We start from the raw sequence: 57,671 nt of genomic DNA, 5'->3' as shown, positions 1-57,671 counted from the left end.
TATTGAGCTAACTAAATCGACAATGTTTAGCTCTTGTCCTGTTGAGACATTGAATGTGCCGTCGGTATTGCACCTGACTAGCTGTGTTATCACCTCAGCTAACAGTGTAACAGGCACAAAGTCGCGTTTGCTTAAGCCATTATTCGATAAAGAGATGGTTGTATTGTTGATGACAGAACTGTGCAAGCGATAAATAAGGCTACTGGTATCTTGATCTCCCCCAAACACACCTGAAAACCTCAGCACTGAAAGCTTGCACTGCGCGGCAAAGTTGATCCTCAGCATATTTTCTGCAAAGACTTTAAATGCACCATATTCATTTTGCGGTGTGAGTACCGAGCTTTCTGTGGCGCGACTTCCATAATGACCATATACATCTGCGGCACTAAGATATATCACTCGCTTGGGTAGATATGTCTGTAAAGCGGAAATGATTGTCTGTAGTTGCTTAATATTTTTGTTACAGCTATGGGTATCATTGGCTGACGTGCGGGTAATGGCTGAGCAGATGATTAGGTTCTCAGCATCTAACAAATGCCCCGCCAGCTTTGAGGCAGCCGCTGCACTATCTTCAAGGTCTACGTCTTTTCGACTGAGTGCTACGACTTCAATTCCTTGTTGACTAAGGGCTTTAGTTACATTGTGACCAATGTAACCACTGCCGCCAAGTATGACTGTCTTATCCATAATTACCTACTTTAAAGTAATAGAATCAATGATATTTAATTTAGGGTTAGGTCTTATCCAGCCACAGCGATTACAGCCCTCCACAAGATGTTTTGATAAAGCATCTTTAAATTCAGTGAATAGCTCCCCGGTAATAATGTCTTCTAATGCTGTATTTTTTACATTGCCCATACTGACGGCGATGCAAGGAAATAAATTGCCATCAACGTTGATGTGGACACTAGACCAAGGAAACTTACACGCTTGAAAGTCTTTGGGACGGAATCGTTCACTGTTGATATAAGACACTTTAGGTATGGGGTCGGCTGAGCTCAAATCACAAATTTTTGGGTGAACAAAGGCATTACACGGGCTGTGTTGATTGTACTGTCTAACTAACTCTAATTGCTCTAAGATCACATCGAAGTGCTCGTAGGTAGGCGCATGTGAGGTTGCATACATCTCCACCATGTCATGCATTTTATCAGAATGCTGTAAGTGACTTCCCTTAAGGAACTGGAAAGCGTGGGTATTCGCACCTAATGTTTCAACACTGTACTTATGTATTGTGAGTAAGTCTTTTGCATTTTTGTCTAACACAACGGTTTTAATGTCTAACACACAATCGCTATTCAACTCGGCTTTACGCTTGTGAAAGTAGTTTATTTGGCTTACTAATTTCTCCCATTGGCGTGGTTTTACATCACGATTTAAGTTGCCGATATCATCAATTGAGATAGACAATACTTTGAAGTTTTTCTTACTTAATATAAAGTCTATTTTCTTTTCAGAGAGTAACAGCCCATTGGTGATCATATTACAGTCATGCTTTTTTGCGACTGCATTAACTATGACTTCAAAATCTTTAAATGCTAAGGGCTCACCACCAGTAAAAGTGACACGTGCATACTCGGGCAGTTGGTCAACGACTTTAAGCCAATCATCAGTGGTCATTGCATCGTCGCGTCGATCTCTGTCCTGAAAGCAAAAACTGCAGTCAAGATTGCAGAGGTTGGTGAGCACAAAGACATACCTGTGAGGCATAATCAATTCGCCGCTGAAAATTTTATTGGTGATGAGCTCGTGTTTGTTGTGGAAAGAAGACATAGTGTTGCACCCCTATATCGTTCCGCTTAATAAAGAAAACGGGTAATAAATTTGCTTTGGCTGAATTTCATTACTTAGTCTTGCCAGCATTCTTTTTGCGTTTAAGCGAGAAGAAAATGCTGTGAGCATAACGGCAGCATCATGAAGACCCTCAGCGCACTCGGTAGATACAATTGGTGTTGTTGAATTTAAATAATATTGACCATTTCGGTTTGGGTTATCATCAAAGATTTGGCTAATAACACTAAGTTGATTGGGAAAGTGATATTTGATCACAGGCAACATCAGTGCGGCACCGTAACCATAAACAGGGAATTGGCGTGCGGCGGTTTCTAATGCCAACTCACAAGCTTGCATTTGGTGTTGAAACACTTTGATACTGGCACTGACAGACTCGATGTCGACGGTCTGGACTTGGCCTGTGGTTGACGTTGTTTGGTTTGTAAATGCGAAAATCGCGCTATTCCAGTGTTGCTCATTGACGGTCCAGTCAATGAGTGAGCACCCAAGTGATTCTAAAAGGGTGGTAAACGAAGCCAAACTGAAATAGTTCAAGTGCTGGTGGAAAACATGATCGAAGTTATAATTCTCGACAAGTTTATCCCAGATAGGCACTTGGATTAAAAACAGAGCATTGCTTTTTGCAACGCTGACAAGCTCTTGAATAAGTGCTTTGGGATCAGTGACGTGTTCAATGACATCTTTACAAATGACTAAATCGGGCGATTGGCTGACGTTACAACTTTCAAAAAATTCTCCGTACACCGTGACTTGCTCATCGTTAATATCAGCTTCATGTCCTTTTAATATCGGGTCGATACCAATTAACTCTTTTGCTATTGGCTTCAATTCTTTGAGTAAATAGGCATCATTACAACCGACTTCTAAAGCACAGTTATAGTGCTCTTTAAAGTTCAGCGAAGTTAAAAACTGCTTGAAGAATTCTGCGGTTTTTCTTCCTGTATAGCTTTGAGAACTTCTAAATTCATAGCCTGTTTTACTAGAGTAAAGTAACGACTGGTCGAGCACATTTTGCAATTGGGCATGGCCACATTTGGGGCAACAATGCAGTGATTGATCCGTTTCTCCAAGAGATGGAATACCAGGTTGATTAATAAATACTTCGGTCAGTGGCAGTGCTGGCAATTCCAGCACTGGCACGGTGTTTTTAAAGCCACATACAGAGCACGATTGCCGTGTGTCATAATTAATATTGCGGTATTTTTTTAAGTCGTGCTCATATGACATAACTACGCCTTTTTATTCTCAAGCATGGTAATTGCGTGATCACTGATGTGCTTATCGGTTAAACCAGCAACTTGGCACAATTGTTCATAAGTTCCGTAATCATGGATCATTTCTTTAATGGCTAACTGCTTAAATTGCGCTTTGTCACGGCTTGCCCAGTGGCGCATGACAACATCATAGACACCACCATGTTCCGACAGCTCTTCACATACAATGATGGCTTTTGTTTTGGCGATGCTGTTGATAACAGTTGGTGCATCAAAAGGTTTAATTGTGTGAATGTAGATTAATTCGATACTGTGCCCCTGAGCTGTGAGGTTTTCATATGCCGACAGGGCCTGTTTTAACTGAGGGCCGACAGCAAGTAAGGTGAGATCGTGACCTTGCTCAACAACAATGGCTTTGCCAAGCTCTACCTGCCCTGTAAAGTCTACATTGTGTGGGTTTTCAGTGAGCTTAAAATAGTTAATCGTACCTTGGTCGTAACATTGCGAAAACAGTTCAGAAAATTCATAGTCACTGGCAGGGCTTGTGACCACCGTATTGTCTAATTGACACATTAACGCGATATCGTTGTAGCAGTGATGGCTACACCCTAGTTGAGCATAGTCAAAAGCACCACCCACGGTAATAAAGTTGCCCGCTAATTGTTGATACGCAAAGTCGAGTTTTATTTGTTCGAAAGAACGTTCAATGAGAAACGGTGCGATAGTATGGGCGACAGGAACAAGGCCTGTACTTGCAATGCCTGCTGCCATACCGACAATGGTTGGTTCACAAATACCCACGTTATAATACCGCTGTGGATATTCGGCAGCGAAAGGTTTTAAAATACCATGACTAATATCTCCCACCATCACCACTAAACGAGGGTCATCGGCACCGACAGAAAGCATCTTATCGGCGAATGCTTGTCTTAGATTGCTCATGACAATGCCTCCAAAATATGTTCTAGCTCTTCTTTTGATGGAATTTTATGGTGCCAAGGGCCGTGACCTTCAGTCATGCTTACACCTTTACCTTTGACATTTTTTGCAATTAAAACAGTGGGGGCTTGAGCATCGTTTTCGTTAAACGCCGCTTCAATTTGAGTTTGGTCGTGACCATCAAAAACCACAGTATGCCAACCAAAGCTTCGCCATTTTGCAGGGAGATCATCGGTTGGGCATAACTGCGCGGCTGATTGGTTCCAATCAACAATGACAGTGAGGTTGTTGAGGTTGCGGTTGGCCGCAACATGGGCGCTTTCCCAGATAGTCCCTTCGTGGCACTCACCATCACCCACCAAACAAAACACCTTGTTGTCATTACCTGTTATTTTATGCGCAAGCGCACAGCCTACCGCCATGGGCATACCATGTCCCAATGAACCCGTTGATGCTTCAACAAAGGGGACTTTAGTTCTGTCTGGGTGACCGCCTAAGATGCCGCCAAATTGGGAGTATTGTTCAAGCGCTCGCTCAGGCAGCAAGTTGAGTTTTTCAAGTACTACCCACAAGGCCGCGCACCCATGGCCTTTTGAGAGAATGAAATAATCTCTTTTTTCCCAAGTTGGATTGTTGCTGTCATAAGACAGCACCGATGTGTATAGGTGATTGATGATATCAACAATTGAATAGGAGCTTGGTATATGCCCTTCTTTTGCTTGATAAATGATCTCTGCTATACGTTTTCTCAGATCTTGATTCATACATTAGCCCTCATAAAAGACGCGGCCTTGACCACCATCAACTAGCAATGAAGTACCGACACAAAACGATGCTTTATCTGACACTAAAAATGCGACTAACTCGCTGATTTCTTCTCTGGTGCCAAAACGCTTAATGGCCATTCTTTCATTGAGATATTTCTCTACGTGTTCTGGACGTGTCTTGCTGGTTTCGTCCCAGTACCCACCTTCAGTAAACACAGCCCCAGGTAAAATCCCCGTCATAATGACATTGTGTTCAGAGACATATCTTCCTACGCTACGAACATATGCATTGAGTGCGGCTTTGGCTGCACAGTATTGGGGGGCGCCTTGATTCTCAAGAGAAGCAATAGAGGAGACATGACAAATTCGGCCCCACTTTTTATTAACCATGCTGTCAATGAAGTGATTGTTTAATTCGATTGCATTGAATAAATTAAAATCGAACACGTCTTTCCACGCTGCCACTTCTGAGAGTGGATCCGTGACCCCTAAGTTACCGCCGACATTGTTAACGATAATGTCCGGTATGAGGTTTTGGGCTTTTAATTCTTCGGCTAATTGTGCAGCACCGGTGCTATCTTTGAGATTTGCTTCAATGACAATATTTTTGTTGTTGTATTGTTGTTCACAGCGCGCCGCATTCACCTTGAGTTGTTCAAGGTCTCGAGCAGCCCAAATGACGTTAACGCCTTCTTTTGCCAGGGACTCCGCAATGGACTCACCTAACCCTCTGCTGCTGCCTGTCACTAACGCGAGTTTATTTGTAATTTTTAAATCCATAACTAAAAGGGCCCTTTAAACCATTCTCCAGGAACATCGTGGTGTTGACGTGATTTTAATTGTGCAATTTCTATACCGCAGTTGTTTGAGACTGTTTTAATGATTGTATTAACATCTGGGTAATATTCTTTGGTTAAACCATAGCTTGTTGGTTCTGGGTAATTTGGCAGTCCAATGATGGATACAGGTGATAGCAATGCATTAAAGCAGTGACTGTACACTTTATTGGCAATCTCACTGGCTAAAGAGCAGAAGGTGTGACCCATATCCGTGACGATACATCGCTTTGTTTTACTGACTGATTGATAAATGATGTGCCAGTCAATGCTCGTTGGTGAGGCAATTTCAATGACTTCACAGTGCACATTGTGTTGTTGTAAATACTTTTGTGCTTGAAGCGCTTCAGACAGCATATAGCTGTTGCTGATAATTGTGTAATCACTTCCCGTACGCAGCACTCTTGTGTGTTGTGGTGCCTCGGTGAGGGGCTGGCAAGCGGCTGCATTTGGGGCAATTTGATTGTGCAGCCATCTGTGTTCAAGGAAAATCGTAGGGTTGTTGTCCATGATGGCGTTGTAAAGCAACTGACCGACATTCTCTGTTAGGCTGGGCACGACCACTTTAAGCCCAGGTATATGTGAGAACCATGACTGTAAGCTCTGCTGATGCGTCGGGCCTTGGCCCCAACCTCGGCCGACAATTAATCTAATGGTTAAAGGCACAGTCATTTGACCATTAAACATGTAATGCCACTTTGCCGCATTATTGACAAGTTGATCCATAGCGAGTAAAAAAAAGTCTACACGTTGATGGGTCATCAATACACGGGTGCCAGCCACCGCAGCGCCGATGCCAATGCCAGTCATGGCATTTTCCGCAGTTGGCATGTCAAAAACCCGTTGCTCGCCAAATGTTTCTTGCAGTCCTTGAGTGGTACCAAAAATGGCTTTTGGATCATCAATGCCAAGGCCCATGCAGATCATGGTTGGATCTTCCTGCATAGCTAAATTCTGAGCGTCAAGAATTTGTTGCGCAAAACTGGTCGTTTTATCAGTCATAGATAAACCTCTCGTTATCCTCTATTGACCCAAAAGAGGCCGATTCTGCTGCGGTAAAAGCCTGCTCAATCTCTTGATTGATGTCGCTTATTGCAAGCTTTTGAAACGCCTTAAACTCGGGGTCCTTATCCAGCGCTTTTTCAAGATTATTGAGTGGGTCATTGTCGAGCCATGTTTGCACTTCTTCTTGTTCACGATAATTCAGGTCATCATCAAAGTGTGGGCCGCAATGCTCTCGATGACGATAAGTAAAGTATTCTATAAGCACCGGTTTACCATGATGCCTTACATAGTTAATCGCTGCTTGCGAAGTTTGTAGTGCTTGAGTGGGGTTATTACCATCTACAGAGAAGCTTTTTAGTCCAATTTCATTGGATAATTTGGAGATGCTGCGACCAGTTGGCTGCCTGACGGATAGTGGGCTGTACACCGAGTATTGATTGTTCTCGCACACATAAACAATAGGTAAAGATTTTAACGCAGCAAAATTTAATGACTCATAAAAGGCACCTTCCTCTGTTGCGCCATCACCGAAGTAGCTGACAGTTAACCCCTCTGCGCGCGTTAACTGTTGATGCAACGCGTTGCCAGTGGCAAGCGGAATGCTATTGCCAACAATGGCTGTACTGGCGATAAATCCGCACTCTAAATCACTTAAGTGCATGGAACCGCCTCGACCTGCTGTGCATCCACTGACCTTGCCATATAGCTCGGCTATTAATTTAACCAGATCGCCACCTTTGGCAAGATAATGCGCATGGGCACGGTGAGAGCTATAAGCCTTATCGGCATGGGTTAGAAAGTGTGAAACCGCAACAGGCACCAGCTCCTGCCCAATAGATAAGTGTGTTGGGCAGCGCATTTTTTGCTCTGAATACTTGGCAGCGATGGCTTCTTCTATTTTCCTAATTCTCAGCGTTTGAAAATAGATATGCTTCAAATCAGCCATGTGCTTTTTTACCTATACCGACTGCAAATAAATAATGTGCCATAGGGTAGTAGCCTGTGTGTACCACTTCGTCATTCATTGAGAACAGTAAAACGTTATCAAAATGCTGTTTCATCAAAGCACGTAATTCATGATGATGTTTTAGATTTATATGGCCGATTTTACTGGCTTCAGAAGCGTATTCATTGGCTGTAATATTTGGGCAGCCAACGATAAATATTGCGTCTCGAGATAAATTTTTACAGATATTTTCCATGTAAAGGTGTTCTCGCTCCGTTGGGATATGTTCTATGACGTCCAGTGAAAATGCGCAGTCAAACTCTCCTTCGGGGGCTTTTTTTGTTATATCTAGACACTGGAAGTCGCAATTGTAGTCGGCAAGTCGTACTGCGTTATCTTCCATCAGTAGCGGTTCCCAATCGACTCCTGTTACTTTATCGACTGTTTGCAGTACAACAGGTGTGCCAAATGCATCGCCACAGCCCATCTCAAGGGCCCATTTTTTGCCTTCCAGCATTTTTGCGACAAATTTATAGCGCGCCAGCAAAAAACCGAGGTGTCTTGGATCTGTTCGCCAAATGTGAGAAGTGTAGGGGCCCATGGTGACGCCGCCTTGTGAATTATAGTTGTCGAACTGAGACTGATTTTGTACTTCTTTCGCTTTAGTTTCGAACATATCTGAATTCCTCTCTTTTTATGGTATGAACCAGTAGTAATCACCACTGTAGCCAACTTTATTAAAGAAGCTTTTCCATTCATCAACATGCTTCATGGTTTTGGCGGTTAGATTCCAAGCTTCCATTCTCTTTTTTTCATCATCATTGCGATAAGCATCTACAGTAATAAAGCTATTTCCTGCACTAACGCGTTCGATCTCTTGCAAGGCTTGTGCACAGGCGTCTTCTTCCAAGTTGTGGATCGTATTGATTGAAATTACCGCGTCGAAACTGTTGTTTTCAAATGGCAGGTTAGAAGCACATGCTTTGGTAACGAACGGTTTCACTTCAGTGATTGCGTGTTCTAGCGCGTAATCGGAGATATCGACGCCGTGTATGTTGAGATTCGGCATTGCATTGAGCAAGTCATATAACATGAAGCCTTTGGCGCACCCTACATCTAAGACGCTACTGTTTTCTTGAAGGGCAAAATGACTCATTAAGTCGGGGACAACCGGTTGCCAAAATCGAGGGTGATAATTGAATCCCCCGTATCCATGCTCTCGATCCCCGTCAAAAAATGCTTTGCCAAATTGGCGAGCAATTGCTCGGACTGCATCGGTTTTTGATTCCAGTCTGCCTGATAAATCACGTTTAGATTTTGGATAATTGCGTAATAAGTCTATTTCTCGTCCCATCACTTTACTCGCTATGGTTTGTGAACGTATTCTTTGGGTAAGGTTTTTAGGATATCTAATTTATTTTTAGCCCAGCCAATGGTTCTATCTAGCCCGTTATCAAGAGACACTTGTCTTTGCCAGCCCAGCTCAGATTTGAGTTTCGTGTTGTCTAGCAGATATGCCGCATCTTTGCCCAGGCGGTCTTCACTGACTTCGCATACTTGCTCAAAAGGTGTGTTGAGCATCTCGCAAATTCGCATAACAAGGGCTCTGACTGTGATGTTTTCAGATGTGGAAATGTGGTAAATATCGCCGGTGTTACCTTGTTCGCCAATTAACTGAGTTGCGTGTGATACATCATCTATATGGATAAATGAACGCGTTGAGTGTCCCCCTCCGTGAAGCGGGAAGGTGTCGTTATTCAACGCGCTATAAATTGTCTTGGGAATAATCCGATAAAGCTGCTGTCCTTCGCCAAAAACATTAGCTGCGCGCGTAAATACAACTGGGAAATCATATACATCATTAAAGGTGTGCAAACTCATATCAGCAGCTGCTCTAGAGACCGCATATGGAGTACTCGGGTGGTAGTTGGTAGACTCTGTCACCAACCCAGAACATGAGCCATAAACTTCAGGCGTTGATATATGAATATACTTTTCAAGACCGTCATATTGTCGTAACGCATTGTGAAACTGAACGGTTGAGACGGTATTTGTCATAAACCAGTGCTCTGGGTACTGCCAGCTTTGACCAACCATACTTTGGGCAGCAAAATTGTATATGTAGCGCACTTTGTGCTGCTTGATTAATGTCATGATTTCATCAAGGTGATGGTTTAAATCAAGCTGATGAAAGGTGATTAAATTTTGGTTTTCATGCCACTTGTAGGGCAACAGTGCTTCATTGGGCTCGATGGAGCGGCTGACAGCGAGCACCTCTAATCCCTGCTTTATCAAATGAGAACAAAATGAGGCGCCAGAGAAGGAATTGCTACCAAGTACTAGGATAGGTGAATTACTCATAGTTTATTTCTCACTGCATTGTATGCTTTCATCAAGTTGCTGGAATTGAGTCAAAAGGTTCTCGAGAGAATCATCCATCCAAGCATTGATTTGAAACTGGTTGTCATTGAAAAAGTGATTCTCTCCGACTTTGAAAAAGAAGTTTTGATTGGTGCGATCTGACAGGTTGGGGATGTCATTACTTTGTCTACGGAAAATAATAGAACGGGCACCTTTTAGATAACTAATTGCATACAGCGGACCGTTTTCTATTCCCATATTGATATAGGCGCTTTGATACAGTGCTAATCGCAAATGCACATCGATGGCTGCCGCAGGGTAAGTTGGCAGGTGGTTAAACTCCGCTGGCAGCGGTTGACCCATTGCATAAGTGTCACGAATAATCAGTGGAAAGAACCCTTTATCTTGCAGAGTTTGCGCGAATTTAAGCCAGTCTGGGAGGTTGCTATTACGGTACTCTGGATTAGCGTCGTACTCTCTTAAAGTGAGTGTCACGAGCTTTTTACCTTGCGCATAATGACGGATATAGTCTGCAACGATTTGTTGTGCTTGTTTGGGAGGAGTCAGTACACTTAAACTGGCTTTTTCCTCGACTAAACGCTTCAGTACTTTAAAGTCTCCAGCGGGCTGTCGGTTATTTTTAAAGTAGTTGTCGGGGTGGGTTGCCACATTTAAAGTTTTGTAAACTTCTATCTGATTTCGATTCAAAGGTTGTTCGACGGAAATACAGCTAGGTAGACATGAGAACATGGGCTTAACGACTTTCTCTAAACGCCACTGTGTATCATCATTGGTGTGAAAAACATTCACACCTGCATCACTGTCGTTCCAACTGGGAAGTACAATAAATTGAATATATTGCTTGTTTTGTTTTATACGTTCTTGTTCAGCCAAGATGATAAAGGTGATTACGTCAAAGCACGGCAAGTTATAGGCGAGATCGTAAATAGCGTACAACGTCGAGTGTGTACAGATTGCGTGTGTAAGTAAGCTATCACAAGGGACAAGTTGTTCACGCATGTGGTTGAAGAAGAAGCATTTGCTGATATCAATATCAATGCTGTTGAGCGATTTTAAAATGTCTTGTACAAACTCAGAACAAATGACAACGCGCGAGATTGTCGTTGGATCTAATTTGGCTAAGTCTTCCAGTGAATGTGCTAATTGACCTTGATATTCCTCTTTGCCATAAGTACATGCAAATACGTTGTTGCCTTGGTTAAACTCAGACTTCATGAACATGTCAGTAGAAGATGTAATACCATATACTACGGTTAGCATTAAGACTCCTGTAATATCAGCTGATGAAGTGATTGCATTAAAATGTGGCCAAGAATGACCTGCATATCTTCCGATACTTGCATGTCATCGATATTGAAATGGAAGGGCAAATCTAGTCGTGGCTTTGCCTTGCCTCCGCTGTAACCTAATATGCCCACGGTCATCATGTTGAGATGTTGGGCTTGCTCAATCGCATTGATGATATTTGGTGAGTTACCACTGCCAGATAAAACAAGTAACATATCTTTTTCACTCGCCTTTACCTTAAGCTGGTGGCTAAAAATATTCTCATAGCCAATATCATTGCCTAAGCAAGTTAACACGGAGCTATTTGCACTCAGTGCTTCAACTTTTAATGCATCACCTGAGGGACAAATGCCAAACGTAAAGTCATTGGCTAAATGAATGGCATTGGCCGCTGAACCACCATTGCCGCAGATGTACAACGTGCCAGAACGTTTGCGCATTGACATCAAAGCGCCAGTAAAACTCTTGACGTCTTGGTGATTGAGTTGCTGCAATACCAAACTCAAATTATTGACATACTCTTGCGTAATTGTGTCGACGATTGAAATATCAGGTAATTTTGGTAATGCATTGTGTGAACTCATTTTAATACTTCCTGTTGCATCCACTTCAAGTTGTAGTAGCGGTCTTGGTTGGATAACTTGCCTGCGTGAAACGCTGATGTAATTTCATCAATGGCAATAGAGACACTTTTTTTAGGTTTGAAGCCCGTGGCGAGCAATTTGTCAGAGTTAATCCGATAGCAACGGGGATCATTTGATGGCGTAACTTCGATTTTACAATCGACTTTTTGTTGGACCATTTTGGCAATATCCATAATGGATATATTTTCAAAACCGGCGTTGAATATGCCGCTGGTCTTTGTCGGGTTTTCCAGCATGAACACATATAGATCTGTGATGTCATCGATATGTATATTCGGTCTCACTTGCGCGCCACCAAACACGGTAATTAAGCCATTGCATAATGCCTGCATGGTGAGCATATTGACCGAAACGTCTAGACGCATGCGATCAGACAAACCACACACAGTGGCTGGGCGCACGATCTGTACCGCCATATCATTGGCGTAACTCATTAAGACCCGCTCTGCGACCATTTTTGTTTTGTTATATTCAGAAATTGGGTCTAGTGGCAAATCTTCCGTCACGTGAAGTTCATCTTTGACGCCGTAGACACTGCCAGATGAGGCATAAATAAATTGCTTAATGCCAGCGCGTTTAGCCTTGTCTGCGAGCTGCATGGTGGCGAGGGCACTGACTTCCCATGTCAGCTTTGGGTCGAGGTCCCCACACGGGTCATTTGCTATAGACGCTAGGTGGATGATGCTGTCTATGCCTTGAAGGTTGATGTCAGATGTATGTCTAACATCCCCCTTTATTACGGTGAGATTTTCATGTTGTGGTAAAAAGTTACCGAACCACTGTGTATCGAGTGCAACGACTTTATAGCCTTTATCAAGAAGTTTAGGGACAAGTCTTGTACCTTTATAACCCGTTGCACCTGTGACTAAAATATTTTTTTGTATCATCAATATGTTCCCGAGCTAAACTGCGTGTAAACTATAAGTCAAATTTACGTTAATTCATAGTGGGTTACGTCCTTTTTTGCTCCACATGCTTATTTATATCGGCAAGTTCGGGGTGTTTCTTGAGCGTTTTTATTAGTAATTCATAAGAAAAGTTAAATTTATGTTCCATTTTTAGGTATATTTGCTTTATTGCTTTGTAATCATCAGGCTCATCTAGGGTAAGTCGATAATGGCTGTAGTCATTTTCTGCACTGAAGGTGTATTGGCTGCAAGCGTTGAATTTACAGATGCCGAGAGTAACGTGCTCACGATCGCTTGGATCAGTCGCTCGATTGTGTGTATCTTCGAGCAGCTTGAATGTAAAGGCGCTGCAGTCTAGTCCTCTAGGATAACCACTATGAGGTCCTAAGTTGACGAGGTCGAAATGTCCTTCTTGGTGTTTATCTATGACCTTTTGGCAAAGCGCCTCATCGATAAGTGGACAGTCACTGGTCAGCCTTACAATGGTGGTATTTTTTGTGGCACCAAATTTTTTCGCTGCATGATAATACCTTGCAAGCACATCCTCGGTACTGCCTCGGTAATAAGGTATTTGCAGTTGTTCGCATAAATCGGTAATGGGTTTTTCTGTACCATCATCGGTGGTGGCGATAATGACATGCTGTTTTAGATGCGGTAATCGTTCCATCATGACTTGTAGTACAGGCAAGTTACACAGCTCCATCATTACTTTACCTGGTAGTCTCGTTGATGTCATACGTGCTTGAATAATGATCTGAATATTGTTCATAATGTCTTGTTATTGAAGATAAAACGTTGGTTTCATAGTATAGTGGTGGGTGTTTATAAGTAAAGTCGGTGTCTCCTCCTTTCAAATTAATACAAACGTATTGACCATATCGGTCTAAAATTTGCTTAAACTATTGAATAAAATATTAAATACACTAGGAGCTACAATTGAAATTAGAAAGTGGTGGTTTTTACGTTTATGGTGCAAGCCATTATGGGCAAGCACTGATGCGCTATCTTGAAAAAATCGATCTTTTACCCTTGGCGATACTGGATCGCGCCCCTAGATTTGACAGTTATTGTGGCGTACCTGTTGAAGTATTTGGAGATCAAACGTTCGCTACGGACTTACCCGTTTTGGTTACTATTTTAGGCTTTGCGGGTGTCACTGAGTCCATTGAAGCCAAAGGCTTCACTCATATTGTAGAGACATTAGATGTATTTGCTGCATATCCTGAATCTTTGGCATTCTTAAACGAGTGCGGAGTTTTATGGATGCAAGCGCCAGCTTCAAGTCAAGTTGACGACAGTAAATGTGAGCGATTAGCGCCATTATGGGCTGATGCAGCTTCAAAGCAGCTTTTTGATAAAATGGTACGTTATCGCTTAAATCCGAGTGCAGAAGATTATGCATTGCCCGAGCAATACGAAATGTATTTCCCACCGAAAGTGAAAGGCCTATATGATTACCCGCAATTGAATGTGTTAGACGTGGGTATTTATGATGGAGATACGTTTGCGGGTTTTTATCACCGTTACGGTGAGAAAATTGAGAAATATACCGGTGTAGAAATATGTGTAAGCAACGTAGAAAAGCTGAAGACTAGACTGAAAAATATGTCATTGCCAGAAGACTTTATCGACGTTGAAAGAGTCGCTGTTGGATTGCCAGCAAATGCCGCGTTAGTTGTAAAAGAAAATGCTTCTGCGTCGACAGTAGAAGTGGTATTTGACGGGCAAATTGAGAGCGAACATACCGTAGAAGCCGCTGATCTGGGCGAGCTGATGAATAGGGTGCAGTGCAATATTTTGAAAATGGATATTGAAGGTGCGGATTATGATGCCTTGGTTCAAGCGCAGCAGTATATCAGTGCAAATGTACCGACATTGGCATTGTCTCTGTACCATAGGCCACAGGACCTATGGGAAATTCCATTATTAATAGAAGACTTAGCGCCTGGAAAATATGATTTTTACTTACGTCAAGAAGGGCACTGGTATTTAGAGACGCAATTTTATGCCGTACCAAAGAGCCTGTAACTGAGTGAAATATAACAATGACGCTCGAAGAGCGAGAATAATATGAAGTTTAAAAAGTCATTTGAAATTAACGGTCAGCAAGTTGGTCATGATTTTCCATGCTACATCATCGCTGAAATGTCAGCGAATCATGGGCAATCATTGAGTAAAGCAAAAGAGTTGGTACATGCAGCAAAAGAGGCAGGTGCCGATGCGATAAAATTGCAAACTTATACCGCTGATACCCTGACGATGGATTGCAAGTTACCACATTTTGAAGCAACAGGCCCTTGGAAGGGGCAATACTTGCATGACTTGTATAAAGACGCCTACATGCCTTGGGACTTTCATGCAGAGCTATTTGAATTGTCTGCAAAACTTGGGCTAACTTGTTTTTCATCTCCATTTGATAAAACGGCAGTCGACTTATTACAGCAGTTTGACGCACCGGCATACAAGATTGCTTCTCCAGAACTGATTGATCACCAATTGATACGGGATGTTGCTGCGACGAAAAAGCCAGTGATCATGTCTACAGGCGGTGCTACGCTAACAGAAATTGCCGAAGCCGTTAAAGTTGCTGAAGATGCGGGTATTGAAGCATTAGCATTAATGAAGTGCACAAGTACGTACCCAGCCCCTGCGGAGTCGATAAATTTGCGAACAATTCCGCATATGCGTGATGCGTTTGGTTGCCCAGTTGGGCTGTCGGATCACACGCTAGGAAATGATGTACCTCTAGCGTCGGTTGCAGTTGGTGCATGTATGATTGAAAAGCACTTCGTATTAGATAAAACAGACAATACCGCAGATAGTTTTTTCTCAATGACACCCGATGAGCTCAAGGCGTTGGTACATGGTGTGCGTCAAATTGAAAAAGCTATGGGCACGGTACACTACCCTAGTGAGGCGTCAAAAGCTCGTCGCTGTGTATACATTGTGAAAGATATCAAAGCAAATGATGTACTGACTGCTGAGCATTTAAGACAAATGAGGCCTGGTGGAGGTGAGATTATGCCAAAAGAATTGCCTAATCTGATTGGTCGTCGTGTTAATAAAGCGCTAACTTGTGGGGCACAATTGAGCTGGGAGGATTTACAATAATGGCTTCTAGAGAGTCTTTACTTGACTATATCCAGCAATTTTTGGAGGAGCGAGGAGTTCTATTGTCTTCTTCTTCGCTCGAAAGCTATAACTTTGTGACAGAAGGGGCGTTGGATTCGTTCGAGATCCTAACCCTTACCATGGGAATTGAGGCGCATTTTTCTATTGAGGTGTCTCCAGAACTGCTGTTGGATGAAAAAAATGCCATTGTTGGTAATCTCGTATCTGCGGTTTTGGATAAAGCATGATAGCGTTTCGTGTTGATACACAATGTGGGCTTGGCCACTTAATGAGAATGAAGTGGCTAGCGTTAGAGCTAGAAAAAAGACAAGAGCACACCCTATTTTTTGTTGATCACAGCGAGGTAGTTGAACCGTTTTTAGTTGAACTCAACGCAATTTGTGTGACTGTTCCGCCGTTCAACAACTGCGATGATGACGCAAGGTTTTGTCTAAATTATTTAAAGACCCTTGAACAGCCAATTAAATGGCTTGTATTAGATGGTTATAATTTTGGTTTAAAGTGGGAAAGAGCAGCAAAACAAGCGGGAATGAAACTGTTAGCTATTGATGACTTAGTCCGTGAACACTGTGCTGATGCGGTTGTTGATATGAAGTGGGCAGGTAATACAACGCAAAATCGATATGATGCCCTAACACCACCCGATACAGACTTAATGCTTGGTCCGCAGTTTGCGATTTTGTCACCTGAATATGACCAGAGCGAATATGCCGTTTCACGCGATGAATGCATTACCTTTTCTTTAGGTGGTGGCGGTGATTGGCGTGCACTTGAAAAAATCATTGAGCAGTTATGTTTGACACTGCCAGAAGTCAAGCTGATAGCCGTTGTAGGTCCTAAAGCCACGAATACACATGAATTGGAAGTATTGAGTCAGCAATTTAAACAATTAGAATTGATACACTCGCCAAAGAGCTTGGCGCAATATTACAGGAGCACAGGCTTATTTGTGGGGGCGTTAGGTACTTCTTTATACGAATTGGCTGCAACTCAAACACCCGCGTTGACTTTTTCTCTTGCTGCGAATCAAGAAAATAATATAGAAGACTTAGAGCAGCTTGGGCATTTTCATCATGTGGAAGCATTACTGACATATCCAGCGGAAAAAGTGGCTCGGCTAATTACCACCTTGTATGAACACCGCGATAGGCAAACACAACTGAGAAGCAGCCCGCCCATTGACGTCGATGGTAAAGGTGCTTGTCGCATTGCTGATTATATTACCCAAGGAATGTGCGCGGATCCTCTATTATTATCTGGGTCTGTAAAAGTGTTGCCTGAAGTGGTGTCAAAGATAAGTAGCTCACTTCAAGTTCGACCTATTACTGATGGTGATATAAATGGTTATTTAACGGCGCGTAATCGTCAGGAAAATATGTGGCGAATGACGATAACTGACACGATTAAACGCATCGACCATTATACATGGTGGTACAACAATCAACGCCATTCTTATGTACTGGAAGAAGATAACGACCCCTTGGTATATGTATGGCATCAAGTGTATCGTCATAACAACAAAAAGTACTTATTTGGTGGGTGGTTTGCAGCGAGTGATAAAGTGAGCTTTGTCCATGCACAATTGATCCTGAAATGGCAATTAGCCTACTGTCATGATTTACACCCAGACGCAGTGTGGGTGGCTGTGATAAATAAAGACAACAAATTCGTCAACTTACTGAATCAAAAAGAAGGGTTCGTTGCGCTAGAAACGGATTCAGAAGAGTATCATGTTACCCAGCAACTATTCTCTCAAGCATCAGAGGAAGAGTTTAATTATGTTGCCAAGTTTCCAGCCGGTGGAGGCTAAAATGGATGGGATTTATTCAATCTTCAAACGTAACGTCTTATCGATGCCAGATAAAACAGCGGTCATATTCAAACATTCATGCTTAAGTTACCGGGAGCTAGACGATAAAGTTTGTCAATTGGCATCTTATTTTGTTCAGATGGGACTAACACCAGGTCATCGAGTTGCGCTGTTTGCTCCCAATGGTGTTGAATATCCCATTGTACTGATGGCTGCTGCCAAACTAGGACTGGCGATTGTGCCATTACCAATGAGTTTAAAGGGAGCGGCGTTAGAAGTTGCATTAAAGAAAACGCCAGTCGCTGCTGTGTTAGCTTGGCCAACTATTAGTAAAGTGTTACTTGAGAAAGATTTAGTAGAACAAGGTAAGTTGATCAGTTTTGAAAAAAGCATTGCTGGAGAAGTCACTTGGCAGCAGGTATTTGAACAGTCCTATCGTGATGTATCGACTGACTTGCAAAGTGATGTTGACGTGCATGCGCCGTTTATACTGACCATGACATCTGGTTCGACTGGCGCACCGAAGCCGATTGTTCTGAGTCAGCACTGTAAGGTGCAACGGGCCATTGAAGCAACACAAAATTATTATGGTTTAGATGAAAGTGATAAAGTATTGGTTGCAACACCACTTTATCATTCCTTAGCTCAGCGGGGCGTGCTCATGCCTTTAATGTTGGGTGCAACCACCGTGATCATGGTGAAGTTTGTCCTACAAAGCTGGTTAGATGCGATTGAAACACACCGCATTAGCTTCCTGTTTGCTGTGTCTGCGCAGCTGGAGAGTTTGCTGTCTTATCAAGGTCCAGATTTCAACTTGAATTCACTGCGTTGTCTGGTGTCATCGTCAGCGGTGTTAAATGCAGATTCTAAGAAGGCATTGCTAGAGAAACTGAACTGCGCCTTTCATGAATGTTATGGCGCATCTGAGGTGGGTGTGGTCACGGATTTTTGTGTATCAGATCAGCCACACAAAAATGGCAGTGTTGGAAAACCACTTCCATTTGTAGATATAAAAATCTGCTCTCCTGAGCGCACCGTTCTCGACGCAGGCCAGATTGGCGAAATTGCTTGTAAAACAATCACCGCTTTCAGTGGCTATCATAAAATGCCAGATGCGACTGATGCAGCGTATGATCCGCAAGGTTATTTTTATACCGGAGATTTGGGGTATATTGATGAACAGGGATATTTATTCTACGTTGGCAGAAAGAAAGAAGTGATCTCAAGCGGAGGGATCAATATTTTCCCACAAGATATTGAATCTGTCATAAAACGTCACCCTGACATCATTGAATGTGTCGCATTTGGTGTTGCAGAGCCTCAGCTCGGTGAGATTATCAAAGTGGTTTATGAGCAGCGTGGTGATGAGCAATTAGATAAAGCGCTGCGATTAATGTGTTTGCAGGAACTGACCGATTATCAGCAGCCCAGACAATTGGTGAGATTAGCCGACATGCCACGAAATCAAATGGGTAAAGTATTGAGAAATGACGTGAAGTTACAAAATCAATAAAAGAGTGAAGGTATAGCCTTCACTCTCACATGTTTATGTTATGTTTTCCCAGCTACCAGACTCATTTGACCGTGTAGCGGCTTCAAATAATGCAAGACCATCACGAGCTTGCTCAAATCCAAATACATATTCGTTTGTAGTTGGTACCTTATCTAAGTAGCTAACAAGCGCGTGGTGAATATCGGTATATAAATTGGCAAATGCTTCGACAAACCCCGTTGGGTGACCCGGCTTCATTCGATTGTATCTAAATTGACTCGCGTACTGACATTGACCAGCTCTATCGAGGGTTTCTCGTCGGCCGTCGTTGTAGTTTAACTCAAGCTCATCTGGATTTAATTGATACCAAGTTGCGCTGCCCTCAGTCCCATAAACGCGCACTTTTAAGCCATTTCTATGGCCAATGGCTGTTTTAGACATCCACATGCTACCGGTGACGTTATTGGGGTACTTAAGTAGCATTTGCACGTCATCGACTAAATTGGTGTACTCTGAATGCGTTGCAAATAGAGCACTGGTTTTTTCAGGCTCCAAGTCGAGCAAGTAGCTAGAAAGGTGATGTAGATGTACACCTAAATCAAGACAAATAGTAGGAACCGCATAGTCTTTTAACCGCCAAGCCTGGGGAGGAGACGCCTTACCAGCTATGGCTGGTGGTCGTTTGAAGCCTTCTTGAGGCATTTCTAAATGGATTTTCTGAATGACACCGAGTTTATTGTGCTGTATTAAGCTTTTAAGCTCTCTGACCATGGCATAGCCTGAGTAGTTAAATGTCACAGCAAGAAAATGCTTTTTGGTGTCGTATAGCTTTGCAAGCTGCTGTACTTCATCACTGCCGCATACCAAAGATTTTTCGCATATCGTTGGGATATTTAGTTTAAAAAGGGTTTCAAGTACTTCCAAATGATGGGGGGTAGGCGTGAGCACCACAACTGCGTCAATGTGACTTTGCTCTTGCTGAAGCATTTCTTGCCAGTCATCATAGGTATGTTCATCAGCAATTCCCCACTGCTGTGCAGTCAGTTGATTGTGCTTTTTGTCGCGGCTAAATGCACCAGCAACGACTTTAAACCTATTATCTAATTGGGCAGCTGAAAAGTGTACATAACCGACAGCTGAATTTGCGCCGCCCCCGATAAATGCGAGTTTTAAACAGCGATTTGACATGAATTTTTCCTATAGTTGATCATCGCTCAATACGTCGAGCACATCGACTAGCGTAGTAACGATATACTTCTGTTCCTGCTGAGATAATTCAGGGAATAAGGGTAAAGTGATGGCACTATGGTAGTAGGCTTCTGCATTCGGGCAGTAACCTTGGGAGAACCCTTGTTGAGAGTAATATGGTTGCAAATAAATTGGGATGTAATGGACGTGGCAAAATATATCTTTTGCTCTTAATTCTTTGACTAAGTGCTTGTGCAACTCGCCAGTGCAGTCAGCAATTTGAACCACATACAGGTGATACGCATTATAAACGCCATCACATTGCTTAAGGGGATTAACATGTGTATGTGCCTCCAACAGAGCGTCATAGTGATTGGCAAGTGTATTGCGTTTACTTACGAATTGATCTAATTGCTTAAGTTGAGAAGCGCCGAGCGCTGCATGCAGGTCTGTCATACGATAGTTAAAACCGAGTGCTTGCTGCTCATAGTACCAAGGGCCGTGTGGGTCATGCTCCAGTAAGTTGGGATCTGCTGTCACACCATGGCTACGATATAGTTTTAATTGAGCATCCAATGCTTGATCTTTGGTCAATGCCATACCACCTTCTGCTGAAGTGACAATTTTGACAGGATGAAAACTAAAAATGCAGATATCAGAATATTGGCAGCTACCTACGGGACTGTTTTCATATCGCCCACCGACAGCATGAGAGGCATCCTCAATGATTTTAAAATTGTATCGCTTTGCCAGTTTATGGATGGCTGCCATGTCGCACGATTGCCCTGCAAAGTGAACAGGAATGACGACTTTAGGAAGCGTGTTATTTTGCTGTGCGATTTCTAGTTTTGCAGCGAGTGTTTGTGCGCATAGGTTACCAGTATGAGGGTCAATATCGACAAAGTCGACTTTTGCACCACAATATAGGGCGCAGTTAGCAGAGGCGACAAACGAGTTTGGGGACGTCCACACAATGTCGTTATGACCGACACCAAGCGCGAGACAAGCAATGTGAAGCGCTGACGTTGCACTGTTTACCGCTGTGGCGAAGTTTACTTGGCAGTATTGACTGACAGCAGCTTCGAATTCCGGCACCTTTGGTCCTTGCGTTAACCAAGGTGAATTTAATACCTCAATGACTGCATCAATGTCTTGCTGGGAGATAGCTTGTTTTCCATATGGGATCATAACAAAGCCTGTTTATTAAATTCAGCTATCTCTTCTATCGTCAGATATTCAGGATTTGTTAGTGAATTATACTCAAACCCTGGTGCAACCGGTTTGCCTTTTTCATTGAGTGCATTGACGTCAAACGCATTGACTCGACTGCTGAATTTAATTCCAGGTGCAATCACAAAGTGGTCATCAAATTCATACGTATCAAAAGATAAGTCTTCAGGACACATCACTTCATGTAACTTTTCGCCAGGTCGTATGCCAATGATTTTCTGTTTGATATTGGGTGCCATGGCGGTAGCTAAGTCGGTAATCTTGATGGAAGGGATCTTAGGCACAAAAATCTCACCACCCAGCATGCGCTCGAAATTTTTTAATACAAAATCAACACCTTGCTGCAAGCTTATCCAAAATCTAGTCATGTCTGGGTGAGTAATAGGAATATGATCTCGCTGCTCATCAACAAAGTTTTGAAAGACGGGAACAACCGAACCTCGAGAGCAAACTACGTTACCATATCTGACAACTGAGAACATGGTTTTATGACCGCCAGACATATTATTGGCTGCAACAAATAACTTGTCAGAAGCCAGTTTCGTTGCGCCATATAGGTTAATGGGGTTCGCGGCTTTGTCAGTTGATAGTGCGATGACCTTGTCTACATTACAATCCAGCGCAGCTTCAATGACATTTTCAGCACCATTGATGTTGGTTTTGATGCACTCCATTGGGTTGTACTCAGCGGCTGGGACTTGTTTGAGTGCGGCTGCATGAATCACGTAATCAACACCTTGCATGGCTCTACGAAGTCGATCTCTATCGCGAACATCACCGATAAAGTAACGCATGCACGGTGCGTTAAAAGTTTGCTGCATTTCGAACTGTTTCAGTTCGTCGCGAGAAAAAACTATAATCTTTTTAGGGTTATACCTTTCCAATAGAGTCTTAACGTATTTTTTCCCGAAAGATCCTGTGCCGCCAGTAATCAAGATTGTTTTATTATCAAACATATTTTACCCGTCTAAAGGTGCAATGATTTCTTTACGCAATGGAAAAAAGTATTAGGTAAAGAATTCGCCCCTAAATCCTAAAAAAATTGATTACTCAATACTTTATATCACTTTTTTAAATTTTGCAGTATTTAACGAAAGGGCGCAGGCGAATTTTAGACTTTAGGTGACTTTTTGCACTAATCGTCGTAGACTAAGGATACTAGCATTGCGGAGGAAGGTGTTATGTTACAGATCAATTCACCGAGTAACTCTCTCTTTAACAAGACAGAGCAAACGAATAATAAATTAAACCAGCAGCTTGCTACCGGTAAAAAGGTAAACTCGGCAGCTGACGATGCAGCGGCATTGCAAATTATTAATCGTTTAACGTCTCAGCAAGAAGGCTACAATCAATCTATCCGTAATGCATATGATGGCATCTCTTATTCTCAAACAGCCGACTCGGCACTATCTGGTGTTAATGATGCGGTAAGCCGTATTAGAGAATTATCAATTCAAGCGGGCAGTGGTGCTTTGACTGATAGCGACAGACAGGCTTTACAGGACGAAGTATCTCAGCTGCAAACTCAAATTACAGAGACATTTGAGAATACGACGTTTGGAGGCGACCCGTTATTTGATGGTGAGCAGGCAAGTTTTCAGGTAGGCCCTGATGCAAATACAACGCAAAGCTTTACGCCAACAGATGGCACCGTAGCGGCTGGTATTTTGAGTGTTGATATTTCGACACAGGCGGGCGCACAAGCTGCTATTACGGCGGCTGATCAGGTTGCAAAAGATGTAAATACGCAACGCTCTCAGTTAGGTGCATTTGAAAATACATTGGATAGTACTATCCGAGGGTTGGGAAATCAGAGTGACAGAATTGCAGAAAGTCAAAGTCGCATCGCGGATACGGACTTCGCACAAGCAGCTGCACAAAGAACAGCGAATGATATTTTGTCACAAACCAGTGTGGCTCTAAGAGGGCAAGCAAATCAGTCTGCGTCTTCTGTACTGAACCTTCTTCAATAAAAATTAATACTATTGTATTGATTCAAAACATACTCCGTGGCATTTATTTGGCGTTTACGTCAATAAATTGCCACTTAGGTATTGCATCCCTAAGATACTCCCTTACAATCATACTCATAGACTTATAAATACTCTCGGATCCAGTCCAAATGATACTGATCATCGATAACAACAATAATCGCGCTTCTGGACTAGCTGCCGCGTTGTCATTTTGTGGGCAACCTGCGTGTGTGGTTGCTGAATCTGACTTTTCCCCTGAGTTGGTCAAAAAATATCAAGAATGTAAAGTCGTATTAGGTGCACTCGACGGATTGGATCATGAGCGCCATATAAAAAGTTTGCCTGCGCAGCCATTTATACTTGTCGGAGAAACGCTAAGGCCTCTGCTGTCTCTGGCAAATGTGATCGGGTTGATCACTGAACCATTTAGTCACGATGTGACAATGCAATTGTTACATGACTGTCAGCAGTATCTAAGCTTATTACCGGGTCAAACAGAGCAAGGTCGAGATGCAAAGTCATTTGATGGCCTTGTCGGGGATACGGATGCAGTCAAAGAGGTTCGTTTTCTTATTTCACAAGTTGCACAAACTGATGCCAATGTTCTGATTTTAGGTGAGTCTGGAACGGGTAAAGAAGTTGTGGCTCGCAATGTTCACTTGCTTTCAAATCGTTCGGATGGTCCGTTTGTACCGGTAAACTGTGGTGCGATACCTGGAGAACTACTTGAGAGTGAGCTGTTTGGTCATGAAAAAGGCGCATTCACAGGCGCTATTTCTGCTCGAAAAGGGCGCTTTGAACTGGCTCAAAACGGCACCCTGTTTTTAGATGAAATCGGTGATATGCCATTGCAGATGCAAGTTAAGTTATTGCGTGTTTTGCAAGAACGTAGCTACGAGCGAGTGGGCGGCACTAAACCAATTCAAGCAAATGTACGGGTTATTGCGGCGACACACCGCAATCTTGAAGAGATGATTGAAGAGGGTAAGTTTCGAGAAGACTTATTTTATCGTCTTAATGTTTTTCCAATAGAAAATCCATCTTTGAGTCAGCGCGTTGATGATATTCCTTTATTATTGAAGGAGCTACTTCGTCGGGTAACGGAGCAAGGTAATAAAGGCGTTAAGTTCACTGATAGAGCGGTTGAAAGCCTGAAGTCACATGCTTGGCCAGGCAATATTCGTGAGTTAGCTAACCTTGTAGAGCGAATGGCGATTATGTTTCCAGACAAATTGGTTGATGTGACAGATTTACCAATTAAGTATCGCTATATTGAAGTGGAAGCTTTTGAACCTGAATATCCAGAAGAGCTCATGGAAAGAGACGCTTTCAATGATTTATTTAGTGAAGGTTTTAGTGATTTTGAAGAGGAAGAGGACATCATGGCGCCAGAACAGCCTATGCTTGGTTTACTACCTGATGAAGGGATCGAATTAAAAGATTATTTGGCAGAGCTAGAGGTAAGCCTTATCACACAAGCATTGGAGCGATATGATTATGTCGTAGCACGGGCCGCGGAAATACTGGGCGTCAGGCGTACGACACTTGTTGAAAAAATGAAGAAGTATAATCTCAATAGAGACTAGATCAGATTAACTACGAACGTTGTTTAGTTCATCGGCTATGTTTAACGTAGCCAGTAGGTCGATTAACGGCTGCTTTGCGTGGCAGTCGTTATCATGATCATTCACCATCCCACATGCCTGCATATGCGCGTAAACTGTGGTGGGCCCTAAAAATTTAAATCCTTTCTTTTTTAAGTCTTTGGCAAATTTTTCGCTTATTTCACTGGTGACGGGGTAGTCCTCTTTGCTTTTAATATCATTGACGATGGGATTGAAATTGACAAATGCCCACTGATATTTAGCAAAGCTACCATAGGCCGCTTGTACTTCGATAAAGCGTTGTGCATTATTTATGGTGGCCAATATTTTGGCTCTATTACGCACAATGCCTTTATTTTCCATCAGTGCTTCGACATCTTGATCTGACATATGTGCGACTTTCTGTACGTCAAACTCTTTAAAAGCGGCTCTATAATTTTCGCGCTTCTTTAAGATGGTATACCAGCTCAGTCCAGCTTGTGCTGATTCGAGGGTAATAAATTCAAATAGTTTGTTATCATCCCAGATGGGTACGCCCCATTCTTGATCATGGTAAGCAACATAATCCGGTTTGCTCTCATCTAGCCATAAACATCTTTTACACATAACTACGCTCTGAAATAGAGTGCCATATTGGTATAAGCATTTATCTTACATTCAGTATTTAAAATCAAGATTTAGTTAAAACCGTAGGTGCGTGCATATTGAGCGCTTTTTCACTATATAAGCGGGTGTTTAATGAGAGTCTATAGGGCGTGCGTCAAAGTTTTGTCTATCGGATTTTGCTTCTATTTCATTGTTATTTAAAGAAAATAAATTTGGCACGGCATTTGCTTTTATCCTGTTAGGAAGATACATGAGAGTAGTGTCATGGCGTTAGCGAAAGTGATAAATCCACAATTTGTGCCAGAAAACCAATATAACCCTTGTTTATTGCAAGAAGCATATATTGGCGAACTGAGTGACTTGCGACAACAGGCTAGCTGGTTAAGCCATTTGGTGGATACCATGCCAGCAGGTATCGTTGTACTTGACGGGCAAGGTATGATTGCTAAAGCGAACCAGATTGCGAAAGATATGCTGGGTGAGCCGCTTGAAGGTGAAAAGTGGTTTAACATTATTCAGCGCTCTTTTAGCCCGCAACAAGATGACGGTCATGAAGTGTCGTTGCGAGACGGGCGTTTAATCAAGTTAGAAATTACTGCGCTTACACCAGAACCCGGTCAGTTAATTTTGATGACTGACTTGACTGAAACGCGTCGATTGCAAGCGCGTGTTGCACACATGCAGCGCTTAAGTGCGCTTGGTAAAATGGTTGCATCGCTCGCGCACCAAGTCAGAACACCTCTCTCTGCTGCCATGCTATATGGTGCTAACTTAGGTAGTGAAAACTTACCAAACAAGTCTCGCGAAAAGTTTCACAATAAACTGATGTCGAGACTTAAAGACCTCGAAAATCAAGTTAATGACATGCTGTTATTTGCGAAAAGCGGAGAACAGCAAGTCATTGAACAAGTATCTATGCAGCAACTTCTTAATGAAGTTAAGGCTGGGGCTGATGCCATGGTATCACTTCACAATGCACAGTTAGATGTTATCTTGCCAGATCCAGATATTGAAATTATTGGCAATAAGACAGCACTTGCCAGTGCAGTTCAAAACTTGATCCACAATAGTGTGCAGGTGATTGGCTCTGGTGCACAAATTACCCTAAGTGCCGTACGTGACAAAGACGATCATGTTCGTATTTCGGTCTGTGATAATGGACCTGGGGTTGATATGAGCTTGGCGGACAAGTTATTTGAACCTTTTTTTACTACTAAATCACAAGGCACTGGACTGGGGTTAGCGGTTGTTAGTTCAGTGGCAAATTCGCATAAAGGACGTGTTGAAGTAAACAATACGTCTAACGGAGGAGCATGCTTTAGTATGCTGTTACCCATATCTCAACATACTCAACTTCAGGAGGTTGTATGAGCAATAAAATTCTAGTCGTTGAAGATGACGCAGGTTTACGTGAAGCACTATTGGACACTCTAGAGCTTGCTGGTATTGATTGTGTTGAGGCCGACAGTGCAGAGCAAGCGATGGTGTTGCTAAAGCAGCAAAGCTTTTCGTTGGTGGTCAGTGATGTTCAAATGGGGCAAATGAGTGGGATTGACTTACTCAAAAGTATTAAGTTGAATTTTCCAAACTTACCTGTTTTGATGATGACTGCCTACGCGACGATTGATGATGCCGTTGAAGCAATGCGTTTGGGCGCGATTGATTATATGGCCAAACCATTTGCACCAGAAGTGCTTCTCAATATGGTGAGTCGCTACATGCCGGAAAAAGAGAAGGAAACAGATGGCCCTATCGTGGCTGATGCAAAAAGCCTTCAGTTACTGAGCCTCGCCAAAAAAGTGGCGCAATCAGACGCCAGTGTTATGGTTTTAGGCCCTAGTGGTTCAGGTAAAGAGGTATTAGCGCGCTATATTCACGATAGTTCTGAACGTAAAAGTGAACCTTTCGTCGCGATTAATTGTGCTGCTATTCCAGAGAATATGTTAGAAGCCACTTTATTTGGTTATGAAAAAGGTGCTTTCACTGGCGCGATCCAAGCTTGTCCGGGTAAATTCGAGCAAGCACAAAAAGGGACTATCTTATTGGATGAGATCACGGAAATGGATCTTGGTTTGCAAGCCAAGTTACTCCGCGTATTGCAAGAGCGAGAAGTAGAACGACTTGGCGGCAGAAAAACCATTGAGCTGGATGTCAGAGTTTTGGCGACCAGTAACCGAGATTTAAAAGATGCTGTTGCCGAGGGTAAGTTCCGTGAAGATTTGTATTATCGATTGAATGTCTTTCCATTGACCTGGCTACCACTCAAAGACAGAGCAGCAGACATTGTACCTTTGGCTAAACATTTAATTGAAAGACATTGTCAGAAATCCAGCCAACCTGTGCCGTCGCTTACGACTGCAGCTCAGCAAAAGCTGTTACAACATGCATGGCCGGGTAATGTGCGAGAATTAGATAACGTTGTCCAACGTGCCTTGATTTTGCAGCAAGGTGGTCAAGTGTCTGACTCTGATATCTTTATTGAAAATCTGACACCAATTGAACTGGTTACTGAGGCAGCCTTTACTGCTATGCCAGTAGAGCTTGATGTTTCTCCATATCACTCTGAACCGGTCGCTGAGTCTGTCTCTACACAACACAGTGATAGCATGAGCTATAAAGAAGAGTTACAAGATAAAGAGCATCAAATTATTTTGGATACACTTACACGCTGCAATGGTAAGCGTAAAGATGTTGCTGAAATACTTGGGATCAGTCCGAGAACGCTCAGATATAAACTTGCAAAAATGCGAGACTTAGGATTACCAGTGCCTGCCTAACGTTTTAATATAGCAACCAGAATCTTTCTGGTTGCTATATAACCTGTCAAAAAAACGTCCTCTAAAACTATCTTCTAAGTAATTGATTTAAATGAACTTAAAGTTGGCATGAATGGTGCATTATACCTTGTAACAGAATTGACAGGGTGAGCAACATGAAAATTCAAAACACCAGTTTATATCAAGAAATGCAGTCAATGGCATCTCAAGCCGGTAGAGTTCAACCACAGGCTAAGTTGCCAATTCAAGAAAGTGCTGCAACATCCAGCGCGCAGTTCGGCGACATTTTACAAAATGCACTCAATACGGTTGCAGATTTACAAAGAGATGCAAAATCTAAAGTGACGGCAGTAGAGATGGGCGATCGTAGTGTCTCCCTTGCAGAGGCTATGATTGCGAAAAACAAATCATCTGTAGCCTTTGAAGCAACTGTACAAGTTCGTAATAAACTTGTCGAAGCTTATAAAGATATTATGAGCATGCCGGTGTAATTGAAGAGAAGATTGGAGAGTAACTGTGGCTACAAATCAAACGACAGATCTAGCACTTTCAGACGGCCAAGCAGGTGCAGTAGCTGAAGGCGCAGATACCCAGCAAGAGCAAAAGTCTGGTTATTTTAGCGCATTAAGTGGCGTTGATATGCTGCGTCAAGTTACGCTCGTGATCGCACTGGCAATTTGCTTGGCAATTGCGATTTTCATCATTATCTGGGCACGTCAGCCCGATATGCGACCGCTTGGTCAATACCCGACAGATGAACTCGTTCAGACTCTGGATTTTCTGGATGCGCAAAAAATAGAGTATGAGTTAGACGGCAATACCGTCATGGTTGCAGAAACCGACTATCAAGATATCAAATTAAAAATGGCACGAGATGGGTTTACTCAATCACCGACCTCTGGCACAGATATTTTGATGCAGGATATGGGTTTTGGTGTAAGTCAGCGTCTTGAAAGAGAAAGACTAAAGCACAGCCGAGAGCAGCAACTTGCGCGTACGATTGAAGAACTGCAAGATATTAATAGAGCCAAAGTGCTGCTCGCTATTCCGAAAGAAAATGTATTTGCTCGCCGTGAGAAAAAACCTTCAGCTACCGTGGTGCTAACCATGAAACGTGGTCGTACACTCGATGGTGAGGAAGTTGACTCTATTGTTGATATTGTGGCGTCAGCGGTACAAGGGCTTGAACCATCGCGTGTTACTGTCACAGATCAAAATGGTCGTCTGTTGAACTCGGGTTCTCAAGATTCTCTAGCTGCACGTTCACGTAAAGAATATGAAATTGAACGCAAACGTGAGTCAGAGTACTTATCGAAAATTGACAGCATCATGATCCCTGTCGTGGGACTGGGTAACTTCACTGCTCAAGTTGATTTGACAATGGACTTTAGTGCGGTTGAAGAGACGCACAAGCGCTTTAACCCAGACTTACCTGCTGTACGCAGCGAAACAACCTTTGAAGAAAACAATATTGGCGGGATCACCGCAGGAATTCCAGGTGCATTAACTAATCAGCCGCCAATGGATTCTAATATTCCTGAAATAGCAGGTGCTGGTGGCAGTGGTAAAGGTACTACACCAAGTCGCTCACAAAGAGAGGCGACGCGTAACTATGAACTTGATACGACGATTTCACATAAGCGCCAGCAGACTGGTGTAATACGCCGCATAAGTGTGTCCGTTGCTGTTGATTACGTCGCAAAGGCTGATGCTGAAGGGAACGTATCAATGGTGCCAAGAGCACAAGAAGAGTTGAATAATATTCGCCGTCTTCTTCAAGGTGGTGTTGGGTTCGACATGCAACGAGGTGATGCCCTTGAAGTTGTAACGGTACCTTTTGTTCGTGAAGACATTTTAGAGGCTTCAGAGTTGCCGCTTTGGGAGCAAGAGTGGTTTATGAAGGTCGCACGTCTTGCAGCAGGTGCTTTGGTTATCATTGTGTTGATTATGGCGGTAGTTCGCCCTATGCTGAAAAGACTTATTTACCCAGATGATACTCTTGAGGACTATGATGAGGATGCACTGACTGCTGGTGTAGACCTTGGTGATAGTACATTAGATATGCTAAGTAATGACTTTGATGAATCAGCTGTTGGCTTCTCCTCTGATGGTACATTACAATTGCCAGACTTACATGGGGATGAAGATCTACTGAAAGCGGTTCGTGCATTGGTAGCTAATGAGCCTGAGCTTTCTTCACAAGTGGTCAAAGCGTGGTTAACTGAAGATGAGTGATGAAGAACAAAAACAACTGCCTCCAACGTTTGATGTTGAGAAGCTTGATGGCGTCGATAAAGCCGCCATCTTACTGTTAAGTTTAACGGAAGAAGATGCGGCACAAATTTTAAAACATTTAGAGCCGAAGCAAGTTCAAAAAGTGGGTATGGCGATGGCGGCGATTGATGATTTGTCGCAATCGAAAATTAGTGCTGTACACAATTTGTTTATTGAGCAAATTCAAAGCTTCAGTACCATTGGCTTCCAATCTGAAGACTTTATTAAAAAGGCATTGACGGCAGCGCTAGGCGAAGATAAAGCAGCAAGTCTGATTGACCAGATTGTGATGGGATCAGGTGCAAAAGGATTAGATTCATTGAAGTGGATGGACTCCAAACAGGTTGCCAATATTATTCGTAACGAACACCCGCAGATCCAAACTATTGTTTTATCGTATTTGGAGCCTGAGCAATCAGCAGAAATATTGTCTCAGTTTACTGAGAAAGTCAGATTAGATTTGACGATGCGTATTGCGAACTTAGAAGAAGTCCAGCCTGCTGCATTGCAAGAGCTAAACGAAATCATGGAAAAACAGTTTGCAGGTCAAGCTGGTGCACAAGCCGCGAAAATGGGGGGCTTGAAAGCAGCCGCAGATATCATGAACTACCTAGACACTAATGTTGAAGGTCAGTTGATGGATTCTATTCGTGAGCATGATGAAGAGATGTCTCAGCAAATTCAAGACTTGATGTTTGTGTTTGAAAACTTGATGGACGTAGAAGACCGAGGTATTCAAGCGATTTTGCGCGAAGTACAACAAGATGTACTGATGAAAGCCATCAAGGGCGCCGATGATTCATTGAAAGATAAGATTTTGAGCAACATGTCGAAGCGTGCTGCAGAAATGATGGCAGATGATCTGGAAGCAATGCCACCGGTTCGAATTAGTGAAGTCGAAGCGGCACAAAAAGAAATACTGGCAACAGCCAGACGTTTAGCTGACTCAGGAGAGATCATGCTCGGTGGTGGCGGCGGTGAGGAGTTCCTATAAACCATGTCTGAACCTAAATTTCAGCGCGGCCGCCCTGTACATGGGGAAGCTGTAGATGCGCTACTAGAACATTTAGAAGATTGGCCTATTCCTGATGTAAAAGAAGATCTTAGTGGGTTGTCAGGACGCTCTACGGCGATGGGCACTCCGCTTGAAGAGCTTTATACTAAGACAGAGCGTAATTCTGAGCCTGAAACAGTCGAGCCCGAAATACCTACTTTGACTTTAGAAGAACTCGAGCAGATCAGGCAAGATGCCTACGATGAAGGTCTCAAGCAAGGCCATGAGCAAGGGTATATTGAAGGGTTTGAGAAGGGCGCAAAGGAAGGGAATGAAGCTGGTCAAAAAGAAGGGTTAGAGATAGGTAAGCAACAAGGCCTTGAAGATGCAAAACCTTTGGTTGAAGAGAGACTACAGACACTCACCCAATTAATTGAAAAAATTCATGATCCACTTAAGCAAGTTGATGAAGCTTGCGAAAAGCAACTGATTGAGCTTGTCAGTTTATTGACGCAACAAATTACATTCCACGAAATTAAAGCCAATCCAGACTTAATTCTCCAAGCGTTAAAGAAAGGGTTAGATGCACTTCCCATCGCTGAAGTGCAGCTTAAAGTGCATTTGCACCCTGACGACCTTACCTTAGTTGAGGAGGCTTACGGGGCGGAAATGATACAAAAGCAGCAATGGCAGCTTATCCCTGAACCGACATTTGAACGTGGTGGTTGTGAGATTAAATCCCCCATTTCTTCTATTGATTTGACGATAAAAACAAGGCTTTCTGAAATTCTGGAGAAGTTTTTGCATGATAGCGGTATCTAAGAATTATCGCGCCATGTTAAATGTCAGAGCTAGAACAGCAAAATTCGTCTTTTGCACAACGAATACATAAATACCAAAAACATATTCATCCATTTGGTGTTGCCGTGGCAGGCAGCCTAACACGTGTTGTTGGGCTGACCCTCGAAGCAAAAGGGCTCAATGCAGCCGTTGGCAGTCAGTGTAAAATAGAGACGATAAATGGTTTTATTGATGCCGAAGTTATTGGCTTCAATAATGATGTGCTCTATCTCATGCCTAATGACCGCATATCTGGTGTCCTTCCTGGCGCAAGGGTGATCCCACAAGTTAAAGAAGCTGGTTTGCCTGTTGGTATGGGTCTTCTAGGTAGAGTCGTTGATGGTTTAGGCCGGCCTTTAGATGGGCTCGGTGCAATTCAAGCAGAGGCGCGTTTAAAATTCGCACAGGCACCAATAAACCCACTAGCGAGACGTCCAATTAAAGAGCCGATGGATGTTGGCGTGAGAGCAATTAACTCTATCATCACTGTTGGGCAGGGTCAGCGAATGGGACTATTTGCTGGCAGTGGTGTTGGTAAATCAGTCTTATTAGGCATGATGACTCGGGGCAGTGAAGCTGATGTTATTGTTGTCGGTCTGGTCGGTGAGCGTGGTCGAGAAGTTAAAGAATTCATCGATGAGATTTTAGGTACTGAAGGGCGCCGTCGCTCTGTTGTTGTTGCCGCTCCTGCTGATGCTTCCCCATTGATGCGATTAAAAGGCTGTGAGAGTGCAGTCACTATTGCAGAGTATTTTAGAGATCAAGGCTTAAACGTTTTGTTGTTACTCGACTCAGTAACGCGTTATGCGATGGCTCAGCGGGAAATTGCACTCGCGGTTGGTGAGCCCCCTGCAACCAAAGGTTACCCCCCCTCTGTATTTGCTAAGTTACCTGCTTTGGTCGAAAGGGCCGGTAATGGCGGAGAAGGTCAAGGTTCTATTACGGCCTTTTTTACAGTGCTCAGTGAGGGGGATGATATGCAAGACCCCATTGCAGATTCTGCAAGGGCCATACTTGATGGGCATATTGTTTTGTCTCGTGAGCTGGCCGATAGTGGTCACTATCCTGCAATTGATATTGAAAAATCCATTAGCCGTGTGATGCCACAAGTGGTGTCAGATACACATATGCAGCAAGCTAGAATCGTGAAGCAAGTCTATTCTATGTATCAACAAAATAAGGATATGATCACATTAGGCGCGTATCAAAAAGGCAGTGATCCCATGCTAGATCAAGCCATCGCAATGATGCCTAGTGTTAATGGTTTCTTGCAACAAGGCATGAAGGACGTACTTAACTACGATGAGTGTTTACAAGGCTTATCACAACTATTAGGACAAGGTTAATGGCAACTGATAAATTATCTTTGTTACATAAGTTAGAGACAGATAAAGAAGATTCGTTGCGAATTAACTTTATTCAGGCGGAAAATAGTTTAAGTGACAATCAACAGAAACTAAAAGGGTTGAATGATTTCCGTTTGGAATACACGCAACAATTGCACACTAAAGCTCAGCAGGGCTTAAGCAGCGGCGGGTTTACTCAGTATCATAGTTTTATCAATAAAATTGAAGAGGCAATTAAACAACAAGCCAACACGGTGGCAACGGCAAAGCGGGTTGTCGAGCAACGGAGAAAACTCTGGTTGAGTCAGCAGGCAAAAGTAAAAGCAATAGCAAAGTTAATTGAAAAAAAACAAGAAGAAAAACAACGTATTCAGGCAAAGGCGGAGCAAAAAATGCTTGACGAATTTGCAACAAATATGTTCATGAGAAATAAAGTGCTCAATTAGTGGCTTAAAAATTGCATTTCATAACAAAATTGGTATTTGAAGTAGGCAAGCGGTCTTAGGTTGCCACATAAAAAGGTGAGAGTATGGCTAATGTTTCGCTAGATGTAGGTATGAACAATTCAGTTTCACCTCAACATAAACAAGCAGATGACAGGTCAGCAGAACAAGGGTTCATGGCTGTAATGGCGCAAGCAAATGAACAAGAAGAAGCTAAAAGTGCAGCGTTAGCGTCAGAAGCAAACGCAGAAGTACAGCGCAGGCAAACGGCATCACAGAGCGACAAAACAGAAGATGAGCCTGTTAAGGTACAAGCAGGCCCTGACGAGCCGTTGAAATTAGACGATTCACACTTACCTAAACCTAAAGCTGGCCCAGATATCATGTTGCAGGTAGAGATGTCAGGGGACATTGATACGCAATCAAAAGGAGTAGGACACACACCTGACAGTTTGTTATCGCAAATAACGGCTTCTAATAAACAAAAAACAGATGTGGCACATCATTTAGCACCGGTTCCAAAAGCGATGCGTGAGCATGCAGGAAAAGTTGAAGTGTTACCTGACAACTCAACGTCTGATAAAGGAAAAAAAGGTCCTATTGATCTCATTGGCCCGATAGTTACACAAGGCAAAAAAGCTGAAACTGGTGCTATCACGGGCGCTGATTCAAATGCAGATAATAAACCTATATCGCCATCTCAATCAGACAAACATTTGAGTGCAGATATACCTCAAAAGCAAGGCCAACTTACCGGGGTTGAAGCTTTTAAAGCGGTTGATCCTGGACCTCGTCACTCTGAGGGGCCTGTTGGTGACCCAAGCAAAGTAGTAGATGGTACAAATAAGGCCGTTAATAGCCCTTTGCCACAAAAAGATTTTAATACAAGTAAAGAAGTTTTTAATGGTGAAATAAAGTCGCGTGAATGGTTTTTACACAATAAAAAAGTTGTTTCTGATGAGTCAAAACCACAGGTTCAAGTGCAGTCTGACGTATCAAATAAAGCAGTAAAAGCGGATGCGGTTGAAGCCAAAGTTGTTGCTGAACCTAAGGTGCACACTGAATTAAAGACTGCCTCAAACGATATAACAAAGCCTGCACAAAGCGCACCAAAGAATGAAGCTTCTTATTTGGCCTCGCAGATTAGAAAAGCGGTTGCGCAGGAACCTCAGGTGGTTCAAACGCAAGGGTCTGTTCAGGCACAGAATATCGATGAGACTGTCCCTAATACTGAACTAAACGCAAAACCTCCAGTTGAGGTTTCAGTAAAGGGAAGTGACAAAGATTCATCTCATACTAAAGTGCTTTCAGAGTTAAAATCCATGGTTGAGCAACTCTCTCCACAGGAGAAAAAGCAGTTGGAGAGCGCTTTAAATGAAAAATTAAGTAGTGATAAATTGGCTGAACCTCAAGTCAGACGCCTTGAAAGCGCATTGTATACAGTGATAACAGGTAAACCTGCTCCTGATGCAAATTCAAAGCAGGTAAACATGACTGAAAGTGCAGAGCTCCCAGCAGGTAAGCCAACTGATAGTATGACAAAGTTAAATAATGTGGCGGCCGAACTCACTACCCAACAGGTTACTAAGCCTGAGGTGAGTTACAATTCCACCAAAGTCACATCAGTTAAAGAAGCCGTCGTGGCTGAGCCTACAAAGCAAAACGCAGAGATTGCTTTAAGTGAAGAAGCCCCTGAGATGACAGCTGAGTCAGACAGTGAACAATCGCAAAATAACAGCGGCAACCAACAACGCCAAACTGCCAGTGCCAATGTCGAAAATATATTTAAAGCGATCCGTACTTTAGGTTCAGAGCAAATTCAAAGCAAAGAAGAGTTTGAACAAGTGATTAACCAAGTAGAGCAGTCACGCCAAGTTCAACAAACGGCACAACAGCAAACGTCCGCGCAGGTCAAGTTGCAAGCAGATCCTGCTCTAATGCAAAGCCTTAACCTGGCTAAGAGTGACGCAGCAAAAATGCTTCAGGACAAAGTTAACATGATGATTAACTTAAATAATCAAGAAGCAGAAATCCGCTTGGACCCAGCAGAGTTAGGGAGTATGCAAATACGCATTCGCTCTGATGCGGAGCAAGCACAAGTTAACTTTGTAGTACAAAATCAACAAGCCAAAGAGTTACTTGAGGAGTCCATGCCGAAGCTTAAAGAAATGCTAGAGGAACACGGTATTCAACTCGGTGATAGCAATATAGAACAGCAGGCTGAAAAAGGTAGTGATCAGCAAGGGAATGAGCAAAATGGTCACGGAAAACTTGCTAATGAGAGCAGTGAAGCGCAAAATAATAAAGAACAATCAGTGACTAGCAGAAAACAAAGTGACTCGGCGATAGATTACTATGCTTAACAACTGCTATCATTAAAAAAGATCATTGAATTATAAGAAGCGCACATATGGCAGAAGAAACCGATTTAGAAATAGAAGAAGCGGGTGGATCGAAAAAGAAACTCATCATCATTATTGCAGCAGTGGTAGTGATTTTAGGCGGTGTAGCGGGCTTCTTCTTAATGTCAGGTGGTGAGGAAGAAGAGGCTTCATTAGCGGAGGAATCAACCGCTGTTCAAGAAGACTTAAGTGAGCAAAATGCAGCTGAAATGGGTAGTGCCTTATATGTTGCGATGCCTAGGCCCTTTGTGTTTAATGTACCAGGTGCAAGTAGAGATAGAATTGTACAGATTAAAGTACAACTGCTTGTACGTGGCGATGTCAATGAGGAAGTGGCTAAAAAACACATCCCATTGATTGAAGGTACCTTATTAGGGGTCTTTTCAACAACGACCGCAGATGAGTTAAGTACAAGTGCAGGTAAAGAAACGCTTCGATTGTCTGCATTGGATAAAGTACAGGCTGCAATGGAAGGCGTCGAAGGCAGCAAAGTAATTGAACGTGTGCTGTTTACTGGTTTTGTAATGCAGTAGGACGATATTGTGAGCGACTTATTATCACAAGATGAAATCGACGCGCTACTCCATGGCGTCGATGAAGTCGAAGAAGATGAAGTATCCACGGGAGAAGACGGTGAGGACGCAAATGCCTTACAGTACGACTTCTCTTCACAAGACCGCATTGTTCGTGGTCGAATGCCTACCCTTGAGATTGTAAACGAACGTTTTGCAAGACACATGCGTATTAGTTTGTTCAATATGATGAGACGCACAGCAGAGGTGTCTATCAATGGTGTTCAAATGCTCAAGTTTGGCGAGTATATTCATACTTTGTTTGTACCGACGAGTTTGAACATGGTGCGGTTCCGCCCACTTAAAGGCACCGGTTTGATCACGATGGAGGCAAGGTTAGTCTTTATCTTGGTTGATAATTTCTTTGGTGGTGACGGGCGATATCATGCCAAAATTGAAGGGCGAGAGTTTACGCCGACTGAACGTCGTATTGTTCAAATGTTACTTAAGATTATCTTTGAAGACTACAAAGAAGCTTGGGCACCTGTAATGGATGTGTCATTTGAATATCTAGATTCAGAGGTTAACCCTGCAATGGCGAATATTGTTTCGCCAACTGAAGTGGTCGTAATCAGCTCTTTTCATATTGAACTCGACGGAGGAGGAGGTGATTTTCATATCTCATTACCTTACTCGATGCTCGAGCCCATCAGAGAGTTACTCGATGCGGGTGTTCAATCAGATACTGAGGATACGGATTTACGTTGGAGTAAGGCCCTGCGTGATGAAATCATGGATGTTGAAGTTGAAATGTCAACGCAGTTGCTAGAAGTGGATTTATCGCTACAGCAAATAATGGAACTGAAGGCGGGAGACATTATTCCTGTAGAAATGCCGGAACACATTACCGTATTTGTTGAAGAGTTACCTACTTTCAGAGCGAAAATGGGTCGCTCAAGAGATAATGTCGCATTACAAATAAGTGAGAAAATTAAGCGTCCGGAGTCTGTGAAGTCCGAGCTACATGTCTTTACCAAAGGTGGTAAAAAGCTCGATTCGGATGCAGAATTAGCTGAATTAGAAGAAGATCTGCACCTATCAGAAGGTGTGGATCTTGACTGGTGATCAAGTTTTTAAGGTAGTAAGTGCATGAGTGATGATCAAGATACAATGGACGAATGGGCGGCAGCGCTTGCTGAGGCTGAGGATACCGACCAAGGCAGCGCTGAAGTTGCTGAGCTAGAAGAGCTTGAAGAAAGCAATGCCAACCTAAGTGCTGATGAGAAAAGAAAGTTAGATACAATCCTCGATATTCCAGTAACCATTTCAATGGAAGTTGGACGTTCGAAGATCAATATTCGAAACCTGTTACAACTTAACCAAGGTTCGGTTGTTGAGCTGGACCGTGTTGCGGGTGAGCCGCTGGATGTTCTGGTTAATGGCACTTTGATAGCACATGGTGAAGTGGTTGTCGTAAATGACAAATTTGGTATTCGTTTAACCGACGTTATTAGCCAAGTTGAGCGAATCAAAAAGCTCAGATAAGCGATTTAAAAATGACTTGGATAATGTTTACAAACGCGGCTGTGGTATCGCAGCCGCAGGGACCGAGTTTGGAAATAGTGACAGTGATGCTCTCACTGGCATCTATTGTTGCCCTGATTATAGGTTTAGCTTGGTTAGTGAAACGGGTTAATCCCAATGTGGGTAACAATCAAGACTTTAAAGTGATCCGCAGTTTACCGCTTGGCACGCGAGAGAGACTTTTGGTCATCGAAATTGACGATAAGCAACACTTACTTGGTGTTACGCCTCAAAATATAAACTACTTATATCAATTAGAATCTCCTCTAAGTGAAAATCAATCAGCCCCTTTTGTGAAGGAGCTCAGTCGTTTTATGAATCAACCCATAAAAAAAACAAAGTGAATATGATGCTTCGATTCCTAATCCTATTCGGATTGACTCTATTTATCCCACAGGTAAGCGCTAATGATGGTATCGAAGCGCTCAGTGTAACGACAAATCCTGACGGCTCCCAAGAATACTCGGTAACAATTCAAGTTTTGGCTATCATGACGGCGCTCAGTTTTATACCTGCTGCGTTGATCATGATGACGTCCTTTACACGCATTATTATAGTACTGGCGATATTGCGTCAAGCCATTGGCTTACAGCAGTCTCCCTCAAATCAGATTTTGGTGGGGATGTCGTTGTTTTTAACCTTTTTTATTATGGCTCCGATTTTCAGTAAGATATACGACGAAGCTGTTCAGCCTTATATAAATGAAGAAATGACGTCTGTGCAAGCTCTTCATGCTGCCAAAGAACCGATGAAGGCATTTATGCTGTCCCAAACGCGGATAAAAGATCTGGAGACCTTTGCTAAAATTGCAGGTTACGACAAATTAGATAGTCCAGAAGACACCCCGTTTATTGTGATCATCCCAGCGTTTGTCACCAGTGAATTGCAAACAGCCTTCATCATCGGGTTTATGTTTTTTATTCCTTTTTTGATAGTAGACTTGGTTGTTGCCAGTGTATTAATGGCCATGGGTATGATGATGTTATCCCCTATGATTGTTTCGTTGCCATTTAAAATTATGTTATTTGTGCTGGTGGATGGCTGGTCACTGGTGATGGGGACTTTAGCAAGAAGCTTTGGCCTGGGAGTGTAAGATGGAACCAGAAGTATTCGTTGATATTTTAAGTGACTCTTTATTTATTGTGATTAAATTGGTATCGGCGATTGTTGTGCCCGGGTTAATGATTGGCCTTGTGGTATCGGTATTCCAAGCTGCAACTTCCATCAATGAGCAAACTTTAAGTTTCTTACCAAAACTGATCATTACTTTGGTTGCGTTAATCGTAGGTGGGCACTGGATGACGCAAGAGTTAATGGATTTTTTCAAACTGATGGTTATGCGGATCCCTGAAGTAGCAGGTTAAGATGGAATTCTTATTTTCCGATATTATGCAAGGGTTAAGTGATTACTTAATCCCGTTTATTCGCATCAGCTCGATGATCATGGTCATGGCAGGCTTGGGGGCTCAGAGTGTATCGAAGCGAATTAAAATTTGCTTAGCCATTGTTGTTACATTTGCGGTGGCACCCGCTATTCCTCAGTCGCAGTTTACTAACCTTTTCTCATTTCAGATGATACTTGTTGTGATCCAAGAGATGATTATTGGCGTGGCAATTGGCTTTGCATCACTCTTATTACTTAATACATTTATTCTTGCTGGTCAGATACTCGCCATGCAAACTGGCCTGGGTTTTGCCTCGGTAGTTGACCCATCGAATGGCTTGAGTGTACCTGCTGTGGGTCAGTTTTATTTAATTTTGGCCACTTTACTCTTTTTTGTGTTTAATGGTCATTTAATGATGATCCAAATGATCGTATTTAGCTTTCAGTCTTGGCCTATTGGAGGAGATTGGTGGCATGTTGATCATTATTATGACATCGCTAAATGGGGATCATGGTTATTTGCAACGGCACTGTCTTTATCTCTAGCGCCTTTGACTGCAATGCTCGTTATTAACCTTGCCTTTGGCATTATGACCCGTGCTGCGCCGCAGATGAACATCTTCTCGGTGGGCTTTGCATTTACTTTGGTAGCAGGGTTAATGATTATTTGGGCGACGCTAGGTAATTTTACCATGCAGTATGAGTTTCAGTGGCTGAAAATGACAGAGTTAATGTGTAACTTAATTGGTTGCACCGTTTAGGAGAGCAAGATGGCTGAAGATTCGGGTCAAGAACGTACCGAAGAGCCCACCGCGAAAAAAATCAGTGATGCCAGAAAAAAAGGGCAAGTGGCGCGTTCCAAAGAACTGGGGACGACGTTTGTTTTAATATTTTCTGCGGTTTCACTCATTTTATATGGGGGGGATATTGCCAAGGGCCTATATAATATTATGGGCCGCATGCTGACTCTAAACCGCAATGAAACTTACGATACCACCAAGATGTTTTCTGTCTGGGGGGATGCCTTCTCTGAATTGCTTTTTCCTATGTCTATGTTTGTCTTGATTATTGCGGTTGCAGGGGTCATAGGAAATACCTTATTAGGTGGATTCAATTTTAGTTGGCAAGCCGCTGCTCCAAAAGCAAGTAAAATGTCACCGTTAAAAGGCATAAAGCGGATGTTTGGACCTCAAGCCGCAGTAGAGCTACTCAAGTCAATTTTGAAGTTTGTACTAGTAGCTGGGTTCGCCATTTTATGCATTAAGTGGATGTTTTATGACATCTTGCATTTAAGTATTGAATCAGTTCCGGGCAGTGTCATTCACTCACTTGAAATCTTAGCTTGGCTTTTCCTCGCGCTCAGTTGCACCATGATTATCATTTCAGCCATTGATGCGCCGTATCAAAGTCATACGCATCACAAACAGTTGAAAATGACCCTTCAGGAAGTTAAAGATGAATATAAAAACTCTGAAGGTGATCCGCAAATAAAAGCCAGAATTCGAAGAACCCAGCGTGAAATGTCGCAGCGTCGAATGATGCAAGACGTGCCTGATGCTGATGTGGTTGTGACCAACCCGACGCATTACTCTGTTGCATTAAAGTACGATACAGAGAAAGCAGGGGCACCTATTGTGATTGCAAAAGGTGTCGATGAATTGGCGATGCAAATACGTAAAGTCGCGAAGGGTAATGAAGTGCCCGTTGTTGAGTCGCCTGTTTTAACTCGTTCTTTGTATCACACGACGGAAGTGGGAGACCAAATACCTGATCAGCTGTTTACCGCAGTCGCACAGGTCTTAGCGTATGTTTTCCAGTTGAAGAAGTTCAATAAAGGCCGAGGCAGAAGGCCTACCGCGTTGAGTAAAGACTTGCCTATCCCTGATGATCTAAAACACTAATAGTTGGAACAAAGCTTGCTTTAACTTATCTGCGTCAATAAATTGAAGTTGATAAGTTATGGATTTTAAAGCGGTTCTACAACAAATTAATCGAGAAAAAAAAGAGTATGCTAAAGGCATAGGCACGCCTTTATTGGTTTTAGCTGCCTTGGCCATGGTGATTTTACCCATGCCGCCATTCTTACTGGATATTTTGTTTTCGTTTAATATCGCACTCGCACTTGTGGTACTGCTTGTTACCGTATATACCATGAAACCTTTAGAATTCGGTATGTTTCCCGCTGTGCTTCTGATTGCGACCATAATGCGATTAGCATTAAATGTTGCCAGCACACGGGTTGTGTTACTTGAAGGCCATAATGGCGGAGATGCCGCTGGTAAAGTGATTGAAGCGTTTGGCTCCGTGGTTATCGGTGGTAACTATGCCGTCGGCTTAGTGGTATTTCTTATCCTCATTATTATCAACTTTGTTGTAATTACCAAAGGTGCTGGCCGTATTTCAGAGGTCTCAGCACGTTTTACCCTAGATGCAATGCCCGGTAAACAAATGGCGATAGACGCCGACTTAAACGCTGGCTTCATTTCAGCAGAAGAAGCACGAACACGCCGTGATGAAGTGACTAGAGAGGCTGACTTTTATGGTTCGATGGATGGTGCCAGTAAGTTTGTTAAAGGGGATGCCATTGCGGGTATCGTTATTTTGGCTATTAACATTATTGGTGGCTTATTTGTTGGTATGGTTCAGCACGACCTTACGTTTTCTCGTGCAATGGAAGTCTATACGCTATTGACCATTGGTGATGGTCTTGTCGCGCAATTACCTTCTCTTTTACTGTCTATCGGTACTGCGATTGTTGTCACGCGTCAAAATGAGTCTCACAACATGGGTGAGCAAGTGACGCAGCAGCTAGGAAACGAAAAGTCGCTTTATATCGCTTCTGGTATCTTAATTGTGATGGGTTTAGTGCCAGGCATGCCTCATGTTGCCTTCTTAGGCTTGGGTACACTGATTGGCGGTCTAGCTTATCTTTCCAAGAAGCACAAAGAAAAAGCGGCTGAGCAGCAAGCAGAAGAGGAAGCGAAAGGAACACAAGTTGCCAACAAACAACAAGATCAAAAAGAGTTGGGCTGGGATGATGTTCAGCCTGTTGATGTAATCGGTCTTGAAGTAGGCTATCGCTTGATCCCGTTAGTAGACCAAGCCCAAGGTGGCGAACTGCTTAGTCGTATTAAAGGTGTACGTAAAAAGCTATCTCAAGAACTTGGTTTTCTTGTTCCACCTGTCCATATTCGTGACAACCTTGAGCTAGACCCTAATGCATACAAGATTACATTAATGGGAGTTGGCTCAGGCGATGGAGAATTGAAACATGGTGATGAGCTTGCAATTAACCCTGGTCAAGTCTTTGGTCCTCTTCAAGGTGTGGCGACAAAGGATCCTGCTTTTGGTTTAGATGCCGTTTGGATAAAACCAGATCAAAAAGATGAAGCACATTCTCTGGGGTATACAGTCGTAGACGCTGCGACTGTGGTTGCGACACATATCAGCCAGTTACTGACCAATAATGCATCATTGCTACTCGGTCATGAAGAAGTACAAAACTTATTAGACATGCTTGCGAAGAGTCATCCTCGTCTTGTCGAAGGGTTAGTACCAGATGTTTTACCTCTGACTACTATCGTAAAAGTGCTACAGAATTTGCTTAACGAAGGCGTCGCTATCAGAGATATGAGATCAATTGTACAGACTTTAGTGGAGTATGGCCCAAGAAGCCAAGACCCTGATGTACTAACGGCTGCAGTGCGAATTTCACTACGTAGGCTTATCGTTCAAGATGCCGTTGGCAACGCTGATGAGATACCTGTCATAACATTGGCGCCTGAGTTGGAACAGATGTTGCATCAGTCACTTCAGAACGCAGGTGATGAGGGGGCAGGTATAGAGCCAGGTCTTGCAGAGCGACTTCAAGGTTCATTGAGAGAAGCGCATCAAACGCAAGAAATGTTAGGCGAGCCGTCCATCTTATTAACCTCTGGTATGTTAAGAAGTGTTTTATCTCGATTTGTTAAGCATACGATTCCTGGTTTAAGAGTAATGTCTTATCAGGAAGTGCCGGACGAGAGACAAATCAAGATTATTAGCTCGGTTGGGCAATAATAGAGGAACGAGGTGCTGAGTCATGAAAATTAAAAGATTTTTCGCAAAAGATATGCGTACGGCTTTAAAAGAAGTAAAAGATGAATTAGGTGCAGATGCTGTCATTATGTCGAACAAAAAACTCGCTGACGGTGTAGAAATTGTCGCTGCTATAGACAATGACAGAGTTGCGCCACAGGCTCAACCTGCCTCAACTGAAGCGCGCCCGGAGCCTCTTGCTACGCAAAAATCGACGTATAGTCAACCGGCTCGCGTGGTTAAGCCTCAAACTCGTCGTCCTCAAGCTCAGCCACAAGCAAAAGTTGCTGATAGCCTAGAAGCGCTCTTAGAGCGCCAAGCTCCAAAACCTCGTTCTCCTGAGCTTGCTTCTATGTTTTCTCAGTCAGGCATTGATACTGGTGATTTGTTCCAACCTCAGCAAGAGCAAAGACCAACATATAGCCAAGCTCAGCAAGCTCAGCCTAGCCCTGCACAAACTCGACCTGCACAACAAGCGGATCCTCTGACATCTGATTGGGATTTTGGTGATGAATTAGAAGCCGATATGGATGCACAGTCAGCTGCAAATAACGCATCTCAAGATGAAATGAGCTCTATGCGTGATGAGATGAATGCTATCCGTCAGTTACTTGAATATCAGGTCTCTGGTTTAATGAAGCAAGAGATGGACCGCAGAGATCCGACTAGAGCTTGTTTAATCAACCGTTTGCAAGGTATGGGGATCAGCTCTGAAGTCGCTGAGCAAATGGCGTGTTTTATACCTGATGATGTATCTAGAAAAGAAGCATGGAATGCGCTGTTAAATATGGTTGTGAATCAGATGCACACAACCAATAATGACATCCTTCGTCAAGGTGGTGTTTACGCAATGGTTGGCCCAACTGGGGTAGGCAAGACAACGACGGTTGCAAAATTAGCAGCGCTAGGCGCGCAGAAGTATGGTGCTGATAAAGTTGCATTAATTACCACAGATACATATAGAATTGGTGCTTACGAGCAGTTGGCAACTTATGGTAGAATCATTGGCTGTCCGGTCAAGCAAGTTAAAGATGCAAATGAGTTAGCAGAAGTTCTTTATCATTTGCGAAATAAGCGACTAGTATTAATAGATACTGCAGGCATGAGTCAAAGAGACTTGCGTTTAACTGAGCAACTGAATACATTGATGCGCAGTTCACGAGTTGATATTCGTAGTTATTTGGTGCTGAGCGCAACATCGCAGATGCATGTTTTGCAGGAAACAGTAAACCATTTCAAAAAAGTAAACTTGAGTGGTTGCATCTTTACAAAACTTGATGAATGTCTAAGTTTAGGTGAGATTATTAGTATTGCGATTCAAAATCGTCTGCCAATAGGGTATCTTACCAACGGACAGCGAGTGCCAGAAGACATTCGTGTTGCAAATGCTCAAAAATTAGTTAAAAAGGCTGAGCAGTTGTATTTAAAAAGAACAAAAGCACAACATTCACGACGTGAAGCAGTGGCGTCCCAGACAGTAGGAATGTATGATTAATACAGTTTTAGATCAAGCAAGTGGCCTGCGTAAAATGAATCAAAAAAGTAACCACGGAGTAAAAGTAATAGCAGTAACTGGTGGTAAAGGAGGAGTCGGTAAGACTAATGTTTCATTAAATACTGCAATTGCGTTAGGACAACAAGGCCATAGAGTATTAGTTTTAGATGCTGACCTTGGGTTAGCAAATTGCGATGTAATGCTTGGCTTGCGTGTGGAGCGTAACTTATCTCATGTGCTATCCGGCGAATGTGAGCTGGACGAGATTTTGGTTGAAGGACCTGCTGGGATAAGAATTGTTCCTGCGACCTCAGGCTCTCAAAATATGGTTGAGCTGAGCCCAGCAGAGCATGCGGGTTTAATCCGTGCATTTAGCGAACTTAGTAACGACTTTGACGTTTTAATAGTGGATACTGCCGCTGGTATTTCTGATATGGTTTTGAGCTTTTCCAGGGCAGCTCAAGACGTGATGGTCGTTGTATGTGATGAACCCACGTCAATTACAGATGCGTATGCATTGATTAAGGTTTTAAGTCGAGAGCATGGCGTCTATAAGTTCAAAATTGTTGCGAACATGGTTCGGAGCCTCAGAGAAGGGCAAGAGCTATTTGCTAAGCTTTCAAAAGTGACTGATAGGTTTTTAGATGTTGCTTTAGAGCTTGTCGCTACAATTCCTTTCGATGAAAATATGCGTAAATCCTCGCGCCGTCAAAAAACCATTGTTGAACTCTATCCTAACTCTCCTGCCGCTGTGGCGTTTAGAGGGTTAGCAAGCAAAGCTGTTAAATGGCCTGTGCCTCATCAGCCTTCAGGGCATCTAGAGTTTTTCATTGAGCAGTTAGTTAACGGGTAATTATGGCTACACCGGTCAATCGAATGGCGGGATATCAAACAGCAGACCACCTTAACAAGGTGGTTGAGCGTCATACACCTTTAGTCAAAAAAGTTGCTTGTCACTTGCTTGCAAGGCTTCCTGCGAGCGTTCAACTTGATGATTTGATTCAATCAGGAATGATAGGTCTCATTGAAGCAACAAAAAATTTTGATGCTAGTAAAGGGGCGAGTTTTGAAACGTTTGCAGGCATCCGTATTCGGGGTGCTATGTTAGATGAAATACGCCGTGGGGACTGGGCTCCGCGCTCCGTCCACAAAAATAGCCGCATGGTCGCAGAGGCTATTGCAGAGTTAGAAACTGCTCTAGGTCGTGAGCCAAAAGACACTGAAATCGCTGAAAAACTTGATATTCCCTTAGATGAGTACCATCATATTTTACATGACGTGAATGCAAGTAAGATTATTGGCATTGAAGACCTTGGGGTCGACCAAGATGTAATTTCACCTGCAGGCAGTGATTTAGCGCTAGACAAACCATTCAATAACGTTAAGAATGAGCGCTTTAATGAATCGTTAGTAGACGCAATAAAAACGTTGCCAGAGCGAGATGCTATGGTGTTATCTTTGTACTACAACGATGAAATGAATTTAAAAGAGATTGGCCAGATCTTAGATGTGAGCGAGTCTCGAGTGAGTCAGATTCATGGTCAGGCAATGATTAAACTCAGAGCCAAGATAAATGACTGGATCAATTAGAGTACATTTTATTTTTTTATAGGTTCAAACCTCACCGGAGGAAGTTTTGGATAAGAACATGAAAATTCTCGTGGTTGATGATTTCTCTACAATGAGAAGAATAATCAAAAACCTGTTGAGAGACTTAGGCTTTACAAATGTTCAAGAGGCAGATGATGGCAGCACTGCGCTTCCAATGTTGCAAAATCAAGAATTTGACTTTGTTGTTACTGATTGGAACATGCCAGGCATGCAAGGTATCGACTTGCTTCGAGCAATAAGGGCTGACGATAGCCTAAAGCATATCCCAGTATTAATGGTAACTGCAGAAGCTAAAAAAGAACAAATTGTTGCAGCAGCGCAAGCTGGGGTAAATGGTTATATTGTTAAACCTTTTACCGCTGGAACATTGAAAACTAAGTTAGAAAAAGTTTTTGAACGCTTAGGCTAGTTACAAGTAAGGATAGGCTTATGTCAGAATCCTCTGCGCCACAAATTACATTAGAGCAAGCGAAGCAACTTGTTGAGTATCTTGAAAACGGTGAACAAGAAAAAGCTGATCAAATTTTAATTGAAGCAACTAACAAAGAGCAATCCGAGTTATTTGCTGAAGTCGGAAAATTGACACGCCAGTTACACGAGTCGTTGAAAAACTTCGAGTTAGATACGCGTTTATCAGATTTAACTACAGAAGCCTTACCAGATGCAAAGCAACGCTTAAATTATGTCATGGAAATGACTGAAAATGCGGCGAACAAAACAATGGATGCGGTTGAAGCTAGTTTACCGCTTGCTCAACAGTTGGCTGACGAGCTTTCTGAAATAAAGCCTACTTGGGATAGGTTGATGAGTCGTGATATTCAGCTAGGAGAGTTTAAATCTCTGTGTCATGACTTAAATGATTTTATGCAATCTTCACAAGGTCGCACCGACGAACTACAAAGCTTGATGACTAATGTTTTAATGGCGCAAGATTATCAAGATTTAACCGGTCAGGTCATTCGTCGAGTCATAGAATTGGTAAGAGAGGTTGAAGACAGTTTAATTCATCTATTAACTGTTTTTGGCACGTCAGAAGTGGGTCAACTTAACACGGCTCAACAACCACAAGAAGTAGTTGAAACCGCCACTGATGAACTAGCTGGTCCTGAAGGGCCTATCATTGACGCTGAGGAACGAGACGATGTTGTGTCTGGCCAAGATGAAGTTGATGATTTGTTATCTAGTTTGGGTTTCTAATAGGAGAGTATAATAATGAGCTTTGAAGTCGATGAAGATATCTTACAAGACTTTCTTGTTGAAGCTGGAGAAATACTCGAACTGTTATCTGAGCAACTTGTTGAATTAGAAAATAACCCAGATGACAAAGATTTACTGAATGCAATTTTTAGAGGCTTCCACACTGTAAAAGGTGGAGCTGGCTTTTTAGGTATGAACGAGTTGGTCGACGCTTGTCATGGTGCCGAAAACGTTTTTGATGTTTTGCGCCAAGGCCAACGTTCTGTGAATCCTGAATTAATGGACGTGATTTTACAGTCGCTTGATACCATTAATGACATGTTCGCATGCATACAAAACCGCGAGCAACCTGAGCCTGCGGACCAAGAGTTACTCGACGTATTACACAAGTTAAGTCAGCCTGAGTCTGCTGACGAGGTAATCGCAGCTCCTGCTGCTGAGCCTGTGGTTGAAGCACCACCACCTGAGCCTGTTCAGGAAGCAGAAGATGATGTGCTGTTTGATGTAGGCAGTGAAGAAAGCGCTGAACCTGCAACCTCAGATAGTATTGACGAAATCACAGAAGAAGAATTTGAAAGCTTGTTAGATGAGCTTCACGGGTCGGGTAATGGCCCTGCCGTTGAAGCGCCTCAAGCGGCGCCTGCCGCCCCTGCGGCTCCGTCTACTCCTCCATCGAATGCCAATGATGGAGATATTACCGATGATGAATTTGACAGCTTATTAGACGAACTCCATGGCGTCGGTAAGTTTGGAGCAACATCCAACGACGAAGCGCCAGTTCAGAGTGCGCCACCAGAAGCGCCTGCCACGCCCGCTGCACCAACAAGTGCGCAAGACAGTGGCGATGACGAAATTAATGATGAAGATTTTGAAGCGCTACTTGATGAACTGCATGGCAAAGGTCAGGCTCCAAAAAATTTAGAAGAAGGTGCCGCGCCTTCAGAGCCTGCACAAGCTCCAAAAGCTGCGCCTGCACCGACGCCAACACCAGCAGCTAAACCGCAACCTGCGCCAAAAGCTGAGGCGCCTAAGCCCGCAGCCAAAGCAGCACCAAAACCTGCACCAGCAAAAGCTGAGCCTAAAGGCGGAGCGCCTAAAAAACCGGCGGCACAAGCTGAAACTACGGTTCGGGTAGATACAAAAAGGCTAGACCAGATCATGAATATGGTTGGTGAGCTTGTATTGGTTCGAAATCGTTTGGTGAGTTTAGCAAATAACAGCAACAGTGAAGCCATGGGTAAAGCCATATCGAACCTAGATGTGGTCACGGCTGACTTACAAGGTGCTGTTATGAAAACCCGAATGCAGCCAATTAAGAAAGTATTTGGGCGATTCCCTCGCGTTGTGAGAGACCTTGCACGTAGCCTTAAAAAAGATATCAATTTGATTCTAGAAGGTGAAGATACCGATCTAGACAAAAACTTGGTAGAAGCACTGGCAGATCCATTGGTTCACTTGGTTAGAAACTCTGTTGACCACGGTATTGAAATGCCGGACATACGTGAAGCAGGTGGTAAATCTCGTACAGGTACTGTTACGCTTTCTGCATCACAAGAAGGGGACCATATTCTGTTAACTATCAGAGATGATGGTGCGGGTATGGATCCTGAAAAGTTGAAGAAAATTGCGATTAGCAAAGGTGTTATTGATTCGGATCAAGCAAGTAGATTGTCAGATACTGAAGCATATAACCTGATTTTTGCACCTGGGTTTTCTACAAAAGAAGAAATTTCCGACATCTCTGGACGAGGTGTGGGGATGGATGTTGTTAAGACAAAGATTACGCAGCTTAATGGTCAAGTAAACATTCAGTCTGAGCTGGGTGTAGGTACAATTCTTGAGATCAAAGTACCATTGACGCTCGCTATTTTACCAACACTGATGGTGATGGTAGGAGAGCAAACATTTGCGTTACCGCTTGCCGGCGTCAGTGAGATATTCCATCTTGACTTAACCAAAACCAATGTGGTTGATGGCCAGCTAACGATTATTGTGCGTGAAAAGGCGATACCTCTGTTTTATCTCGAGCATTGGTTAGTTAAAGGGACTGACATTAATCAGAAAAAAGCTGAAGGACATGTTGTTATTGTACAAATAGGCACTCAGCAAGTCGGTTTTGTAGTTGATTCACTGATAGGTCAAGAAGAGGTGGTGATTAAACCACTTGATTCCCTACTACAAGGCACACCTGGTATGGCAGGTGCAACTATCACTTCTGACGGTGGTATTGCATTGATTCTTGATGTACCAAGTATGTTGAAGCATTACGCAGGCAAATAGCGCTAGACGCTTTTTGCTGTCACCGAATTAGTGGTGCCAAAGGCACCACTTTTCGGATCTGTAACATTAAAAAAGAGCGATGCCAATGGCAGTAAAAGTATTAGTTGTTGATGACTCAAGTTTCTTCCGTCGTCGTGTAAGTGAAATACTAGAAAAAGACGCAGGAATTGAGGTTATTGATTTTGCAGTTAATGGCCAAGAAGCTGTTGAAAAAGCAAGTAAGTTACGTCCTGATGTGATCACCATGGATGTAGAGATGCCAGTATTGGATGGTATCAGCGCTGTTAAAAAAATAATGCAGAGTAACCCAACGCCAATTTTAATGTTTTCTTCATTAACTCGTGAAGGAGCAAGCGCTACGTTAGATGCACTAGATGCTGGGGCCGTAGATTTTTTACCTAAAAAGTTTGAAGACATTGCCCGAAATAGTGAAGAAGCCACGCGTGCTTTGCAGACAAAGGTGAAAGAAATTGGTCGTAAGCGAGTCAGTCGATTTACAAGACCGATGACTTCAGCAAAACCATCAACACTGGTTAGCCCTGCGGCAAAACCGACATCTAGTTTACGTTCAACTACAACAGTGGCTCAGCCAGATAGAAGTTTTCAAAAAGCCGCGCCGGAGACCACTCCACAAAGAAGCTTCAAAGCGTCTGGTAAATCATACAAGATAGTAGCTATTGGCACTTCTACAGGAGGGCCTGTTGCTCTACAAACTATTTTGACTCAACTACCAGCGAACTTTCCTCACCCAATATTGCTTATTCAGCATATGCCTGCTGCTTTCACACCTGCTTTTGCACAACGACTCAATAGCTTGTGCAAAATTAAGGTAAAAGAAGCCGAGCAAGGTGATAAGCTGATGCCGGGTGTGGCGTATTTAGCGCCAGGGGGTAAGCAAATGATGGTAGAAGCACGAGGTGGGAGTAAAACACTTAAAGTGTTTGAAGATGACAGCCCGAGAATCACTTATAAACCGTGTGTTGACGTAACATTTGCAAGTACGGCTAAAGCTTATTCGGGTGATGTTCTCGCGATTGTGTTAACGGGGATGGGCGCTGACGGCAGAGATGGTGCTCGTATGTTGAAGCAAGTAGGCGCAACGATTTGGGCGCAAGACGAAAAAACATGCGTCGTTTACGGCATGCCTCAAGCTGTTGCAGCGGCAGGTCTATCATCCGAAAGCCTTGCACTTCAAGATGTGGCATTACGCATTAATAAAGAGCTGGGGATTGCGTAGGTATATAAATTAGTTTGATACAGCTTTGTCATGAAAAGTCACAAAGGAATAAAATAATAAAGTGAAAATTTGGACGGTTGCGAATCAAAAGGGTGGTGTAGGCAAAACGACCACTGCGGTGAGCTTGGGTGGCATATTAGCCACTGAAGGAAAAAGAGTATTATTAATTGATACAGACCCGCATGCATCACTGACTTATTACTTTGGAATTGACTCTGAAGATTTAGAGGTGAGTGTATATGATATTTTCATTCGTGGTTCCAACATGCAAAGCGAAGAAATTTTACAAGCTTTATGTCCCTCAACTGTCGAAAACTTAGATATTTTGCCTGCGACAATGGCCATAGCCACCTTGGATAGAAGCATGGGTAATCGTTCAGGTATGGGATTAATACTGAAAAAAGCACTGGCAAAAATTAGCGATTACTATGACTATGCCATTTTAGATTGCCCACCTGTTTTAGGGGTATTGATGGTCAATGCTTTGGCTGCCAGTGAACGTATACTCATTCCTGTACAGACTGAGTTTTTGGCATTAAAGGGGCTAGATAGAATGATGCGCACAATGACATTAATGCAAAGTTCGCATTCTAAACAATATCAATATACTATAGTCCCTACAATGTATGATAAGCGCACAAAAGCATCTTTGGAAGCTTACAAGTCGCTGGTTGAATCATATCAGGATAAAGTGTGGCCTGGCGTTATTCCAGTTGATACCAAATTCAGAGATGCTAGCTTGGCACAGAAGGTTCCGGTACAATTCTGCCCGAAATCAAGAGGTGTATATGCATATCGAGCATTACTCGAGCATATTGGTGAATTAGAAAGAGGTAAGAATGAGTAAGCACCTGTTTGCAAACGAACAAGTGATGAAACAATATCTTGGCGCCTTATTGCAAGAAGAGGAAGATCAAGATGTTGCACTTGCACCCGTTGCGAGGTTGCTTGAGTCTGTGCCGGATGCACAAAAGCAAGAAAAACTGCTTGATGAAGCAAAAGTTGTTGAGGTACCAAAAGCCGAGGTTGAGCTGAAAGTTGAGACCTCTGAGGCCGTTGTTGAGGAAGTTCTGCAAGAAACTCCTGAGTTGCCGGTCCAAGAGCTTGAGATAACTGAAAATACAACTATTATCAAAGAACAAGCACCTGCGCAGAGTGCTGCAAAAGAAGCCTTCATTGAAGGAGAGTTTCAAGCTTTGTTTTTTGAGGTTGCAGGTCTGACACTTGCTGTTCCATTGCAAGCACTGGGTGGTATTCATCAGCTGACAGAGGTTAACCAGTTATTTGGTAAACCAAAGTGGTTTAAAGGTGTAATGCTAAACCGTGAAGAAAAGCTGAATGTTGTTGATACAGCTCGTTGGGTAATGCCTGAAAAGTATACACCCGAGTTGGAGTCGCAGCTTAACTACCAGTATTTAATCATGTTAGGTGACAGTCAGTGGGGGCTGCTAGCAGAAAAATTAGTCAATAATATTACGCTCACAGCTGATGATGTTAAGTGGCGAACAACCTGCGGTAAGCGACCATGGCTTGCAGGTGTGATTAAAGAAAAAATGTGTGCGCTTATTGACGTAGAGAATTTAAATAGGTTGCTAGAGCAAGGCCTCGATAGCCGAGAGCAGTAACTAGCATCAATCTGGAGTTTAATCATGAGCCAAGAAAGAATACTTTCTGCAGATAAAAATGCCGATAGTAATGATGAAGTCCTACAGTGGGTGACATATAAACTAGAGGAAGAGACATATGGTATCAATGTAATGCAAGTACAAGAGGTATTGCGTTACACTGAGATTGCACCAGTCCCAGGTGCACCAAGTTATGTGCTAGGTATCATTAACCTTCGTGGTAACGTTGTAACCGTTATTGATACTCGCGCCCGCTTTGGGTTGATGAGTGCAGAAGTCACTGACAACTCTAGGATTGTTATTATAGAGGCTGAGAAGCAAGTAATTGGTATCTTGGTAGATAGTGTCGCAGAGGTAGTATATTTACGTAGCTCCGAGATTGACAGCGCGCCAAACATTGGTACTGAAGAAAGTGCTAAGTTTATTCAGGGTGTGTCTAATCGCGAAGGTGAATTACTAATCTTAGTTGATCTCAATAAACTACTCAGCGACGATGAGTGGGATGAGTTGAGTCATCTGTAAGTTGTGGCGGCAGTAACATTAGATGATGTACTCATTATACTGGTGATAGCATCATGCTTTATTAGCTTGTTATGTTTGGGTTTGTTGTTCATGTTTAGTAAACGTTTGCAGCAATCACAAAATAGTAATGTTAAATTGCATAAACAAGTACACAGTGACGCAGAGCAGATCAGTATTCTAAGAAGTGAAATTGCAGAAGTTAGAGCGAGTGTTTTAAGTATTGGTAAGCGGCTTGTTGAAAGTGAAAGCTATGTCAAAGAGTTAGCTCAGCAACAAGCAGCACAAAAATATGATGATCCCGACGCAAAAATATATTCTCGGGCAGTTAAGATGGTTGAACTTGGTGCTGACCTCGAAGAAATTATGCGAGAATGTGAGCTCCCCAGAGCGGAAGCTGAATTATTGATGTCTCTACACAATAAATCTTGAATAAGGTGCTGAAAGGCGCCTTTTTTATTGTTCGAACATAAGTTGCTGTTAGGTTCGATAAAAGATATTGATTTGTTTTTTTACTTAAAAAGCACATAGATTGATCACCATTGATATGGATATTTGTAAGAGAAGAATACGTGGTGCATAGATTAGTCATATTTATTGCTTTGTGGTTGCAAACTGGGTGTATGCAAAACGACTCATCTTTGCGCGATAAGTTAATTCATCAAGTTGAGAAAAATGCACAGTTACATGGGATCCCATCTCAAGCAGTGTTAGTTAACGACAATGGTGATATTACCTTTAAATATGCGTTTGAGGCATCAAAAAGCAGGGTGGGTTCGACCCTGAATGAGCATAGCGTCTTTCCCATTTTTTCTGTTAGCAAACTGTTTGCGACTGTCCTTGTTTTTCAACTGGTAGAAAAAAAACAGCTCTCATTAGATGAACCTATCGGTAAGTATGTCCAGTTGCCTCGTCAATGGCTGAATATTCCAATAAGTGCATTGTTGAACCATACCTCTGGGATACCTGAATATTTTTTAGTTATAAATCAGCAAGTGAGTGCACCACAAAGCTTTGAACACGTTATTAAAGCTTTAGGTGAGAAAGAACCTGTGTTTGAGTTCAATACTCAAGTACAGTATACCCAAATTAATTATCTTCTTATTGGTGCCTTGCTAGAGTCTGTTACAGGCCAGTCTTATGAGTCATTGGTCCAAGAACGATTATTAACCCCTCTAATGATGTCGAATACTTACTTAAAGGCTGTGCAGCTCCCAAGAGGCGTTGTGCCTTCATATCTGCCTAATAGTGGCGATAAGATCAAACCTAATAAGTATGTCTTCCCAAGCTATGGCACTGCTCATACTGGCATTTATTCTACTGCTTATGATCTAAACCTTTTTCTATCAAGTTTGATGGAAGGCAAACTAGTCGACAAGGCGATATTGATTAAGCTTTGGCGCCCACAGAAGCTTTTAAATGGACAGGCTAATTTCTTCGTATCTGGCTGGGATTATGAAAAGGAAGGCGATTGGCATAGTGTGGGACATGATGGAGGAGCGTTGTTAAGGGTATCTGCATTTTTTAATGCAGAGTTCAGCGATTATATGGTTGTTATTTATTTGACGAACGGTAATTTAGATGGGGTGTGGAGTCGAAGTTTAGTTAAATCTTTACAGCAGTATTGGATAACGAACCCCTTTTCTCGTTTATTAGTTTGGGCGGGGCTTTATGAGTCGTTTAAATCGATTTAAGGCTTTTTATTATCATTCCTTAAATACTTACCTTTGATGACATACTGTGTATTCCTTAAGAAATAAACTCTGTTATTTTCTTAAAGTAAGAAAATTTTAACTTTGCTTTAGAAGTAAATTAATAAGTGAGGTTAATTATTGATAGATCGAAAGGTAATAAAAAGGTAAGTGGTGTTAATTTGGTTTTTATTTTATTTTTATGAGTTGGGTCTTTCTGTCGTTGTTATTTTAAATAAATTTAGGTTGTTTAAATTTAAATAGAGTGTGTAGTTATATTTTTTGTTTAAGTTGGTGGGTTAGGTTTATTTTATAACTTTCGTTGTTTTTTTTGTTATTGAGTTTTCTTGGTTATATTTACTCATATTTAATTCTTACTTTTACCTTTGGGTTTTATTTTTTATTGTTTGTTTGCTTTATTTTTTCCCAAAAAGTGGTATTTTCATTCTGTGTGAATGACTTTCCAAATTCTATATTTTTATGAAGATATCTAACAGGTGTACTTTTTATGAAATGTAAGTAGGAAGGTGATTTATAAAAAATGATTGTCTTAATAGCACTCTATTATAAAAAATAAGGATTTACCCAATGAAAATAAATAAAGTGACGCTTTTATTATCTGCTTTATTCTCTTCAGCGTTATCTGCAAATGTCGTTGTTGAAGCCACTTCAGATGAAGCGACTCCAATTGTGGAAGTTACTGGTGGTAATGTAAGTTTTGACCGAGCGATTAAAAATACCGGTAATGATGTATTGAATTTAAGGTATTATGATACGCTGGTTTTTCCTAATGGTGAGCTTTATAATCGTTCCAACGCAGCAAACTTGACGTTAACAGCTGGTCAAGTATTTGCTCAAGCACAGCCTCGGATCAGTGTTTTGCCTGAATTTCCTGCGGGAGAGTATAAGTATATATTATCTGTATATAATAAAGTTACTGGTGAAATAACATCTGCTAACTTTACTTTTAATAAAAAATACTCTGAACATGAAAGCCGTAGTTGTGCAGAGATACTTGCCAATGGTTTAAGCACTGGCAGTGGGATATATTCAATAAAACCAGATAATGTTCAATCGCCTTATAAAGTCTACTGCGACATGGAAACTCATGGCGGCGGATGGACACTTGTCGGGATAAAAAGTAAAACACAGCCAAATGTCCAAGTGGATGAATTACTGTCATTGGATCAAAAAGCAAATGTTATTACAGATCAAAAATGGGCGGGCTTTAAATATACAGCACAAGAAATGCTAGTGACCGCAGATAACGATACCGCAGCAATTTTAGACATGGTGACTTTAAATAGTGCAAATTGTACACCTTTAGCAAACTCTTTGACTGATGATGTATTGGCTCATGCTGAGTCTGCTGGTTGTACTGGTGCTGGTCAGGATTATTCTTTCCTAAATTCAGCTAAGTTTAAAACTTCTGTATATGATTATTCAAATACCAAATTTATTATCGAACGCTTTGGTAATGGCTGGGGAGTCGGTGGTAATGGTCCGTATCACTACAATGCTCAAAATATGTGGCTTTACGTAAGATAAGCTAGATATTTACATACAAAGACCAGTGTTGTTACAACATCAACACTGGTCTTTTCATCCATAGCCAATTAAAAGGTG

General features: G+C 42.5%; 57 protein-coding genes (1 of these 57 running past the window's edge). 38 read left to right on the top strand and 19 right to left on the bottom strand.

What is annotated here, in order from left to right:
- The 15 genes from JF50_RS11190 to JF50_RS11120 all read right to left on the bottom strand — a co-directional run.
- Positions 1–687, bottom strand: partial view of an NAD-dependent epimerase/dehydratase family protein gene (locus tag JF50_RS11190; protein ID WP_039609488.1) — the 5' portion only. Its footprint begins 174 nt before the window's first position; 687 of the gene's 861 nt are visible here — the first part of the coding sequence; its start codon is at positions 685–687; its stop codon lies off the left edge, out of view.
- A 6-nt stretch (positions 688–693) separates the two neighbouring features.
- Positions 694–1,710 (bottom strand): radical SAM protein, encoded by a 1,017-nt coding sequence (locus JF50_RS11185; protein ID WP_235423419.1) that lies wholly within the window; start codon positions 1,708–1,710, stop codon positions 694–696.
- Positions 1,711–1,785: 75 nt separating this feature from the next.
- Positions 1,786–3,021: a class I SAM-dependent methyltransferase gene (locus JF50_RS11180; protein ID WP_039609486.1), complete on the bottom strand. Its 1,236-nt coding sequence runs from the start codon at positions 3,019–3,021 to the stop codon at positions 1,786–1,788.
- 2 nt (positions 3,022–3,023) lie between these two features.
- The gene (locus JF50_RS11175; protein ID WP_039609485.1) at positions 3,024–3,950 is read right to left on the bottom strand and encodes a transketolase family protein; all 927 of its coding nucleotides are present in this window, start codon (positions 3,948–3,950) and stop codon (positions 3,024–3,026) included.
- The gene (locus JF50_RS11170; protein WP_039609484.1) at positions 3,947–4,711 is read right to left on the bottom strand and encodes a transketolase; all 765 of its coding nucleotides are present in this window, start codon (positions 4,709–4,711) and stop codon (positions 3,947–3,949) included. The genes JF50_RS11175 and JF50_RS11170 overlap by 4 nt, the downstream gene beginning before the upstream one ends.
- 3 nt (positions 4,712–4,714) lie before the next feature.
- Entirely contained in the window at positions 4,715–5,494 is a 780-nt protein-coding gene (locus tag JF50_RS11165; RefSeq protein WP_039609483.1) for an SDR family NAD(P)-dependent oxidoreductase, read from the bottom strand.
- A gap of 2 nt (positions 5,495–5,496) precedes the next feature.
- Positions 5,497–6,552 carry an alpha-ketoacid dehydrogenase subunit beta gene (locus JF50_RS11160; RefSeq protein ID WP_039609482.1) on the bottom strand — a complete coding sequence of 352 codons (1,056 nt, stop codon included), beginning with the start codon at positions 6,550–6,552 and terminating at the stop codon, positions 5,497–5,499.
- The gene (locus JF50_RS11155) at positions 6,545–7,501 is read right to left on the bottom strand and encodes a thiamine pyrophosphate-dependent dehydrogenase E1 component subunit alpha (protein WP_039609481.1); all 957 of its coding nucleotides are present in this window, start codon (positions 7,499–7,501) and stop codon (positions 6,545–6,547) included. Before JF50_RS11155 ends, JF50_RS11160 begins: the two co-directional genes overlap by 8 nt.
- Positions 7,494–8,177, bottom strand: a complete 684-nt coding sequence (locus JF50_RS11150; RefSeq protein ID WP_039609480.1) for a class I SAM-dependent methyltransferase — start codon at positions 8,175–8,177, stop codon at positions 7,494–7,496. The genes JF50_RS11155 and JF50_RS11150 overlap by 8 nt, the downstream gene beginning before the upstream one ends.
- An 18-nt stretch (positions 8,178–8,195) precedes the next feature.
- Positions 8,196–8,855, bottom strand: coding sequence for a class I SAM-dependent methyltransferase (locus JF50_RS11145; RefSeq protein ID WP_039609479.1), 660 nt, complete (start codon positions 8,853–8,855; stop codon positions 8,196–8,198).
- 11 nt (positions 8,856–8,866) lie between these two features.
- Positions 8,867–9,862, bottom strand: coding sequence for an NAD-dependent epimerase/dehydratase family protein (locus JF50_RS11140; RefSeq protein WP_039609478.1), 996 nt, complete (start codon positions 9,860–9,862; stop codon positions 8,867–8,869).
- Between the two features lie 3 nt (positions 9,863–9,865).
- The gene (locus JF50_RS11135; RefSeq protein WP_039609477.1) at positions 9,866–11,143 is read right to left on the bottom strand and encodes a hypothetical protein; all 1,278 of its coding nucleotides are present in this window, start codon (positions 11,141–11,143) and stop codon (positions 9,866–9,868) included.
- On the bottom strand, positions 11,143–11,754 hold the full coding sequence (locus JF50_RS11130) for an SIS domain-containing protein (RefSeq protein ID WP_039609476.1): 612 nt from the start codon (positions 11,752–11,754) through the stop codon (positions 11,143–11,145). The genes JF50_RS11135 and JF50_RS11130 overlap by 1 nt, the downstream gene beginning before the upstream one ends.
- The gene (locus JF50_RS11125) at positions 11,751–12,701 is read right to left on the bottom strand and encodes an NAD-dependent epimerase/dehydratase family protein (protein ID WP_039609475.1); all 951 of its coding nucleotides are present in this window, start codon (positions 12,699–12,701) and stop codon (positions 11,751–11,753) included. Before JF50_RS11125 ends, JF50_RS11130 begins: the two co-directional genes overlap by 4 nt.
- Positions 12,702–12,765: 64 nt before the next feature.
- Positions 12,766–13,491 carry a cytidylyltransferase domain-containing protein gene (locus JF50_RS11120; protein ID WP_039609474.1) on the bottom strand — a complete coding sequence of 242 codons (726 nt, stop codon included), beginning with the start codon at positions 13,489–13,491 and terminating at the stop codon, positions 12,766–12,768.
- A 167-nt stretch (positions 13,492–13,658) separates the two neighbouring features.
- Here JF50_RS11120 and JF50_RS11115 point away from each other — a divergent pair, with 167 nt between their 5' ends.
- From JF50_RS11115 to JF50_RS11095, 5 genes are all read left to right on the top strand, one after another.
- Positions 13,659–14,750: an FkbM family methyltransferase gene (locus JF50_RS11115; RefSeq protein ID WP_039609473.1), complete on the top strand. Its 1,092-nt coding sequence runs from the start codon at positions 13,659–13,661 to the stop codon at positions 14,748–14,750.
- A 42-nt stretch (positions 14,751–14,792) separates the two neighbouring features.
- Entirely contained in the window at positions 14,793–15,833 is a 1,041-nt protein-coding gene (pseI, locus tag JF50_RS11110) for a pseudaminic acid synthase (protein ID WP_039609472.1), read from the top strand.
- 62 nt (positions 15,834–15,895) lie between these two features.
- Positions 15,896–16,081, top strand: coding sequence for an acyl carrier protein (locus JF50_RS11105; RefSeq protein ID WP_235423414.1), 186 nt, complete (start codon positions 15,896–15,898; stop codon positions 16,079–16,081).
- The gene (locus JF50_RS11100) at positions 16,078–17,664 is read left to right on the top strand and encodes a hypothetical protein (protein ID WP_039609470.1); all 1,587 of its coding nucleotides are present in this window, start codon (positions 16,078–16,080) and stop codon (positions 17,662–17,664) included. The genes JF50_RS11105 and JF50_RS11100 overlap by 4 nt, the downstream gene beginning before the upstream one ends.
- A 1-nt stretch (position 17,665) precedes the next feature.
- Positions 17,666–19,177, top strand: coding sequence for a class I adenylate-forming enzyme family protein (locus JF50_RS11095; RefSeq protein ID WP_039609469.1), 1,512 nt, complete (start codon positions 17,666–17,668; stop codon positions 19,175–19,177).
- 33 nt (positions 19,178–19,210) lie between these two features.
- Here the strand turns inward: JF50_RS11095 and JF50_RS11090 are convergent, their stop codons facing one another.
- The 3 genes from JF50_RS11090 to pseB are packed head-to-tail and all read right to left on the bottom strand — an operon-like array spanning position 19,211 to position 22,530.
- A complete protein-coding gene (locus JF50_RS11090) occupies positions 19,211–20,344 on the bottom strand; it encodes a Gfo/Idh/MocA family protein (RefSeq protein WP_039609468.1) in 1,134 nt (377 codons plus the stop codon).
- 9 nt (positions 20,345–20,353) lie between these two features.
- Positions 20,354–21,532, bottom strand: coding sequence for a UDP-4-amino-4,6-dideoxy-N-acetyl-beta-L-altrosamine transaminase (pseC, locus tag JF50_RS11085; RefSeq protein WP_039609467.1), 1,179 nt, complete (start codon positions 21,530–21,532; stop codon positions 20,354–20,356).
- On the bottom strand, positions 21,529–22,530 hold the full coding sequence (gene pseB / locus JF50_RS11080; protein ID WP_039609466.1) for a UDP-N-acetylglucosamine 4,6-dehydratase (inverting): 1,002 nt from the start codon (positions 22,528–22,530) through the stop codon (positions 21,529–21,531). Before pseB ends, pseC begins: the two co-directional genes overlap by 4 nt.
- A gap of 225 nt (positions 22,531–22,755) precedes the next feature.
- Here pseB and JF50_RS11075 point away from each other — a divergent pair, with 225 nt between their 5' ends.
- Together JF50_RS11075 and JF50_RS11070 are read left to right on the top strand one after the other, a co-directional pair.
- On the top strand, positions 22,756–23,547 hold the full coding sequence (locus tag JF50_RS11075; protein WP_039609465.1) for a flagellin: 792 nt from the start codon (positions 22,756–22,758) through the stop codon (positions 23,545–23,547).
- Between the two features lie 149 nt (positions 23,548–23,696).
- Positions 23,697–25,133 (top strand): sigma-54 dependent transcriptional regulator, encoded by a 1,437-nt coding sequence (locus tag JF50_RS11070; protein WP_039609464.1) that lies wholly within the window; start codon positions 23,697–23,699, stop codon positions 25,131–25,133.
- A 6-nt stretch (positions 25,134–25,139) separates the two neighbouring features.
- Here JF50_RS11070 and JF50_RS11065 read toward each other — a convergent pair whose 3' ends face one another.
- Entirely contained in the window at positions 25,140–25,757 is a 618-nt protein-coding gene (locus tag JF50_RS11065) for a DNA-3-methyladenine glycosylase I (protein ID WP_039609463.1), read from the bottom strand.
- Between the two features lie 264 nt (positions 25,758–26,021).
- Between JF50_RS11065 and JF50_RS11060 the strand changes: the two genes are divergently transcribed.
- The 31 genes from JF50_RS11060 (at position 26,022) to JF50_RS10910 (ending at position 57,593) form a co-directional block, all read left to right on the top strand.
- Positions 26,022–27,128: a sensor histidine kinase gene (locus JF50_RS11060; RefSeq protein WP_039609462.1), complete on the top strand. Its 1,107-nt coding sequence runs from the start codon at positions 26,022–26,024 to the stop codon at positions 27,126–27,128.
- Positions 27,125–28,534, top strand: a complete 1,410-nt coding sequence (locus JF50_RS11055; RefSeq protein WP_039609461.1) for a sigma-54-dependent transcriptional regulator — start codon at positions 27,125–27,127, stop codon at positions 28,532–28,534. Before JF50_RS11060 ends, JF50_RS11055 begins: the two co-directional genes overlap by 4 nt.
- 155 nt (positions 28,535–28,689) lie before the next feature.
- Positions 28,690–29,025 (top strand): flagellar hook-basal body complex protein FliE, encoded by a 336-nt coding sequence (fliE, locus tag JF50_RS11050; protein ID WP_039609460.1) that lies wholly within the window; start codon positions 28,690–28,692, stop codon positions 29,023–29,025.
- A gap of 25 nt (positions 29,026–29,050) precedes the next feature.
- Entirely contained in the window at positions 29,051–30,769 is a 1,719-nt protein-coding gene (gene fliF / locus JF50_RS11045) for a flagellar basal-body MS-ring/collar protein FliF (RefSeq protein ID WP_039609459.1), read from the top strand.
- Positions 30,762–31,802: a flagellar motor switch protein FliG gene (gene fliG, locus JF50_RS11040; protein WP_023401801.1), complete on the top strand. Its 1,041-nt coding sequence runs from the start codon at positions 30,762–30,764 to the stop codon at positions 31,800–31,802. The genes fliF and fliG overlap by 8 nt, the downstream gene beginning before the upstream one ends.
- Positions 31,803–31,805: 3 nt before the next feature.
- Positions 31,806–32,624 (top strand): flagellar assembly protein FliH, encoded by an 819-nt coding sequence (gene fliH / locus JF50_RS11035; RefSeq protein WP_039609458.1) that lies wholly within the window; start codon positions 31,806–31,808, stop codon positions 32,622–32,624.
- A gap of 20 nt (positions 32,625–32,644) precedes the next feature.
- Complete coding sequence (fliI, locus tag JF50_RS11030; protein ID WP_039609457.1) at positions 32,645–33,988, top strand: flagellar protein export ATPase FliI; 1,344 nt, start codon at positions 32,645–32,647, stop codon at positions 33,986–33,988.
- Positions 33,988–34,434, top strand: a complete 447-nt coding sequence (fliJ, locus tag JF50_RS11025) for a flagellar export protein FliJ (RefSeq protein WP_039609456.1) — start codon at positions 33,988–33,990, stop codon at positions 34,432–34,434. Before fliI ends, fliJ begins: the two co-directional genes overlap by 1 nt.
- Positions 34,435–34,517: 83 nt before the next feature.
- Positions 34,518–36,794, top strand: a complete 2,277-nt coding sequence (locus JF50_RS26050) for a flagellar hook-length control protein FliK (protein ID WP_052262245.1) — start codon at positions 34,518–34,520, stop codon at positions 36,792–36,794.
- Between the two features lie 47 nt (positions 36,795–36,841).
- Entirely contained in the window at positions 36,842–37,366 is a 525-nt protein-coding gene (fliL, locus tag JF50_RS11015; RefSeq protein ID WP_039609455.1) for a flagellar basal body-associated protein FliL, read from the top strand.
- A 9-nt stretch (positions 37,367–37,375) separates the two neighbouring features.
- Complete coding sequence (fliM, locus tag JF50_RS11010) at positions 37,376–38,470, top strand: flagellar motor switch protein FliM (protein WP_039609454.1); 1,095 nt, start codon at positions 37,376–37,378, stop codon at positions 38,468–38,470.
- A 24-nt stretch (positions 38,471–38,494) separates the two neighbouring features.
- Complete coding sequence (gene fliN / locus JF50_RS11005) at positions 38,495–38,890, top strand: flagellar motor switch protein FliN (protein ID WP_039609453.1); 396 nt, start codon at positions 38,495–38,497, stop codon at positions 38,888–38,890.
- A 23-nt stretch (positions 38,891–38,913) separates the two neighbouring features.
- Positions 38,914–39,273: a flagellar biosynthetic protein FliO gene (gene fliO, locus JF50_RS11000; protein ID WP_231099532.1), complete on the top strand. Its 360-nt coding sequence runs from the start codon at positions 38,914–38,916 to the stop codon at positions 39,271–39,273.
- A 5-nt stretch (positions 39,274–39,278) separates the two neighbouring features.
- Positions 39,279–40,022: a flagellar type III secretion system pore protein FliP gene (fliP, locus tag JF50_RS10995; protein WP_039609451.1), complete on the top strand. Its 744-nt coding sequence runs from the start codon at positions 39,279–39,281 to the stop codon at positions 40,020–40,022.
- A gap of 1 nt (position 40,023) precedes the next feature.
- Positions 40,024–40,293, top strand: a complete 270-nt coding sequence (gene fliQ, locus JF50_RS10990) for a flagellar biosynthesis protein FliQ (protein ID WP_039609450.1) — start codon at positions 40,024–40,026, stop codon at positions 40,291–40,293.
- Position 40,294: 1 nt separating this feature from the next.
- Positions 40,295–41,074, top strand: coding sequence for a flagellar biosynthetic protein FliR (gene fliR / locus JF50_RS10985; protein WP_039609449.1), 780 nt, complete (start codon positions 40,295–40,297; stop codon positions 41,072–41,074).
- A gap of 9 nt (positions 41,075–41,083) precedes the next feature.
- Positions 41,084–42,214, top strand: a complete 1,131-nt coding sequence (flhB, locus tag JF50_RS10980; protein WP_039609448.1) for a flagellar biosynthesis protein FlhB — start codon at positions 41,084–41,086, stop codon at positions 42,212–42,214.
- A 58-nt stretch (positions 42,215–42,272) separates the two neighbouring features.
- Positions 42,273–44,372 (top strand): flagellar biosynthesis protein FlhA, encoded by a 2,100-nt coding sequence (gene flhA, locus JF50_RS10975; protein ID WP_039609447.1) that lies wholly within the window; start codon positions 42,273–42,275, stop codon positions 44,370–44,372.
- 22 nt (positions 44,373–44,394) lie between these two features.
- Entirely contained in the window at positions 44,395–45,885 is a 1,491-nt protein-coding gene (gene flhF, locus JF50_RS10970; protein WP_039609446.1) for a flagellar biosynthesis protein FlhF, read from the top strand.
- Positions 45,878–46,738 (top strand): MinD/ParA family ATP-binding protein, encoded by an 861-nt coding sequence (locus JF50_RS10965; protein ID WP_023401816.1) that lies wholly within the window; start codon positions 45,878–45,880, stop codon positions 46,736–46,738. Before flhF ends, JF50_RS10965 begins: the two co-directional genes overlap by 8 nt.
- A gap of 2 nt (positions 46,739–46,740) precedes the next feature.
- On the top strand, positions 46,741–47,475 hold the full coding sequence (locus tag JF50_RS10960; RefSeq protein WP_039609445.1) for an RNA polymerase sigma factor FliA: 735 nt from the start codon (positions 46,741–46,743) through the stop codon (positions 47,473–47,475).
- A gap of 46 nt (positions 47,476–47,521) precedes the next feature.
- Positions 47,522–47,905: a chemotaxis response regulator CheY gene (cheY, locus tag JF50_RS10955; RefSeq protein ID WP_010364893.1), complete on the top strand. Its 384-nt coding sequence runs from the start codon at positions 47,522–47,524 to the stop codon at positions 47,903–47,905.
- Positions 47,906–47,925: 20 nt separating this feature from the next.
- Complete coding sequence (locus JF50_RS10950) at positions 47,926–48,693, top strand: protein phosphatase CheZ (RefSeq protein WP_039609444.1); 768 nt, start codon at positions 47,926–47,928, stop codon at positions 48,691–48,693.
- 15 nt (positions 48,694–48,708) lie between these two features.
- A complete protein-coding gene (locus tag JF50_RS10945) occupies positions 48,709–50,973 on the top strand; it encodes a chemotaxis protein CheA (protein ID WP_039609443.1) in 2,265 nt (754 codons plus the stop codon).
- Positions 50,974–51,058: 85 nt separating this feature from the next.
- A complete protein-coding gene (locus JF50_RS10940) occupies positions 51,059–52,210 on the top strand; it encodes a protein-glutamate methylesterase/protein-glutamine glutaminase (protein WP_039609442.1) in 1,152 nt (383 codons plus the stop codon).
- A 61-nt stretch (positions 52,211–52,271) separates the two neighbouring features.
- Positions 52,272–53,057, top strand: a complete 786-nt coding sequence (locus JF50_RS10935) for a ParA family protein (protein WP_039609441.1) — start codon at positions 52,272–52,274, stop codon at positions 53,055–53,057.
- A complete protein-coding gene (locus JF50_RS10930) occupies positions 53,050–53,835 on the top strand; it encodes a chemotaxis protein CheW (protein ID WP_039609440.1) in 786 nt (261 codons plus the stop codon). Before JF50_RS10935 ends, JF50_RS10930 begins: the two co-directional genes overlap by 8 nt.
- A gap of 24 nt (positions 53,836–53,859) precedes the next feature.
- Positions 53,860–54,357 carry a chemotaxis protein CheW gene (locus JF50_RS10925; RefSeq protein ID WP_023401824.1) on the top strand — a complete coding sequence of 166 codons (498 nt, stop codon included), beginning with the start codon at positions 53,860–53,862 and terminating at the stop codon, positions 54,355–54,357.
- Between the two features lie 3 nt (positions 54,358–54,360).
- On the top strand, positions 54,361–54,786 hold the full coding sequence (locus JF50_RS10920; RefSeq protein ID WP_039609439.1) for a DUF2802 domain-containing protein: 426 nt from the start codon (positions 54,361–54,363) through the stop codon (positions 54,784–54,786).
- Between the two features lie 140 nt (positions 54,787–54,926).
- Positions 54,927–56,048 carry a serine hydrolase domain-containing protein gene (locus tag JF50_RS10915; RefSeq protein ID WP_052262244.1) on the top strand — a complete coding sequence of 374 codons (1,122 nt, stop codon included), beginning with the start codon at positions 54,927–54,929 and terminating at the stop codon, positions 56,046–56,048.
- 585 nt (positions 56,049–56,633) lie between these two features.
- On the top strand, positions 56,634–57,593 hold the full coding sequence (locus JF50_RS10910; protein WP_039609438.1) for a fibrinogen-like YCDxxxxGGGW domain-containing protein: 960 nt from the start codon (positions 56,634–56,636) through the stop codon (positions 57,591–57,593).
- Positions 57,594–57,671: the final 78 nt, after the last annotated feature.

It is taken from the genome of Pseudoalteromonas luteoviolacea (assembly GCF_000814765.1).
GTDB classification, from domain to species: Bacteria; Pseudomonadota; Gammaproteobacteria; order Enterobacterales; family Alteromonadaceae; genus Pseudoalteromonas; species Pseudoalteromonas luteoviolacea_H.
Note: the sequence above shows the minus strand (reverse complement) of the source record. Positions and strands in the feature narration are given on the sequence as shown.

What these genes read in the sequence shown, in the direction of transcription:
- JF50_RS11185 (WP_235423419.1), bottom strand. Translation starts at nt 1,710, where the DNA reads ATGCCTCACAGGTATGTCTTTGTGCTCACCAACCTCTGCAATCTTGAC.
- JF50_RS11180 (WP_039609486.1), bottom strand. Translation starts at nt 3,021, where the DNA reads ATGTCATATGAGCACGACTTAAAAAAATACCGCAATATTAATTATGAC.
- JF50_RS11175 (WP_039609485.1), bottom strand. Translation starts at nt 3,950, where the DNA reads ATGAGCAATCTAAGACAAGCATTCGCCGATAAGATGCTTTCTGTCGGT.
- JF50_RS11170 (WP_039609484.1), bottom strand. Translation starts at nt 4,711, where the DNA reads ATGAATCAAGATCTGAGAAAACGTATAGCAGAGATCATTTATCAAGCA.
- JF50_RS11165 (WP_039609483.1), bottom strand. Translation starts at nt 5,494, where the DNA reads ATGGATTTAAAAATTACAAATAAACTCGCGTTAGTGACAGGCAGCAGC.
- JF50_RS11160 (WP_039609482.1), bottom strand. Translation starts at nt 6,552, where the DNA reads ATGACTGATAAAACGACCAGTTTTGCGCAACAAATTCTTGACGCTCAG.
- JF50_RS11155 (WP_039609481.1), bottom strand. Translation starts at nt 7,501, where the DNA reads ATGGCTGATTTGAAGCATATCTATTTTCAAACGCTGAGAATTAGGAAA.
- JF50_RS11150 (WP_039609480.1), bottom strand. Translation starts at nt 8,177, where the DNA reads ATGTTCGAAACTAAAGCGAAAGAAGTACAAAATCAGTCTCAGTTCGAC.
- JF50_RS11145 (WP_039609479.1), bottom strand. Translation starts at nt 8,855, where the DNA reads ATGGGACGAGAAATAGACTTATTACGCAATTATCCAAAATCTAAACGT.
- JF50_RS11140 (WP_039609478.1), bottom strand. Translation starts at nt 9,862, where the DNA reads ATGAGTAATTCACCTATCCTAGTACTTGGTAGCAATTCCTTCTCTGGC.
- JF50_RS11135 (WP_039609477.1), bottom strand. Translation starts at nt 11,143, where the DNA reads ATGCTAACCGTAGTATATGGTATTACATCTTCTACTGACATGTTCATG.
- JF50_RS11130 (WP_039609476.1), bottom strand. Translation starts at nt 11,754, where the DNA reads ATGAGTTCACACAATGCATTACCAAAATTACCTGATATTTCAATCGTC.
- JF50_RS11125 (WP_039609475.1), bottom strand. Translation starts at nt 12,701, where the DNA reads ATGATACAAAAAAATATTTTAGTCACAGGTGCAACGGGTTATAAAGGT.
- JF50_RS11120 (WP_039609474.1), bottom strand. Translation starts at nt 13,491, where the DNA reads ATGAACAATATTCAGATCATTATTCAAGCACGTATGACATCAACGAGA.
- pseI (WP_039609472.1), top strand. Translation starts at nt 14,793, where the DNA reads ATGAAGTTTAAAAAGTCATTTGAAATTAACGGTCAGCAAGTTGGTCAT.
- JF50_RS11100 (WP_039609470.1), top strand. Translation starts at nt 16,078, where the DNA reads ATGATAGCGTTTCGTGTTGATACACAATGTGGGCTTGGCCACTTAATG.
- JF50_RS11095 (WP_039609469.1), top strand. Translation starts at nt 17,666, where the DNA reads ATGGATGGGATTTATTCAATCTTCAAACGTAACGTCTTATCGATGCCA.
- JF50_RS11090 (WP_039609468.1), bottom strand. Translation starts at nt 20,344, where the DNA reads ATGTCAAATCGCTGTTTAAAACTCGCATTTATCGGGGGCGGCGCAAAT.
- pseC (WP_039609467.1), bottom strand. Translation starts at nt 21,532, where the DNA reads ATGATCCCATATGGAAAACAAGCTATCTCCCAGCAAGACATTGATGCA.
- pseB (WP_039609466.1), bottom strand. Translation starts at nt 22,530, where the DNA reads ATGTTTGATAATAAAACAATCTTGATTACTGGCGGCACAGGATCTTTC.
- JF50_RS11075 (WP_039609465.1), top strand. Translation starts at nt 22,756, where the DNA reads ATGTTACAGATCAATTCACCGAGTAACTCTCTCTTTAACAAGACAGAG.
- JF50_RS11070 (WP_039609464.1), top strand. Translation starts at nt 23,697, where the DNA reads ATGATACTGATCATCGATAACAACAATAATCGCGCTTCTGGACTAGCT.
- JF50_RS11065 (WP_039609463.1), bottom strand. Translation starts at nt 25,757, where the DNA reads ATGTGTAAAAGATGTTTATGGCTAGATGAGAGCAAACCGGATTATGTT.
- JF50_RS11060 (WP_039609462.1), top strand. Translation starts at nt 26,022, where the DNA reads ATGGCGTTAGCGAAAGTGATAAATCCACAATTTGTGCCAGAAAACCAA.
- JF50_RS11055 (WP_039609461.1), top strand. Translation starts at nt 27,125, where the DNA reads ATGAGCAATAAAATTCTAGTCGTTGAAGATGACGCAGGTTTACGTGAA.
- fliE (WP_039609460.1), top strand. Translation starts at nt 28,690, where the DNA reads ATGAAAATTCAAAACACCAGTTTATATCAAGAAATGCAGTCAATGGCA.
- fliG (WP_023401801.1), top strand. Translation starts at nt 30,762, where the DNA reads ATGAGTGATGAAGAACAAAAACAACTGCCTCCAACGTTTGATGTTGAG.
- fliH (WP_039609458.1), top strand. Translation starts at nt 31,806, where the DNA reads ATGTCTGAACCTAAATTTCAGCGCGGCCGCCCTGTACATGGGGAAGCT.
- fliI (WP_039609457.1), top strand. Translation starts at nt 32,645, where the DNA reads ATGTCAGAGCTAGAACAGCAAAATTCGTCTTTTGCACAACGAATACAT.
- fliJ (WP_039609456.1), top strand. Translation starts at nt 33,988, where the DNA reads ATGGCAACTGATAAATTATCTTTGTTACATAAGTTAGAGACAGATAAA.
- JF50_RS26050 (WP_052262245.1), top strand. Translation starts at nt 34,518, where the DNA reads ATGGCTAATGTTTCGCTAGATGTAGGTATGAACAATTCAGTTTCACCT.
- fliL (WP_039609455.1), top strand. Translation starts at nt 36,842, where the DNA reads ATGGCAGAAGAAACCGATTTAGAAATAGAAGAAGCGGGTGGATCGAAA.
- fliN (WP_039609453.1), top strand. Translation starts at nt 38,495, where the DNA reads ATGAGTGATGATCAAGATACAATGGACGAATGGGCGGCAGCGCTTGCT.
- fliO (WP_231099532.1), top strand. Translation starts at nt 38,914, where the DNA reads ATGTTTACAAACGCGGCTGTGGTATCGCAGCCGCAGGGACCGAGTTTG.
- fliP (WP_039609451.1), top strand. Translation starts at nt 39,279, where the DNA reads ATGCTTCGATTCCTAATCCTATTCGGATTGACTCTATTTATCCCACAG.
- fliQ (WP_039609450.1), top strand. Translation starts at nt 40,024, where the DNA reads ATGGAACCAGAAGTATTCGTTGATATTTTAAGTGACTCTTTATTTATT.
- fliR (WP_039609449.1), top strand. Translation starts at nt 40,295, where the DNA reads ATGGAATTCTTATTTTCCGATATTATGCAAGGGTTAAGTGATTACTTA.
- flhB (WP_039609448.1), top strand. Translation starts at nt 41,084, where the DNA reads ATGGCTGAAGATTCGGGTCAAGAACGTACCGAAGAGCCCACCGCGAAA.
- flhA (WP_039609447.1), top strand. Translation starts at nt 42,273, where the DNA reads ATGGATTTTAAAGCGGTTCTACAACAAATTAATCGAGAAAAAAAAGAG.
- flhF (WP_039609446.1), top strand. Translation starts at nt 44,395, where the DNA reads ATGAAAATTAAAAGATTTTTCGCAAAAGATATGCGTACGGCTTTAAAA.
- JF50_RS10965 (WP_023401816.1), top strand. Translation starts at nt 45,878, where the DNA reads ATGATTAATACAGTTTTAGATCAAGCAAGTGGCCTGCGTAAAATGAAT.
- JF50_RS10960 (WP_039609445.1), top strand. Translation starts at nt 46,741, where the DNA reads ATGGCTACACCGGTCAATCGAATGGCGGGATATCAAACAGCAGACCAC.
- JF50_RS10950 (WP_039609444.1), top strand. Translation starts at nt 47,926, where the DNA reads ATGTCAGAATCCTCTGCGCCACAAATTACATTAGAGCAAGCGAAGCAA.
- JF50_RS10945 (WP_039609443.1), top strand. Translation starts at nt 48,709, where the DNA reads ATGAGCTTTGAAGTCGATGAAGATATCTTACAAGACTTTCTTGTTGAA.
- JF50_RS10940 (WP_039609442.1), top strand. Translation starts at nt 51,059, where the DNA reads ATGGCAGTAAAAGTATTAGTTGTTGATGACTCAAGTTTCTTCCGTCGT.
- JF50_RS10930 (WP_039609440.1), top strand. Translation starts at nt 53,050, where the DNA reads ATGAGTAAGCACCTGTTTGCAAACGAACAAGTGATGAAACAATATCTT.
- JF50_RS10925 (WP_023401824.1), top strand. Translation starts at nt 53,860, where the DNA reads ATGAGCCAAGAAAGAATACTTTCTGCAGATAAAAATGCCGATAGTAAT.
- JF50_RS10910 (WP_039609438.1), top strand. Translation starts at nt 56,634, where the DNA reads ATGAAAATAAATAAAGTGACGCTTTTATTATCTGCTTTATTCTCTTCA.